Raw genomic sequence first — 57,671 nt, 5'->3', positions numbered from 1 at the left:
ACATGCCCATGCCATCAGTGAAAGCACCGGTACCATCAGGAATGAAAGTAATATTTTCTGCTTCCTGATCGTCTTTCCAAGCATTCATAACAAACGTGTCGTTCACCGAAACACATAAAATGTCATCAACGCCGTATTGTGCAAAAACCGGCTTTAATTCGTTATAACGTGGTAAATGGCTTGATGAACAGGTTGGTGTGAAAGCACCAGGTAAGCTGAAAACGATCACTGTTTTATTATCAAACAATTCAGCAGTAGAAACATTTACCCAAGCATCACCTTGACGGGTCGGAAATGTAATTTGTGGAACTTTTTGACCTTCTTTTGATTGCAACATAATTTTTCCTTATCTTTAAAATTAGCTTTTGTGAAGCAAGTGTTTTGAACTGGGTTTATTATTGACTAATAATCCTAATCATTAAAATTGATTTATTAGATTGTTGTAATTCATAAAAGCGATTGTGATTTACTCGTGATTTGACAATCACCGTTAATTTTTTATGTGCATAGCTAAATCTTTTAGCATCGCTGCCGTAGCACCCCATATATTATAGTGCTGATATGGCATAAATGTGACGGGGTGTTGACGACCATTTATATGGCTAAGCACAGTAAAATGATTATTTTTATTGGTAATAAAACTGAGCGGTACTGAAAATACTTCGGCTACCTCGTTTTCATCAATTGTAAAATTAGTTGGGTAATTAATTAAAGCAACGATAGGATGAACTTGAAAGCCGGTTTTAGTTTGGTAACTATTAAGCTTGCCTAAAATTTGGCAGTTATCGGCACTTAAACCAATTTCTTCTTCGGCTTCTCTAAGTGCCGTTGCCGTTAAATTTGTATCTGTTGGTTCAACTTTCCCGCCGGGAAAAGAAACTTGGCCAGCGTGATGTTTTAGGTGTGAGGCCCGTAAAGTAAATAAAATATGCAGTTGCTGATTTTTTTCAAACAAGGGAACAAGTACCGCCGCTTGTTTTAATGTGCTTTTACCAACATTAGCTTGCGGTGTTTGCGAGCTAAAATTAATGTTTGCATTAAAGCGATAGCCCGCTTTGGCTAACGTAAATAGATGAAAACGAGGTAAAAACTGTGTTTTATTCATCTATTGATTAAAGCATATCGATAGCTATTTAGAAATATAAAACGAAGAATTTTATGCCTTATAACTGTGACAAAATAGGTAAGATTTTATTCACTTTGTCGATGGTTTCTTGATATTCACTAGCGACATTGGAATCGGCCACTAAACCACCACCGGCCCAACAATGTATTTGGTTATTTTCACATATTAGTGTGCGAATGGTAATACTCGTGTCCATATTGCCACAAGCAGAAATATAACCAATAGAACCGCAATACAAGTTACGGCGTTGGGGTTCTAATTCGTCAATAATTTCCATTGCTCTTATTTTTGGCGCGCCAGTGATTGAACCGCCAGGAAATGCACCGCGCAATAAATCGGTAGCGTTAAAGCCAGATTCAAGCTGACCTTCAACAGTGCTAACCAAATGATGAACGGATGGGAAACTTTCAATAGCAAATATTTCCGGTACTTTGACGCTGCCGGGCACACAAACTTTACTGAGATCATTTCTTAATAAATCAACAATCATCAAGTTTTCAGCGCGATCTTTTGTGGCTACTTTTAATTCATCAGCAAGCTGCTGATCAATGACGGCATCGCTATGGCGAGGGCGAGTACCTTTTATGGGTTTGGTTTGCACTTTGTTATTACTAAGCTTTAAAAAACGCTCGGGCGAAACACTTAATACGGCTGAATTTTCTAAGCGAATAAAAGCAGAAAAGGGCGCTTTATTATGTTTGCGCAAATGCTGATAAGCGGTAAATTCATCACCGCTATAGTGCGCACTAAAGCGCTGCGCTAAATTAATTTGGTAACAATCACCCGACAATAAATAGTTTTGTACTTGGGCAAATTTTTCTTGGTACGCTTGCTCTGTCATATTTGCTTGCCAGTCACTGGTTAAAGCAAAAGCTGTGGTTGCTGGTGAGCTTGATAATAAATTTTGTATTTCGGTTTTTAATAATGGCAATTTATCTTTGGGTGCAACTAACTGAAAGCTGTTGTTTTTGCGATCGTAAATCACCGCATGGCTATATATCCCGACCGCCATATCAGCTTGTTGAATGTCTTTTATTGCTTGATTGGGTAAATTTTCAAACCGTCGCCCCAAGTCGTAAGCAAAGTAACCAATACCACCACCGCAAAAAGGTACCGACTGTGCAACATCAGGCTTGATGTGGTCAACAAAAGTAAGCGCAATTAATTGTTGTATTAACGTTAATGGATCATCAGTTGAGGTGATTGTTTGCGCCGTTAAGTTATTGCTCACTTGAGTGGATTTATCGTTGGTGACGAGCGTGAACTCAGGTTGCCAAACAATAATATCAAAGCGGCTATCAACATGGTTTGACTCACAAGAGTCTAACCACATCGCCCAAGGTTTATCTTTAATACAGCGAAATAAATCTTCTGGATATTGAAGATTATTAAAAACAATATTGCTTACTTGAATATCGTTAAATTTTGGTAGATTAGTAAAAGCTTGCAAGCTGTCTAGCATTGTTATGAGTACCGCGGTTAATCGAAATTATAAAATTAGTAAAAATGTACTATGCTCAACCTTGTTTAACGGTTGAACTACTAGCAGCAAGGGATTAAGCAAGGTATGATATCGGCAATTTTTCAACTTTCAACAAAAGAATTAGCTTCTAACTCACTTCATCATAAATAGAGAAAGTTATGACAACCATAAAACAAGAAGATTTTATTGAAAGTATTGCTGACTCGTTGCAATACATTTCATATTACCACCCATTAGACTTTGTACAAGCGCTAGAAAAAGCTTATCACAAAGAAGAAAGTACCGCGGCTAAAGATGCTATCGCTCAAATTTTAATTAACTCAAGAATGTCGGCTCATGGTAAACGTCCTATTTGCCAAGATACCGGTATTGTCACTTGTTTTGTTAAAGTTGGTATGGATGTTAAATGGGATAAAACCGATTTAACCGTTCAACAAATGGTTGATGAAGGCACGCGCCGTGCTTATATGAATCCTGACAACCCATTACGTGCATCTATTGTTGCTGACCCTGCTGGCAAACGTATTAATACTAAAGATAATACACCATCAGTAGTGCATATTGATTTGGTTGCTGGCAATGAAGTTGAAGTGATGATCGCAGCCAAAGGCGGCGGCAGTGAAAATAAAACCAAAATGGTAATGTTAAACCCATCAGATTCGATTGCTGATTGGGTGGTTAAAACTTTACCAACAATGGGCGCGGGTTGGTGTCCACCTGGCATGTTAGGTATAGGTGTTGGTGGTACTGCGGAAAAAGCTGGTGTGTTAGCAAAAGAAAGTTTGATGGATCCGGTTAACATTCAAGAATTAATTGAACGTGGCCCGCAAAATGCCGAAGAAGAATTACGTTTAGAAATTTACGAACGTGTTAATAAATTAGGTATTGGCGCGCAAGGTTTAGGCGGTTTAACAACGGTTGTTGATGTTAAAATTAATTCGGTACCTACTCACGCGGCCTCAAAACCGGTAGTGATGATCCCTAACTGTGCGGCAACACGCCATGTGCATTTTCATTTAGATGGCTCAGGCCCTGCCGATTTAACGCCACCTAAATTAGAAGAGTGGCCAGAAATTACTTGGGAAGTAGGTGAAAATGTTCGCCGTGTTAATGTTGATGACTTGAAAAAAGCCGATGTTAGCGAATGGAAAACGGGCGAAACAGTTTTATTGTCAGGCACTATTTTAACTGGTCGCGATGCTGCGCATAAACGTATTCAAGATATGTTAGCTAAGGGCGAAAAGTTACCGGTTGATTTCACGGATAAATTTATTTATTACGTAGGCCCTGTTGATGCTATTGGTGACGAAGCGGTAGGTCCTGCAGGCCCAACAACAGCAACACGTATGGATAAATTTACCGAAATGATGTTAGCGGAAACTGGCTTGTTAGGCACTATTGGTAAAGCAGAACGTGGTGCGGCAACTTGCGAAAGTATTAAAAACCATAAGTCGGTTTATTTAATGGCGGTAGGTGGCGCAGCTTACCTTGTTTCTAAAGCGATCAAAAAAGCCAAAGTTGTTGCTTTTGAAGATATGGGAATGGAAGCGATTTACGAATTTGAAGTTGAAGACATGCCGGTAACTGTTGCGGTTGATAGCACAGGTGAGTCGGCGCATGTAACTGGCCCACAAATTTGGCAGAAAAAAATTGAGGTAATGGACGCTAAATAGCAACCACATCACTCAAATTTCGAAGCCGCAGTATTGCGGCTTTTTTTATGCAATAGAAAAAACAGGTATTATACGGATTGGTATTATTTCAAAAAAAATTCATTTTTTTTTACATTTTCTATTGAAACCTTATTTCAAGCCCCCATTAACTTCTCATCGAAAGAAAATAATTGTTTTAACGTATTCGGAGATCCTAAAGATGGGCAAAATTATTGGTATTGACCTAGGGACAACTAACTCATGTGTAGCTGTTCTTGATGGCGACAAAGTTCGTGTAATTGAAAATGCAGAAGGCGATCGTACAACTCCTTCAATCATCGCGTATACCGATGAAGGTGAAACGTTAGTTGGTCAACCAGCTAAACGTCAAGCGGTAACTAACCCTAAAAATACATTATTCGCGATTAAACGTTTAATTGGTCGTCGTTTTGAAGATAAAGAAGTTCAACGTGATATCGGCATCATGCCATTTGGTATTGTTAAAGCCGACAACGGTGATGCTTGGGTAACGGCTCGTGATAAAAACGTAGCGCCACCACAAGTTTCTGCTGAAGTTCTTAAGAAAATGAAGAAAACAGCTGAAGACTACTTAGGTGAAACAGTAACTGAAGCAGTAATTACTGTTCCTGCTTACTTTAACGATTCACAACGTCAAGCAACTAAAGATGCTGGCCGTATTGCGGGTCTTGATGTTAAACGTATCATCAACGAACCGACAGCAGCAGCACTTGCTTACGGTATGGACAAAAAACAAGGTGACAAAGTTGTTGCTGTTTACGATTTAGGTGGTGGTACTTTCGATATCTCAATTATTGAAATTGATGAAGTAGAAGGTGAGCACACGTTCGAAGTATTAGCAACGAACGGTGACACTCACTTAGGTGGTGAAGATTTTGATAACCGCTTAATCAACTATCTTGTAGAAGAATTCAAGAAAGATTCAGGCATGGATTTAACAAAAGATCCATTAGCGATGCAACGTTTAAAAGAAGGTGCTGAAAAAGCAAAATGTGAGCTTTCTTCTGCGCAATCTACTGATGTTAACTTACCTTACATCACAGCTGACGCTTCTGGTCCTAAGCACATGAACATTAAGATCAGCCGTGCTAAGTTAGAGTCATTAGTTGAAGACATGGTTAAAGCAACCTTAGAGCCATTAAAACAAGCGCTTAAAGATGCTGATTTATCAGTAAGTGAAGTTAGCGATGTTATTTTAGTTGGTGGTCAAACACGTATGCCGTTAGTACAAAAAACGGTAACTGACTTCTTTGGTAAAGAGCCACGTAAAGATGTAAACCCTGATGAAGCGGTTGCTGCTGGTGCTGCAATTCAAGGTGGTGTTTTATCTGGTGATGTAACTGACGTATTATTATTAGACGTTACGCCATTATCATTAGGTATTGAAACCATGGGTGGTGTGATGACTAAAGTTATCGACAAAAACACAACAATCCCAACGAAGCAATCGCAAACGTTCTCAACAGCTGAAGACAATCAATCAGCAGTAACAGTACATGTTGTACAAGGTGAGCGTAAGCAAGCTTCAGCTAACAAATCACTTGGTCAATTTAACTTAGAAGGTATTGATCCAGCACCACGTGGTACGCCACAAATCGAAGTAACTTTCGATATTGATGCGGATGGTATTTTGCATGTAACTGCAAAAGACAAAAATACCGGTAAAGAGCAAAAAATTACCATTAAAGCTTCTTCAGGTTTATCAGATGATGAAGTGGATCAAATGGTACGTGACGCAGAAGCAAATGCTGATGCTGATGCTAAGTTTGAAGAGTTAGTAACTGCTCGTAACCAAGCTGATGGTATGATCCACGCTACACGTACACAAATTACTGAAGCGGGTGATGATTTACCAAGCGAAGATAAAGAGAAAATTGAAGCGGCAATTACCGATTTAGAAACAGCACGTAAAGGTGATAGCAAAGAAGAAATCGATGCTAAATCTCAAGCATTAATGGAAGCTTCTGCTAAGTTAATGGAAATTGCTCAAGCTAAGTCGCAAGCTCAAGGTGGCGCGGAAGGTGCAGCTGAAGCTGATTCTGCTCCAGCAGGCGATGACGTAGTTGACGCTGAATTTGAAGAAGTTAAAGACGACAAATAATTTACTGGTTTGTTTGAGTGCTTTCGCTCGATGTCGTTGTTGAAAGTGCTCACATACATTTGTATGCTGTGCGCTTTCGCCTAGACCTCAAACGAAATCATCACAATCAAACGGCGTAAATGTCGTTGTATAAACAAGAATTATAAAGCGTCGTTAATCGGCGCTTTGTTATATTCATTAATACGTGGTGTAACTGATTTTTATTTGTTTAGTGATTTATTTTTTAACGGATTCATTTTGGTTAATAAATGGCTAAACAAATTAAATTCCCATTTTTAAAGTATTTGAAGTAAGAAAAATATGTCAAAACGTGATTATTATGAAGTATTAGGTGTATCAAAAGATGCATCAGAACGCGATATTAAAAAAGCCTATAAACGCTTAGCGATGAAGTTTCACCCGGATCGTACTCAAGGTGATAAATCGAAAGAAGAGCAGTTTAAAGAAGTTAAAGAGGCTTATGAAGTACTGAATGATGATCAAAAGCGTGCCGCTTATGATCAATATGGTCATGCAGCTTTTGAACAAGGCGGACATGGCGGTGGCGGTTTTGGCGGCGGTCAAGACTTCGGCGATATTTTTGGCGATGTTTTTGGTGATATTTTTGGTGGTGGCCGAGGTGGTCGTGGTGGTCAATCACGTTCACGCAGAGGCTCAGATCTTCGTTACAATTTAGAAATGACCTTAGAAGATGCAGTTCGAGGTAAGTCGGTAGAATTAAAAGTGCCTACTTATGTTAGCTGTGAACCTTGTAATGGTAGCGGTGCGAAAAAAGGCACTAGCGCTAAAACTTGTTCAACTTGTCATGGTCATGGTCAAGTACAAATGCGTCAAGGCTTATTTGCTGTTCAGCAAACTTGTCCAACGTGTTCTGGCCAAGGTAAAGTTATTTCTGATCCATGTACTTCATGTCGTGGTCAAGGACGTGTTGAGAAAACCAAAACCCTTAACGCTAAAATTCCTGCAGGGGTTGATACCGGTGACAGAATTCGCTTAACCGGCGAGGGTGAAGCGGGTGAGCATGGCGCACCAGCAGGCGACTTGTATGTACAAGTTAGTGTTAAAGATCATAAGATTTTTGTTCGTGATGAAAACAACCTATTTTGTGAAGTTCCGATCAGTTTTACTACCGCGGCTTTAGGTGGTGAAATTGAAGTACCAACGCTTGAAGGCAAGGTAAAACTGAAAATACCAAAAGAAACCCAAACCGGAAAAATGTTCCGCTTACGTGGTAAAGGTGTTAAATCAGTGCGCAGTTCAGTGGTTGGCGACTTAATGTGTAAAGTGGTTATTGAAACACCAGTTAACTTATCTAGTGCACAAAAAGACTTATTGAAGCAATTAGAAACAGGTATAGAAAGCAAGCGCTCTCATCATAGCCCAAAAGAAACAGGCTTTTTTGACGGTGTGAAAAAGTTTTTTGATGATTTAAAAAGCTAACTAATTCTAACTTTGTGAATGACTAAGCCAGCTAAATAGCTGGCTTTTTTATGGCAACTCATTTTTTACTAAAGGTTGTTTTTTCGTCTTTACCTTTGTGTGTTCTTGGCAAAGTTTCTTTTAAATCGTTTAGCCCTTTTTTACGCAGTGGTGTTTTAGCGTTTTTTTGTACTGTGCTGAAATTACCGATCATAAATAAAACCACAGCAATAATGATGATCAGTGGTAGCCAACTACTATCCATGGGAAAACTCACTTATATTGTTAATGTATTGCTCAGTAATAAAATTTAACTGTTCAACAATTGTTGTTTGTAATTGAATATCGCTATTTGTTAGTAATTTTGCTAACTCAGTAATACCTACCTTATTAAACGCACCTAGGAATAACTTTGCTAGCGGCGCATAAGATAAATGCCAAGGCTCAGCAGCAACACCGCCTTGATAGCGTTGGTACGGGCGGTAAAAACCAAAATCACTGGCGTTTTTATCTAACCAGCAGGTTAATGGATAAAACGGACCTGCTTGCTGGTATTCCCATAATTCTAATTTAAGCTGCTGAGAGCTCAGCAGGGCATCAGCAGAATATACATCAATATCACAACCCCAGTGATGTCTGCTGGTACCTGGCAGGGCAGAATATAATAATATCGCTTTAAGCTGTTCTAAAGGTGTAAGCGTAGCTAAGTCGACGGGCTGGTTATTTAGGTTGTTGACCGGTAATTCGCCACTTACTTTTCGATTCCAAATTGCCAACTGGCGCTCAAAACTTCGAAAGCCACTCGCAATGGTAATATCAATACCATCTCGTTGTGCTGCTGCTTGCATTAACTGAAATTTTTCAAGCATTTGATGATGAACACCAATGCTTTTAGATAGCCAAGTAATATGGCTATCTGTTTTTCCTAATAATTGTTCAACAGTGATGTCCGTTGACATTATTTTGGGCACAACATGTTAACTAAGGCGTGGTAATAAATCTCAGTTAAGTCTTCTAAATGTTGACATGAAACTGACTCATTCACTTGATGAATCGTTTTATTACAAGGACCTAATTCAATAACTTCGGCACCCGTTGGTGCGATAAATCGGCCGTCAGAAGTACCACCAGCGGTTGAAAGTTCAGTTTCTCTATTGGTCACTGTTTTAATTGCACCGGTTACGGCATCTAACAACACCCCAGGTTCGGTAATAAAAGGTTTACCGTTAAAGGTCCATGTTAAATCGTAATCTAATTGATGCTTGTTTAATATGGCTTCTACACGTTCAACAATAACATCGTCATTTAATTCGGTACTATAACGTAAATTAAAGAGTGCGTGTAAATGGCCAGGAACCACATTGGTTGCGCCAGTACCTGAAGTGATATTGGTTAATTGAAAGGTGGTTTCTGGAAAGTAATCGTTACCTTGATCCCAGCGCTCTTGGCTTAATTCAGCAAATGCCGGCATGGCCAAATGAATTGGGTTTTTTACATTGTGTGGATAAGCGACATGGCCTTGAATGCCTTTAATGGTAATATCACCCGAAATAGAACCACGACGACCATTTTTCACGATATCAGCTACTTCAAAACTGCTTGAAGGCTCACCAACAATACAATAATCAATTTTTTCATTACGTGCTTCTAAGGTATCAATGACCCGTGTTGTGCCATTAATAAATGGGCCTTCTTCATCACTGGTAATTAAATAAGCAATTGAGCCTTGGTGATCAGGGTGGTTGGTAACAAACTTCTCCGTGGCGACTATCATGGCAGCCAAGCTACCTTTCATGTCGGCCGCGCCGCGCCCATACAACATACCGTCAATAATCGTTGGCTCAAACGGTGGTGTTTTCCATTCTGATAATGGGCCTGCAGGGACAACATCAGTATGGCCAGCAAAACAAAAAACGGGTTTTTCTGTGCCTTTACGACACCACATATTGGTGGTGTCTTCAAACACCATACTTTCATTATTAAACCCTAACTTGCTTAATCTTTGAGCCATTAATTGTTGGCAGCCAGCGTCTTCTGGGGTTACAGATTGTCGACTGATCAAGTCTTTGGTTAGTGCAATAACATCGGAATCTATCATGAAAATAACTCTTGGTATTGGGCTGGTTTAAAGCCTAAATGTAATTGTTGATTGTGGGCTAATAATGGACGTTTCAATAGCGTGGGCTGTTCTAAAATTGTGTTAAAAGCAACTTCTTCAGTTAAATTATCTTTTATTTCTGCAGGTAAGTTTCTAAAAGTGGTACTGCGTTTATTTACCAATGTTTGCCAGTCATTTTGACGAAAAAAATCGGTTAATAAATCACTGGTTAAGCCATCTTTGCGTAAATCATGAAATTGATAACTAACACTTTGCTGGTTTAACCAACTTTGTGCTTTTTTTACCGTATCACAGTTGTGAATGCCATAAAGAATTGTCATAAACGCCCTATAAGAATGTGAATAACTTTTTGCTTGAGAGAAAGTTATAGTGCTTGTTTTTTATTGCGCATACTATACCGTTTAAGCACTATAAACTCTAGCCTAATTGTCTTGTGCTATAGGGGTTTTAATGGTTGTTCACGCTATAATTTGACGATTAGCAAAGGAGTTAAAAAACTTAACCAGCCTGATAAACATATTTTATTTTTGATAAAACCTATAAAACACTTGTTTTTACTGTATTTGATTGTTAATTCTTGTGAAACATATGTTTTATTATGTTAGCGCTCAATAATTTATTGTTTATTTAGGTTTTTATATCCACATGAGTTGTGGATATGTTTGTGGGTAATCTATGGGTTACTTTTTACTATTATGATTTCATTGGTTTTTATTTGGTTTTTTGTTGGTGTTTGATAAGTGCACAGTGCTTTTTTTGAACTATTAAGGCTTTAATGTAAATAATTGAATAAAGCTATAGAAAATGGTGTTTATCAATGAGGCTTATAATTATGAGCTATTTCGTATTTATGGCTTAAATTTGCTAAGAATGTGTAAAATTTTTCTGTAGGTTTTTACAATAAACTGCATGTATTCTATATAAGGCAGCGCGGTTGAGGTACTGAGCGATTGAGGTACAGCACGATTGATATGTAGAGCGATTGAGGTGTAGATGTTTTGCATAAATGAGCGATAACCTGTAGTAGCAAGGCCACACAGGTGTTGACCTTCGGGTTCGTCCCTAGCGTTGCCAGTACAGTGTTTTTTACTTTTTATATTCTTGCATGGATGCAAGTTATTAGAACTGTGCAGGAGTAGTTGTTGAGAATAGCGATATTTCATCGTTTGTACCTTGTTTTGAAAGCTATGTTAGAACTAGAATTATAGACAAAAGGTCAACGGGCCCGATTAGCAGCTGATAAGTTTTTTGTTAGCTGCGAATTATTAAGAAAACTGCTATAGTCAATTTTATGAAAATATCATTATTACAACTTATTCAATTAGGTCGCCAGTATTTAAAGCTTTGGCCTGAGCGCGCAGAATTAATGCAATACTTTGCCGAATATCGCCAAGTTAGCATTAGTCGCTTTGTTTGTCGCTATAGTTTGCATTTTGCTGTTTTGGTGGTTGCTTTACCTTATGCCGCGAATGCTAACTTTTTATTGAGCCAAGCTTTAGTTAGTGCCATTTTTATTCTGAGTATGCCGCTGCAAACCTATATCATGATGGGCTTGCAGGCCGATAAATATTTACCACCAGCATTGGCTGCTTGGTATAAAGAAGGGGTTGCTAAGATAAATCAGCAAGGTGGCGATGTTAAGTTATCGGTCAATAAACCTAAATATTTCGACTTAGTAAACTTACTAAACTTATCTTATAGTTCTCAGAATAACGTTGAATAACAGCAAGTTAAAATCCTGAATTCTGGTTGAGTTGAATTGGTTTAGTTGAGTTAGTTTAGTTTTGTTTTTGATATAACTTGATCAAAAAATCAGCCTGACACTCAAAGTTATCTTGTGCTGCTATTTCAGCTTTAACGGCTTCACTAGCTTTAAAAGCAAACGGTGTCATAGATAATAAATTCAAAGTATCTTCACCTTTAGCTAAGGTCATGGTGTAAGTTAATTGCTCTTGGTGAATTAATGTTAAATGGCTTATCGGCTCTCGTTCAACATCATGCTCTTTAGCTGCTTGATAAATTAATGACTTTAACTGAAACAAATGTTTATTGGCTGGTGTCACGGTTAATAAATAACCATTAATAGACATAACACGAGTAAATTCCGCTTCTAAAATGGGCGCGTAAATTGATAACAGCCATTGAAAGCTTTCATCAGCAAAAGGAAGTTGTGACAAAGTCGCAACACTGAATTCAGCCTGAGCATATTTTTTAGCGGCTTTTTTTATTGCTTCTTTGGCAATATCTACAGCAAAGATGCGGTTGTTATCGGTTTTATGTTGATGTGTGTAAAAGCCTTCACCACAGCCAGCATCAAGAAAGTTACCTTGTCCTTGGTTGTATTTTTGATAAAGGCTTACAAGTTTATCAACTAATGGCTGATAATAGCCTTGCTCTAAAAAAGCACGGCGTGCATTTACCATTGCTTTATTGTCACCGGGGTTTTTCGATTGCTTAAACTGCACGGGCAGTAAATTAACATAACCTTCTTTTGCTAAGTCAAATCCGTGATTTTTTTCACAGTTAAAACTTCGGTTATTTTTTAATAACGCGGTATGGCAAATAGGGCAGCGGTATACTGTTTGCTGTGCTGTATTCAGTGATGTTGCCGGTGACAAATTATTCATTTTAAGCCTACTTAACTTTAAGCGCTAAACGTTGACCAAATTGGCGCGTGATCAGATGGTTTTTCAATACCACGTAGCTCATAATCAATGTCCGATTCAATACATTTTTTTGCTAGGTGGTTTGTTGCTAAAATCACATCAATGCGCAGACCTCGATTATCATCAAAACCACGCGAGCGATAATCAAACCATGAGTACTTTTCTTCTGTTGTAGGGTGCAATGTTCTAAATGAATCTAAAAAGCCCCAAGCCATTAATTTAGCTAACCATTCACGTTCTTCTGGTTGGAAGCTACATTTACCTGTTTTTAACCAACGTTTGCGGTTGACTTCACCAATACCAATATCTAAATCAAGTGGTGAAATATTGATATCACCCATCACAATAATATTTTCTTCGGGGCTATGATGATCATCTAAGTATGTCATTAAATCTTTATAAAACTGACGTTTATAAGGATATTTTGTTTCATGATTAATGTTATCCCCTTGTGGGAAATAACCATTGAGGACAGTTACTTTTTCACCAGATTCATTTGTTGTGGTGACCATGATCATACGTTTTTGTGATTCGTCGGTATCGGTAGGAAAACCTTTAGTTACCACTTCAGCTGGCTTTTTACATAACATGGCAACACCGTAGTGGGCTTTTTGACCATGGAAATATACGTGATAGCCCATGGCTTCAACGTCAGCTAAAGGAAAAGCTTCATCGTGAACTTTAATTTCTTGTAAGCCAATGATATCAGGTTGGTGTTTATCAATAATGGCTTGTAATTGATGAAGGCGAGCACGTAACCCGTTTATATTAAATGAGATAACTTTCATGATTGAACTCAACGGAAAAATTTATCGCATGCTACCAGAAATTGCTTATTTAAGGGAGTGAGAGTTGTCGTGTTTTGTTAAAAAGCCGCTATATTTATAAAATGTTTACCGTTTTATATTGGAAATGTTTATTTTTATTGCCAAATGCCAACTTAAATTAAGTTTTATTTGATAATGAAAATTTAATTGGCTGTATTTTCCATCCATAGCTAGACTAGTATATAATTCATAGGATAATTATATAGTTAGAGAACAATGTTTAACCCTGTTAATTAACAATGATAAAATTTGATACTTGTTCACCAACAAAAAATGGACTTAGCCACGATGCCAAATAATGTTTTATTAACTCATAATAAGTTTTCTAAGCTATTTACATTAAGCCCTTTATTTTTAGCATTATCACCGCAATTATTGGCCGAAGAAGTGGTATCTATTGTAAAGGAACAATCAATTGAAAAAATTGTTGTGACCGCTCAAAAACGTACTGAAAATATTCAAGAAGTGCCTATTTCTATTACCGCGATTGAACCCACAAAAATTGAAAATGTTGGCTTTAAACAATTGAATGAGATCGCTGAGTTTATTCCTAATATGCGGATGACAACAACCAATGACTCCGGTTCTGTTATCTCGTTAAGAGGCGTGGGTGCTGCAAGTCGAAATATTGGTTTTGACTCTCGTGTTGGCTTATATCTAGATGGCGTATATTTAGGGCAGTCACTGGCGAATAATCAAGATATCTTTGATCTTGAACGGATTGAAGTTTTACGTGGCCCCCAAGGTACGTTATTTGGTAAAAATAATGTTGCAGGCGCCGTACACCTGATCTCTAAAAAACCGACAGATGAGTTTTTTGGCCGTGTCGGTTTAGGTGTTGGAAATTATGATTTACAGCAAGTTAACGCTATTATTAATAGCCCCTTAAGCGACAATATTTTTGCCAAGTTATCTGTTAATAGCTTTAAACGTGATGGTTTAACTGAAAATATAGTCACAGGTAATTGGCTAAATGAGCAAGATAACCAATCTTTTCGATTACAACTTAGTGGTGATATTAGCCATAGCTTATCGTTCCATTTTTCTGTTGATCAGTTAACTTCCGAGCGTTTATCGTTTGATGGCGAACCGATAACCGATACGTTAGGTTTATTACGTAATACGGAAGCTCCGGAACGTCGTAAGGTTAGTTTTGATATTGATCCTTATGAAGAGCGAGAATTAGGTGGCGAAATATTAACCTTAGATTGGCAATTAGCGAATGGTTTTATACTAAAATCCATTACAGGTCATCGTGAATCTAACATTGAGTTTGTGAATGACTTTGACTTTTCTAACGCTGAAGTGGCAGCTTTTAATTATCTTGATGACTATGATCAATATAGCCAAGAACTACAATTAATATCACCTATTGGTAAGTTTCAGTACGTAGCAGGTGTCTATTATTATCAACAAGATGCTTATACTAAGCGCCAACCCAAAGTACTAGATGATGCGATCACTTTATTTACTGGGGTTGAACGTAGTTTAATTGAATATGGCGCTTCATTAGGTGATCCTCAATCTCAGGGGTTATTAACCGCTTTTTATCCAGGGGTGCTAAATACCGAAGGTCGTGTTGATACCTCGAACTTAGCCGTGTTTTTTAATAGTAATTATCAGTTAAATAATAAATTCACCTTGGATTTAGGTTTTCGATACAGTGATGAAAAAAAGGCGATTGATTGGCAGATCTCAAGCATAGAAGCCGAAACCGGTCGTCCGATCATTCCTGCTTTAAAGCTTGCTAATGGCTCGGTAAAAGATACTAGCCGTTATCATGATTTTTCACCTTTAGTGTCATTAAAGTATCAAGTTAACGATGACGTTCATAGTTATATCAAGTACGCCTCTGGTTATAAAAGTGGTGGTTACAACGCTGATTTTTTAACTCAAGATCAATTAGATGCGGGCATTGCGTTTGATAAAGAAACCGTTGAAACCTATGAAATTGGTTTGAAAGGTTACGCTTTTGAACAGTCATTAATGTTTAGTAGCGCATTGTTTTATTCACAATATGATGACTTTCAAGTTAATCAATTAGTAAAACTCAGCTCTGGTACAACTGCGTTAAGTATTCGAAATGCAGCTGAAGTTACTACAAAAGGGCTTGAACTTGAGGCAATTTATTATACCGATAGCTTTGAATATTTTGCCGCGATCGGTTTACTTGATGGAAAATTTGATAAGTTTAAAAATGGTGGCTTAAATGGTGAAGATCTTTCTGGTAGCCCATTACCAGAAGTGTCAGATTATACATTTAATTTAGGGGTTAATTATTTTAGGCAGCTATCATCAATTAACTCAGAGTTAACTTTATCAATGAATTATCATTATATTGATGACTATAGTTCAGATCTTGATGGTACCAGCGAGATAAATTTAGCCGATGGTGATGTACTGAAGGTTGGCGAAATATCCGGTTATGGTATTGCTAACGCCAGCATAACCATTTCACCTTTAAATAGCGGTTTTACTTTTTCACTGTGGGCAAAAAATATCGCGGATGAAGACAGCCCAGTGTTATTAGGAAGAAAAAGTTTTTTTGGCGCCAGAAGAAATGTTTATGTTGAACCGAAAATGTATGGCTTAACCGCACAATATAATTTCTAGCCAGCCTTTAAACTATTGTTATTTTGTTAATGCTGAAAAAAGGCCTAATGCGAGGGAGTACATTAGACCTTTATTTATATCATTAGAACCTGATTAAGGGTTATAACCCGTATGAGAGTTCTCTACCTTGTAGAAGGTGGCTTGCACATAATCGTCAGCATCACCGGTATTGTTTTGGTTATAAACACCGGCTTTAAAATACATGTATTGGCTGCTGTCGTCATAACCACTATTTTCCATATTGTGAGTTTTAACTATGTCATCTTTACCATCACGAATTAAGGTAACTGTTAATGTGTTATTTACCACTTTGATTTGATAACTGAAGACTTCACCAATTTCAATGCCATCGCTTGGCTCTGAGGCATTGCTATCTTTGCTACCAACGAGTGCAATATACACTTCGCTACCAGTACGTGGCTCGTGAGCAAAATAAATAGAACCTTTTGCATGGCCTTTTAATTTACGATAATAAAGTCGAACTGGTTCGTCATCATTAGCATGAATTTGGCCAACGATCACTCGACCGATCTGACTACTGTCACCGGTACTGGTAACGTGATCAACTTTTAATGTGGCTTCTAATACGCCATTCACGCCAGCGGCATCTGCTTGTGCGCTACTTGACGTACTGCCAAATACCCAGTTATTTTTGTTCACACCTTTAGTACTGATGCTAGTGTCGCCACGACGTAACATTTCACGTAGTTCAGAGCGAGTATAACTGGTATTTGTTGATGTTTTAGGGCCGGAGATTAAGGCTTTAAATACCATACCGCCATCAGCTGCTGTATAAAAATAGTCAGTATGTTCATAGCCATTTGATAACTCAATTTCTTTAATTGTGTCTGACTTGCCATCATCATCGTTATCAACTGGAACGCCTAAACTCCAATCAACTAATTCGAAATTACCAGAAGGCGGTAAACTTGGATCTAAATTTGTCGAAGGTGTTGGCGTTGGTGTAGGAGTTGGTGTAGGAGTTGGCGTTGGTGTCGGGGTAGGTGTGGTGCCATCAGTACAGCCATTGATCTTCGTTTCAATAATACTATTCCAAGTATTTGAAGAGTTACCGTTACCGGTTATACGCACATAACGGGCGGTAGAGTCAGCTAAGTTATGATTTTCAAAACCTGAATTTGAACCACTGCTTGAGCCACTTGCTAATACACTGATCCAACTATTGTTATCGGTTGAGGTATCGACATCAAAAAATGATGAGCGTGAACTACCTTTGTACCAAGTAACGTCCATACTCTTTACTAAGGTATTTTGACCCAAATCAAAAGTAATTGTTTTACCTGTACCATTGGATGACCAACGTGATTCATCCGTTGTGATCCCATCAATTGTATTTTCAGGGCCATGACCATCATGAGTACCATTATCGATGGCATTAACAATGGTTTGCGATAACGTTTCTGAGCATGATATTTCACCTGATGGCGATGGCGATGGCGTTGGTGTAGGCGTAGGTGTTGAAGTACCAACACTTTCTAATGAAAAAGCATCAAAACGGCCTTCAGCTGTTTTAAATTTAGCATAAACTTCAACGCTAGTATTATTACCAGAATTAAAATTGACTGTTGCTTCTGTCCAATCACTTGCGCCAGTGATCCCTTTTGAATAGGTTTGGTTACCATCATTAACGCCAACAGAGCCACTGCCTTTTACATAAGCGGTTAATACATAATCAGTATTGGGGGTTACGGTCACATCTTGTCCTAAGCGACCTGCGCTACCTGAAATTTTAGCAGATTTATTGCCGGCATAAGCAACACCTGAAACAGAGGATGGATCGTTATCTGTCCAGCCATTAAAGTTATCTTCAAAACCTGCATTGGTTATGTTTACTGATGCGGCCATAACTTGATTCGTACAAAGTAAACTGCTGATCACTAAAGCACATTTTTTTAATTTATTATTAATCAATTTTTATATCCCCGAAGTTCTTTTTTAAGAAATAACTTATTTTTATCTTTGCTGGTTATTCCCACGTTTAATTAATCATCTATGTATTTTTTATTTAAATTTTTAATGATTAACGGCGAGACAATACTTAATGGTTAAACTTGTTGTCAACCAAATTTTTTGTGATATATATTTAATTGGTTAACCATTTATCAGAAAAGGTATCATAGTAATAATTTATTCGTTAGCTCGTAATTTATGTTATTTATCGCTTTTAAAGGGGGCGAGACATATTTACTTGATAACTTTAGATTTGTAACTTTTGTAATTAATAATTATTTCGTAACTCACTCAATCATTAATTTTTTATTCTATTTTTTTTGGTAATACCAATTTTAGTTGTTAATTTACCTGGATTGATATTCAAACTTTTTAGGTTTTGAGCAACAGATGAAAAAAATTCAGCTATTTTGTGCTAATTATTGGCGAAATTTCTTACTTAGGTACATGCTTAGTAAGTGAGTTGATATCGTCATAAGTATTGGTGAACAACTCCGTTGCTTGGTTAATGTTTTTCGACAAGTTATTGGATTTTGGGGAGATTATTATGGGATGTCGTTTTCTTACTGTAGATGTATTTACTGGAAGTACTTTTGATGGAGCGCAAATAGCCGTTGTACCAAAAGCACAAAACTTAACGACTGAATTAATGCAAAAAATTGCAGCTGAATTAAATTTATGGCGTACGGTTTTTGTTGTTGCTGAAGATAAAAATAATGCTAATTTTTCTATTCGTATTTTTAATCAAAAAAAAGAATTTGAATTTGGTGGCCATGCCACGATAGGTGCCATTCATGCTTTAGCACAAGAACAAGCGTTAAATTTAGTTGAAGGGGAGAATAACTTCACTTTAAACGAAGCGTATGGCAATGTGGCTTGTACTGTGGAAATATCTGGTGGCAAGCCCGTTTTTCAACAATTTACTAGTCAGGCTAAAATAGAAATAGACCGCTTTACGCCAACAATTGAAGAGCTAAGTGAATTTTTAACGATTAAACCTTACCACCTGAATGTTAATGGCTTTAATCCTTTATTAGTGGCGAGCCATGTCCCTTATTTATTTGTCCCTGTCGATAATTATGCTTCGTTAAGCCATATTGATTTTGATTATAAAGCTTGGGCGGCTTCTAGTGCCCCTGCAACTTTTGCGAGCTCTATTTTTCTGTTTACGATGAGTGAAAATATTGTTAATGGGGAAAGCCAACCACATTTTCATTGTCGTATGGTTGGTCCTCATTTTTCTCATCATGAAGATCCGCCTATTGGTGCTGCAATGCCGGCTTTTTCTGCGTATTTACATCAGTTTTCAGTAGGTAAAAACCTGCCGCTTAATTTTATTGCCGAGCGGGGAGCTTTTGCCGGTAGAAAAAGTGAAATTCATGTTGAAGTGCTAAATGCTAGTGATAATACTGTTGAAGTGAAGATTGGTGGTAAAGCCATTCTAGCAAGCCAAGGTGAACTGTATTTATAGTTAGTTGTTATATCCGTTGCGTCTTTAAAAGTTAATCAGCTTTTAAAGACGTTTTATTTAAATCTTATGATTTAATAAATAATAAAAGAATGGTCGCTCCATAATTTGTCTAAATAGTTCATTATTTCATTTTCATTTAATTTATTAATGATTACTCTGTTAAAAGTGGTTAAAATGCGGTGCCCCAATTTGGGGCTATCTTTAACCCAACCTATAGAGAGCTGTTTTGAACAAAATTCTATTAACCCTCATGCTAATTTTTGCATCTACTTCCGCTTGGGCATCTGGCGGAGCAGGGCATATTGACCTTACCGATACTGTTGCTGGTTTTTCAGCATTAATTTTATTCTCTATTGCTTATTTATTAGTTATAGGCGAAGAATTTATTCACTTAAGAAAGTCTAAGCCTGTGTTAGTGGCAGCCGGTGTGATCTGGTTTGTGATCGGCTGGGTTTATACTCAACATGGTATTCCTCAAGAAGCGGAAGAAGCTTTTAACCACAATTTACTTGAATATGCCCAGTTACTTTTATTTTTATTAGTTGCAATGACTTACATCAATGCTATGGAAGAGCGTGGTGTTTTTGATACCTTACGTGTTTGGATGATCTCCAAAGGTTTAAGTTTACGTAATTTATTTTGGGTTACAGGTATTTTGGCATTTGCAATTTCATCATTTGCTAATAACTTAACCACGGCCATGTTAATGTGTGCCATTGTTCTTAAAGTGGCGCCTAAAGACATTAAGTTTATTAATATTGCGTGTATTAACATTGTTGTTGCATCAAATGCTGGCGGTGTTTTTAGCCCGTTTGGTGATATTACTACCTTGATGATTTGGCAAGCAGGCTTAGTTAAATTTGAGCAATTTTTTGTGCTATTAATACCATCAATGATTAACTTTATTGTGCCAGCTGTGATCATGAGCTTCTTTATTTCGAACGAAAAATCTACGCCGATCCTTGATGATTCCGTTATTTTAAAACGTGGTGCTAAACGCATTATCTTCTTATTTGTGTTAACTATTGCTACTGCGGTGATTTGTCATAGCCTAGTTAATATGCCTCCGGTTTTAGGTATGATGATGGGCTTAGGTTATTTGAAGTTTTTTGGTTTTTATCTACGTAAGAGTTTACCGCGCTCATTAAATAAAAAGAGGACAGCGGCAGAGCAACGCCAAGATGAAAAGGCGTTAAAACGCTTAGGTAATATTGTTCCTTTTGATATTTTTGACAAAATTGCTCGTGCCGAATGGGACACATTATTGTTTTTCTACGGTGTGGTTATGTGTGTTGGTGGTTTAGGGTTTATGGGCTATTTAAGTTTAGTCTCTGAAGTGCTTTATACCAATTGGAGCCCAACGTATGCCAACATTTTAGTTGGGGTACTATCCGCTATTGTTGATAACATTCCGGTTGTTTTTGCCGTACTCAGTATGAATCCAGCAATGGATTTACAACAATGGTTATTAGTTACCATGACGGCTGGTGTTGGTGGTAGTTTGTTGTCGGTTGGTTCAGCGTCTGGTGTTGCTTTAATGGGGCAAACTAAAGGTAAATATTCGTTTATTGGTCATCTTAAGTGGAGCTGGGCCATTGGTTTAGGCTATGCGGCGAGTATTTATGCACACTTTTTAATTAATGGCTAAACTTAATAAATTAAGGCTTACTAGCCATTAATACGATTATATTTAAATCGATATTAAAAGGAGTATTCTATTTTTAGAATACTCCTTTTTTTTAATTAGATTATTATTTAATATTTTTAATTAAGATGTTGAAAAGTAACAAATAAAGTTATAATGGATAAGCTTGCAGAAAAAGATATTGGGTGCTAACTTTTCAATAATGCTATAACGTAACATAATTCGTTGGCACGATTTAACTTATGATCATTGGCTGTAATGAATCAGCTGAATTCAGCAAAACATTCCTGTATAATCCCGCGCAACAAACAACAGCCTTAGTTTAAATTGCTTAAGTATAAATAGTAATAGCATTAACCTAAGTTTGTTAACTCATTAATGATGACGTTGCTCTTATGAGTAAAAGCACCTTAGTACTGTAAGAGCAAGTTGAGATAGATATGACTGTAGAAAAGTTCGACCCACAAACAGCGAAAAAAAGTAGCAATTCAGCTGAAAGCCAAACCACCACATTAGAAATTCCTGCGAAGATCATTGAAGCGCAAAGTCAGCCAAATGCCAGTGAAAATAAAGCGGCAAAAATTGGTTTTGTCAGTCTTGGGTGTCCAAAAAACTTAGTCGATTCAGAGCGTATTTTAACGCAACTTCGCACTGAAGGTTATGATGTGGTTAATTCATATGATGATGCTGAAATGGTGATTGTGAATACGTGTGGCTTTATTGATAGTGCCGTCCAAGAGTCACTTGATACTATTGGTGAAGCTCTTGCTGAAAATGGAAAAGTATTAGTAACTGGCTGTTTAGGGGCGAAAAAAGACGAAATTATTGAGCTTCATCCAAACGTTTTAGGGGTTACAGGCCCACATGCTTACGATGAAGTGTTAACACAAGTACATCAACATGTTGCCAAGCCGGTTTATAATCCATTTGTTGATTTAGTACCACCGCAAGGCGTTAAGTTAACACCTAAACATTATGCCTATTTAAAAATATCTGAAGGCTGTAACCATCGTTGTACCTTTTGTATTATTCCGTCAATGCGCGGTGATTTAGACTCGCGTCCGGTGGGTGATGTCTTAGGTGAAGCACAGCGTTTAGTTAAAGCGGGTGTAAAAGAGTTATTGGTTATTTCGCAAGATACTTCAGCTTATGGGGTTGATGTTAAACATAAGCTTGATTTTTATGAAGGCATACCGGTTAAAACGCACATGCAGCAGTTATGTGAGGAATTATCAAAGCAGGGTGTTTGGGTACGTTTGCATTATGTTTATCCGTATCCACATGTTGATCACATTATTCCATTAATGGCTGAAGGCAAAATTCTGCCGTATTTAGATATTCCGTTTCAACATGCCAATAAACGTATTCTTAAATTAATGAAGCGTCCGGGTAGTGCTGACAGAGTGTTAGAGCGGATTAAAAAATGGCGTGAAATATGTCCAGAGCTTGTCATCCGTTCAACTTTTATTGTTGGTTTTCCGGGAGAAACAGAAGAAGAATTCCAAGAGTTGCTTGAGTTTTTAGAAGAAGCACAATTAGATCGTGTTGGCTGCTTTAAGTACTCGCCTGTGGAAGGAGCTACTGCCAATGCGTTGCCTGATCATGTACCTGATGAAGTCATGGAAGAGCGTTTACAGCGATTTATGGAAGTTCAAGCTAGGATCAGTGCTGAAAAGTTACAAGCTCGTATTGGCCAAGAATATTTAATCTTGATCGACGAAGTTACTGAACTTGGTGCGGTAGGGCGTAGTTATATGGACGCACCTGAAGTTGACGGTAAAGTGTATTTATCGGATGAATATGATGTTGAACCGGGCGATCAAATTTGGGTTCAAATTATTCATGCCGATGAACATGACGTTTGGGGCGTACGGGTAGAAGATTAAAGCTTTAATCAATAAAACTTTAATTAATAAAACTATGCACTTTTTATTGAAATGATAAAAAGTGCATAGAGCGTGTTGACCTTTCGGGTATTATTTTTGTTCTAACTGAGCGCCTTAAGAACAAGGCGCGAGCGATGTAATATCGTTATTCTCGATAAAATTTATTGAGGGCAAGAGCTAGCATCAGGTAAGGTATGTAAACCAATCATATTACCTTCAGTGTCGTAAGCTAAAGTGATGTAACCATAGTCACCAATAGAAAATTTTGATTTTTCAATCTTGCCACCAAATTGCAAAATTCTAGCTTCTTCTACAGCGCAGTCTTGGCAATGAAAATAGATAAGTACACTATTTTTACCTGCTGAAATACCCTCCATTTTAACCAAGGCACCGGAAGCACCATAATCATTATTATTCATTGGAAATGCGAACATTTCGATATCAGGGGCAGGGAGTTGTTCTAATGAAAGTGCAAATACCCCTTCATAAAAATCTTTAGCTCGCGCCATATCATCAACATATATTTCAAACCAACCAACTGGATTTAGCATCATTAAACTCCTTTATTATTTCTGCAAAGTATAGGTTAAGTAAATTTATTCGTGCTTAAAAAGTACGAATAAATTTAACTTTACTTCAAACTTCAAACTTCAAACTTCAAGCTTCAAGCATTACGCCTCAAGCTTTATTTTATTGATTTAATAATGAAATCTAATACGGGATTATTATAATTAACTTTAAATTCAAATAACGGTTTTGGCTTTTCCAACATGCCGCGGTCGATCATTTCAGTGATGATCGGGTAGTCTAATAACCCCGTTTTACCTACTAATAAGTTAGCTAAATCACCCTCTTTACTTAAAGCGACAATATCTCTAAAACCTTTAAGGTATAAAAAGTCTTTGGTAAAGCCACCACCACGATACACCCTTGTTGTTAAGGTAAATGCTTGCTCTTTAGTGAGGTTATAGCCTGAGTACAAGGTTTGATAGGTTTTAGTAAAGTCGTGATGTACTAACATATCGTTAACCGCAATAACGCGCAGGGCAAGGGTTTTTAGCCGCGCTAAGGTTAAACTACCTGAGCAATATTCACTAAAAATAGCTAAGCCTTCTTGGGTATGGGTGTTGCCCACTAAACCAAGTGAAAATATTTTTAACGGCTGATTTTTTGCGTTAATCGTGGTTAACATATGAATGCCTAATTCATGATAAGCAAAAGCGTGTAGTTCTTTTTGAGTAAACACCGCGTCTTTGTTGATCACTAATAAGCTTTTTTCATTATTCACCATTGCTTTAGCAACAATACGTGATGATTTTTCAATTTTACATTTTAGCTGCCAATTTGCGGCTGTTTCAGCAAAATAGGTAATTGCGGCATCGGCGTCAAAAGTGGCTTCTTCTTTATCACTGGCAATATCCGCGGCATATAAAATGAAGTTAGCGTTGGCAATGTCTTGGCGATTTGGCTCACCATAATAACGTAGAGAGTTATAAATAAAATCGTCTGTACCTATGGTGGTTAATAAGTCAATTTTTGCTGCTAAGTTATCAATAACATGGCGGTAAAGCTGTTGAATATCAGCGTCCATGATGTTTTCAATCGGTAATTTAAAAAGCTTTTCCCTAAATTGATAAGGATTAATATTGAGCTGTTTATAGGTAAACTGTGGCGTTTCTCCACCGTTTTTGCCAAAGAACTTTTTACGCTCACCAGCAATATTAATAGGATTGATATAATTGAGGGTTTCAACACTTTTACACAATGAAAAAAGTTTTCTATCTAAATCGATGATCTCAGGGCCAAGTGATGATGAAAAAACATCGGCTTTTTTCGCTGTGCGTTGTTTGCAATAACGGCGCATAAAAAAGGCGGCAGTTTCACTGATCGCTTGTTTAAAACCGGCTCTAAGTTCTTCATGCACTAATGGATAAAGTTCTCCTGTGGTTTCATTCATAAACACTTTTTTAACTTCCACCGGTAACACTAAGGTGTTATCAAAATGTGCATTAACATGAGTAATTAAATAGCCACGCCCATGAAAGATATCATTGGTTGCGGCGTAGGTTTCAATATTAGGTAAAATGATATTATTTAACTGCTTTTCAAAATGCTGAGCAATGTTGCCCCAACGCTCAATATCAATTTGCGAGCTGCCAATATTAAAGGTAGGGGTTGAACGTTCAATACGTTTGTAGTTATACGAATGAACGTCAAAAACAATAGCATTTTTGAATAGGCTTTCAATTTTGGCAATTAAGGCTTCAAGGACATTATAAAACGACTGATGTTTAGTATGACTTTTACTGCGCTGCTTAGCTGATAATGGCTTTTTCCAAACCTGTTTATCCCAAGCTGTTTTAAAATAAGTGGATAAAGTTTTAGCGCGATTTAAGTCATACTCAAAACGTGAATCGTTACCAATGAGCGCGATAGGGAATGAAGAGATCAGTTCATCAGTGTACGGATCTTCTTCATAAAAGCGTTCTTCTTTAGTTAATAGAAAGCTTTTTTGTAACTCTTCACGTAAACGATGGCCGTTGTGAATAGCGGCACAAATCACCGGGCTATATTCATCAATTTTTAAAATAAAAGCGCCGTTTTCAACTTCGGCGTGAAAACATTCGCCTTTATTAATGCGCTCTACGCATTCGGCTTCAGACAGCGTTAGCATCTTCAATCACCTGTCTAAATTCATTTTTACGGCTTCTGACTAATTCTTTTGCGTGTACAACACTTTCAACAAAATCGATCACTTTTTCTTGCAAGCGCACACGATTTAATTTGTTAATGCGCATAATGCCACCAGGGCTTAAAACATTCACTTCTAAAAGTTTGCCACCAATAACATCAATGCCGGTAAAATATAAACCGTCACGAACTAATTTCGGGCCAATATATTTGCACAGCCTTTTTTCTTGTTCGGTTAACTTATGTTTCACCACGCGGCCACCCGCATGGACATTTGAACGCACATCATTAACTGCTGGGATGCGTCTCATGGCACCAATAGGTTCGCCATTAAGCATTAAAATACGAATGTCGCCATCTTCTGCACCGTGTAAATAATCTTGCAAAATGACATAGTTGCTACCTTTACCTGATTCATCACCGCCAATATAAAACTCTAAGAGTGAACTGAAACTTTGACGAGCATTTTTTTCCAGCACGATCACGCCTCGACCGCCATAGCCATCAAGGGGTTTTAGGATCATTTTATCGCTGGTCGATTCTTCAAAAATACGCTCTAAATATTCACGATTTTTAGAAACATGGGTTGCTGGAATAAATTCACTTTCGGTATCTTGAAATGAAGCGGTATAGACCTTGTTATTGGCAATACGTAAACCATCAAGATCATTCATAATAAAAGTATCACCACGCACAGAATCTAAGAAGTTTAAAGCAAGTGTATCAAGTGGTGGATTAGCACGCATAATAATCGCGTCAAAACCGGCTAAAGGTAGTTGAGAGCGGCGAAATTCAGCACGTTTATAAAAGGTCACCATATTTTCAGGGACTGTGACGTGTTTTTTGAAAATATCACAAAAAGCACTAGCGACACTGTCACGAATAGTTAAATTATTCACCGTAGAAAGAGCAACAGTATGGCCGCGTTTCACACATTCGTGTATTAAACGTATGGTTGAATCGGTTTCTGGTTCGACACGGCTCCAAGGGTACATGATGAAACAAATTTTCACGTGTGGATCCTTAAATATTGAGTTGAAAGTAATACCCATTTCATTAAAGTTTCGCTAAATGAGGAATAACTTTACGGGCTTGTTAGATAACAAAATTAGCCGCTCAAGAGCGGCTAATTATTTTCGGCGAGAGTAACGTTTGTTGTATTAAATAGCTCACTAATTTTTTTTATCGTAACGATAAAAAATAATGATAAACAAGGTGATGGAGCAAACGAATTATTTGAGCGTATTTACTGCCTATAATCTGTTGATTGAGGGAGCATTATTAATCGTAAGTTATTCTTTTTCGATTAATGCGATAAGTGATTTGTGAGCGTTAATTTTGTTAAAGCCTAAAATGGCTAAGTCTTCGTTAACACAAGATAATACGGCGCTTTCTTGTTGATAATCGTTTGATTGTTCTTGTTTATCTAAACAATTATTGTAGATGGCGATCACTAATTCGGCTGGTGCTTGATAGCCACCTTGTTGAGCTTCTTCGCTAACAGCTAACGTTGAGTTTATTAAGCAGCATAGCCCAATAATCGCTATTTTGTTGTTCATTTAGGGAACCCTTTGGATACTTCATTGAAGCGTAGGAGGGAATGTAAAGGAATTTATTGCCAGTAGAAAACAAAAAAGAATTGTCGTATCGATAATATTTACTTACATTAGCCAAACTTAAACTTATTGAAGCTTTTTTATGGATACGCGTGTTTTTCAAACTTTTATTCAAGTCGCACAAACCAAACATTTTGGTCACGCAGCTGAAAATCTTTATATCACACAAGCGGCGGTTAGTGCACGCATTAAACAATTAGAAGAGTTTTATGGCTCGCAATTATTTATTCGCGATAAAAACAACTTAAAGTTAACTCCCGCAGGACAAACCTTATTAGGCCATGCACATTTGATGGTTGAACAAATGGCGTTATCTAAACAAGCTTTGACCTTAGCTAAACAGCAAAAAATAAACTTTAATATTGCCGCTACACCTAATGTTTGGGATGCGTTTTTTAGTTCACGTATTCAAGAAGCAATTCGCTTTTTTGAGCAGGTATCATTAGGCACTGAAATTTCTGTACGTGAAGCTATTCAGCGAAAATTAGCGGCAAAAACCTTAGATATAGGTTTATTAACCGATCCAATTAAAGATGAAGATTACACTAATCAACTTATTGGTCATTTTGAATTGGCGTTAGTGGCAACTAAACCGAATATTGAAAGTGTTATTGAGCAATATGTGTTGGTTGATTGGGGCTTAACTTTTCAAAAAGAGCATGCTTTACATCATAAATTTCAACCGGCGTTAAGAACATCCACTGCCATGATCGCGTTAGAAGTGATTTTGTCGCAAGGTGGTGGAGCCTACTTACCGGTTGAATTAGTTAGCCCGTATGTCGATTCAGGGGAATTATTTATTATTGAAACGCCATTATTAATTAAACGACCCATTTACATGGTAACTCGTACCAATAGTATGACAAAAGAGCTTACTGAAAGTTACGGCCAGTTTATTCAAAAAATGCCATAACATAGGCTATTCATTTATCATTCAACGGTTTATAGTGAAGAACTCTAATAAACTGTTGAAAATTCAACCGAGATAAATGGAAAGATCAATGTTCACATTTTTTAGCCAAGCTAATAAAAATAAAATAATTAACACAATAGGTTTGGCTTTTATTGTGTTAATCACTGCTTGCTCTGATAATAATAAGGCCGATACGTCTTCGAAACAGGCGGCTGTTGCCACTCAACATACAACCCCAACTTACCCATTAAGTAATATTTCCCAAAAAGCCTGGTTACGTGAACAATTGCCGAATAATGCGTTGGCGTATGCCCGTGTACCATCTGTTTGGTATTTGTTCAGTGGACAAGATAACGGTTTTAAGTATGCGCAAGGTAATCCAAGCTTTGTTGAACAAGTCAAAAAAATACAAACTGCGGTTAAGCAAACTTTATTTACCCATTTTACCCTAGACAATGGCTTAGCAAAGTTTTTATTACAGCACCTTGATGGCCCGATTGAAGCTGCGGTTTTACAGCCTGAAATTGGTCAAATGATGCCTGTTGTTGCACTTGCATCGCAGCTTAAGTTTTCTTCATTAGCTGACTTTAACACGGCCTTTTCGGCGATGGCTAATGAAGAAGAGATGCTAACTATCAGCCAAGCAAGCGATGATAGTGGTCATGGCGAGTTCATGTTTCAACAAGTTAAAGTGTTGTATTATTTTGATCAACAAACAGGTCGGTTTTCACTTTTTGGTGGAATTGGCGTTGAAAGTCAAAGCTTAAAAAACATCAAAAATGGTTTAGTCGATAATCCTCAGCACCCGATGTTTACTAGCGAAATAACCATGGATAGCAGTGGCCTAGGCTTGTTTGTGTGGCTTAATCCAAAAATTATTTTACCTGCAGTTATGCCAATGATAGGTGAACAGCAAGTTGCACAATTAAAGGTGTTGGGCGTGGCTGATATTAACGGAATAGCGTTAGGTTATGGTGCCAGTGACGGCAAAACGCGGTTAAAAGCGCTGATAGATATGCCTAAAGTTGCTATGCGACAGTACTTGCCGGCGATCAATAATCAAATCAATTTAAATTCATCAGGTCAGCTAAATAGCTTTGCTTTATTATCTTTACCCACCGCCGCTGATTTAGTTAATTTTGAACAAGGTTTGTTAACTATTACAGGACAGTTACCAGAAAGTTATCAAGCATTCAAAACATCGTTGAAAAACGAATTTGAGATATCTTTAGATGAGTTGTTAGCTTTGCTTGGCCCGGAAGTTTTTTATTTTTCTGATCAAATAAGTGAATTTTCAGCCCTTAAAGTGAATGATGAAGCCAAGCTGAACGCCTTGTTAACAAAACTACAAACGAAAAAGCTTATCGAATTATCTCAACATAAAACCCAAGGCGCGGTTATTTATCAAGCAACGTCAACGGGGGATATGATGAATGGCTTATATGAAAGTATATTTAAAGATGCTCCATGGTTAGCTGAAACATTAACAAAAGTGAAAAGCCGTTCGTATTGGCTGGTTGAGGATGGTTATTTGATCTTCTCAAGTATTCCACAACCTTTGATTGAAAGAAGCCTGTATCAGGATAAACAATCGATTAATACTTGGTTATCAAAACATCAAAAACAAAATTTATCCGGTAGCTTATTGGCTTACTCAACCACCATTGATAATTTAAGCCGTAATTCATACCATATTTATTTAGCCGTCTTGCAATTTTTGGCGGATGTTAGCGGTGCTGAGTTTGATATTTTTTCATTACCATTAGCCAATGAATTAGCTTTTGCAGAGCAAGGCACGATAGGTGTGCAATTAGATCTAGCCGATCCTTTTATCGCACTTGAATTTACTTTTGAGCAAAGTGCTTTTGATATACTTTATGGTGGTGCCTATCAATCAACCGCCGTAATAGGTATTTTGGCGGGGATAGCAATACCGGCTTATCAAGATTATACCGAGCGAGCAAAAGCGGCTGCCGCTGCTAAATAGTTAGCTTTTTAAGTTAAAAGTAATAAGAATAAATAACTGATAAATGAGCGAATTTAAAAAATAGAACTATGATTAAAGTGAGTCTGTATTTATTACCGTTTTAATTTTGTTCATTCATCCTGAATAGGTAGGTACATGAAAGAAAATACCGATGTTAAATTTGTTGCGCGCCATGCTATTTTAGATCGCGATGAAAATGTTTTTGCTTACGAATTGTTATACCGAAATTCGAAAAAAAACTACTTTCCTACGGAAGTCAGTGACGATAAAGCAACGGCACGATTATTTTTTGATACCTTACTATTTTTTGGTATTGATAAATTAGTGAATGATAAAAAAGCGTTTATTAATTTATCAACCACTACCATTCTCTCTGATATTCCGAAGTTAATTGATCCAGCTAATGTTATCTTAGAAATTATCGAAAGAACCGAGCAACTTGACGCTATTTTTCCGATCGTGACTAACTTAATGGCGAATGGTTATGTTTTTGCTTTAGATGATTACGATAGCAACATTAAGTGGGAGAAATTACTGGCAAAAGTTGCGTTTGTAAAACTGGAAGTTGAGCCTGATATTCAAGACACGGTAAATACTATCAATAAGTTAAAAAGTCGCTATCCGGACAAAAAAATTATTGTTGAACGTATTGAAGATTATAAAAGCTTTGAAATTATAAAAAATGCGGGGGCTGATTATTTTCAAGGTTATTATTTTACTAAACCTAATATTGTGAATTACAAAAATGTCAACCCTTCACAATTGATCATTTTAGATTTGCTCAAAATAGCGATGAAATCACCGTTAGATTTTAAGTTATTAATTAAAAAAATTGAAAATGATGCAGGCTTGGTGTCAAGAATTCTTAAACTTTCTAATTTAGCCTGTAAAACTTCTAAAAAAGAAATCAGCTCCATTTCACAAGCGGTTATTTATCTTGGTGAAGATACCATCAAGCGTTTTGTTACCGTATTAACTTTGGGGGAATTAGGCGGAAATAAACCGTCGGAGTTATTAAAGTTAGGCCTCATTCGCGCTAAGTTTATTTCTGAATTATTAATTAACGAAGATAAAGAAATCAGCCAAACTGGTTATTTGTTAGGATTAATTTCTATTTTAGATGCGTTATTGGATGTTGAGCCCGCCACAATATTTAAGGAATTTCCACTTAGCCAAGAAATACAAGAAGCACTAGAAAAACAAAGTGGCCAGCTTGGTTTGATGTTAGCTATGTGTCTGAGTATTGAAAAAAATGATGTTGTGGGAATTGGCATTAGCCAAAATACACTTAACTTAACAGAAGAGCAGGTGACTCATGCGTATGCTAACTCGTTAATTTATGCGGATGAAGTATTTCAAAATGTCAATTAACCGATAAGGTGGCAGATTTTAAACTGATACCATTCCGTATAACGACAAGTTGATTGTTCAGATGAACAATCAACAAACTCTAAAATTGTTGTTAAGCTTCGTAAGGAATAGGATCAACAGCATTGTTATCTCTAAATGCTTCTAATCGTTCTTGACACGCACCACATTTACCACAGGCTAATTCGCGACCATTATAACAAGTCCAAGTTTTACTATAATCTAAATTCATTGTTAAGCCGTCGGTTAAAATTTCAGTTTTACTGTTATTTAAATAAGGGCTAAATATTTCAACTGGTTCGTAATTGGCTATTTGACAAACATCATTCATTTTCATAACAAATTCAGGGCGGCAATCGGGGTAAATGGCGTGATCACCTGAATGAGCACCGTAATAAACTTGGCTTGCTCCCACTGAAACAGCATAACCAACGGCTAATGATAATAAAATCATATTGCGGTTTGGCACTACGGTTGATTTCATATTTTCTGCTTCGTAATGGCCTTCTGGAATGTCAATATCATCGGTTAATGACGAGCCTGCTAATAATTGGTTGATAGCCGAAATGTCGATAACTTTATGTTTGATAGCGAGCTCTTGGCATATTTGGGCTGCACAATCTAATTCTTTGACATGGCGTTGACCATAATCAAAAGATAATGCATAAACGTCTTTCCCATCTTTGATTGCGCGATTTAAGACAGTGAAAGAATCCATGCCACCAGAGAAAATTACTACAACTTTTTCAGTCATTTATTTGTGCCTATCAGGTATAATATTGAACGAACCTGAACTTGGGATAATAAATTAGCTAACAATATGAAATACATATACTTTTGATATTTCATTTATGCTAGCTTGCGGTTTTTTATTAGTACAAGGAAAATTTGAGCGCCAATAGCGAGTCTATTGCAATCAAATTTAACGCAGTAATAACGAAAAACAGCGGCTAGCAAGCAAGTTGTTATCCTGAGTTTAGGTTAAATAGTCAGGTTCAAAACGTTGAGCGGCTAATTTTACTGTAACTTAACCATTGGCAAAAGCATTAATCATGACAATTGAATATAAAATCAATGAATTATTTGAAACCATTCAAGGAGAGGGCAGTTTTACTGGTCAACCGTCTATTTTTATCCGGTTACAAGGGTGTCCTGTTGCCTGTAGTTGGTGTGATACCAAACATACTTGGGATATTGCAATCGATAAACAAGTAAGCAGTGATAGCATGCTGAATAAGCCCGAAGAATCAGATACTTGGGCAAGCCTAACGGTTGAAGATATTTTAGCGACATTTAAGGCCAAGCAATATCATGCCAAACATATTGTTCTTACTGGTGGTGAGCCTTGCATGATAGATTTAACCGATTTATGTTTAGCACTTGAGCAACAAGGTTATAGTTGCCAAGTTGAAACCTCGGGCACGTTTCCTATTCAGGTGTCTGAAAAGTGTTGGGTAACGGTATCACCCAAAGTTAATATGAAAGGTGGTTATAAAATTTTACCCTCAGCGATGCAGCGTGCCGATGAAATTAAACATCCGGTGGCTACCGAGCAACATGTTGATGATTTAAAAGGGTTATTAGCGTTACATAATATTAAAAATACGCCAGTATATTTGCAGCCAATTAGCCAAAAAGAACGGGCAACTAAGTTAGCAATAGAAACCTGTATTTTGAATAATTGGCGCTTATCAGTACAAGTGCATAAATACTTAGGTATTGAATAAGTACTTGAGCTTAGCATTTAACTTAGTGTTTAAGCTAAGCTCTTAATGACGGGGGAGAGCTGTTATAACACTTCGTCTTCAGGTAGTTGACCATTTACTTCTTTTTCTAACCAAGCTAAATATTGGTCAATAGGCATAGGTTTAGCGTAATAAAAACCTTGGCCAATGTCACAACCAAATTCCCGCAAAATATTTTCATCAGACTTAGAATTAATTCCTTCAGCAACCACTTCTAGTTTTAATCCTTTTGCCATTTTTATTGTGGTTTCACAGATAATTTTATTTTTTTCATGGTCTTTGATATTTTCAACAAACTCACGATCAACTTTTAATTCCTGACAAGGTAACTGGCTCATATAACTCATCGATGAATAACCGGTACCAAAGTCATCAATACTCATGGTGATCCCTAGTTCAATGAGTTCCTCCATTATTTTTATACCCATAGGGTTATTCATAATGGCGGTTGATTCAGTTAATTCTAAAATCACTTTGTCAGCGGGTATATCTGCTTCAAGCAACGATTTTTTAACAAAGGGAACTATTTCTTCGTCGGTAATATCTTTACCACTGATATTAATAGAAACCATGTGATTTTTGTGTTCATTTAACATAATTTGTTTATGTTGTAACAATGAACGTTTGATCACCCAACGGGTTAATTTTTTGATCAAACCAATGTCTTCTGCAATAGGAACAAAAACAGCTGGAGATACAAACCCTTCACCTTGATAATACCAGCGTAATAAACATTCGCTACCACAAACCCTTAAAGTTTTAAGATCAATTTGAGGCTGATGAAAAATTTCAAACTCATCATTATCAATGGCATCTGACATATGTGAAGCAAGGTTTAATAAGTAGTCGTCTTTAGTTTGTGATTGGCTATCGAACAATAACCAACCGCCAAGGGTATCGGTGGCTTTATTTGAAGCTAATTGCGCTTCATTAATTAACGCTTGCGGATTATTGTTGTTGTGGGGATAGTTAGACAAACCAACGTTAGCAAACAGGGGTAAATTCAGCTCTTTTACTTTGTATGAATCATTGACCTTGTATTGAATGGATTTGACAAATTCTTCTAGTGATTGGCTACTGTCATTCTCATTGAGTATTAAACCAATTGAATAAGGTTCGATAAAGGCGATTTTTTCATTTTTTGCGGTGATCGGTAATACCGCATCATTAAATTTAACTAATGAATTGATCGCATTTGTTAAATCGATAAAAAATTGATTATTAAAATAGTCACTAATATAAAGCGATATTTTTTCAATATGCTCTGGTTTGATAACAACCACGGTCAGTGAGCCACTACCTTTGTTGATTTGTTCACTTAAACACATTTCTAAATTGCCTTTACGAGGCAATTTAGTGTCGATGTGATAACAAATATCATCTAACCTATCTTGTTCAGTTTTTTTCATGCGTTCGGCTAGTGCAAATGCAAGAAAAATCACTTCAATCATAACCGCAAATAAAAAGGCGTGACCAGAAACAAAGCCAGATTCAATAATATTGGTATGATCTAAAGGTTGAATGGTTGCGCCAATAATTAAAGGGATCCAAGAAAGAAAATAATAACGTGACCAAACAAAAGACACGCGAAGTTTTCGACCAACAATGTAGATTAAATAGATAAAAAATACGGGGACGGTAGCAAAATATATTTTCGCTTCAAGGGTGTTATGTAAGCTTGCTGTGGCGACCAACAGTATAAAAATGGCACCAGCAATTATCATGGAAATTTTAAAATGCGGAGTTTTATCTTGCTCGTAATTTAAAAAGTAAACGGTAAAAACAAGTAAAAATATCATTAAAAGATAATGTGTTGAAATAATGTAATCATTTAAAAATGCTTGTATCGAAGCATCAAAAAGGTAAAAGCCAAAGCCGTTTATCGATGATAAGGTGAAAAATACTGCCAATAAATAACCTACATATAATAAATAAATTTTATTTTTAACGGCGAAATAAAACACCAAATTATAAATGGCCATCAAAATAAAAATGCCAATAAAACAACCAAAAATAAGTTGGCTTAGCTCAACTCGTTCCGCAAAGGCTTGTTCAGAATAAAACTCGAGTGGTACATCGGGTGGACCGTCAGTATATATTTTTATAAGCAGATGTTTATGTGTGCCATGCTCAAAATTAATTCGAGCATGAGGAAAAATTTTAGCTTTTACGTTTTTATCATTTAACTTAGTAATATCAAATAAGGTTTTTACTTCGCCATTTTTTTTCATCTCAATGATTTGTAAATCACGCAACATGGCATTTTTTGCATGAATAATAATGGTATCTAAGGCAGGCGAAAACTTGTTAATTTTTAAACTTAACCAATACGCTTGGTTTTTAAGAGCAAAAGGAACGCCGTCTTTGTCTGTTTTTGTAAAGTTGGGTAATTCATCGATCGCTTGATTAAGCGTCATATCTTTTGGAGCTATAATGTAAGCATAATCAATTGAAATATTCTCAGAGCTTTGGTCTAAAGCTTGAAATTCAGCTGAAAATATATAGCGTGTGAGTGAAAATAAAAGAAAGCAGATGACGATCACAATACTACTAATTGCTATAAATCGCATTAATCCAATGTAGTTTGTTGTCATCTTGGTCATAAATTTATTTGAAAAATCAATCCGTGGTTTCAATATAATGTATTGTTACGAAACAATAAAATGCTATTTGAAGAAAATTTTGAAAAAAACGATTTATTTTCTAATTTACTTAAAAACTGCTTATTTATTGAGTTGTTATCCGTTTAATTATCGAAGAAGATGCTAACTTATCGACCACTAACATTTAGTATAGTGTGTTTATGGTAAAAGCTTGCATTTATTTCGTTATTTATCAAAGCGTATTGTTTGTTGTATAAATTTTGATTGTTGCCCACTGTAAAAGACAAAAGCTAATAACAAATAAAACTAGCCACTCAAGAGCAATCCAACCAAAAAGATCCGGTGCTGACATCAACGTCGACATTAAAGAGTCTTGATAATAAAAAAACCATTGATGCCCCGATGGAAAAATAAGCTCATGTAACCAATAAAATACCTTTGTTGCTCCTATCGTTAAGGTTAATACAAGTAATAAAAAAATTGAGAGTAGCAATTGTAGACATTGTTTTTTTAAAGACGGTAACGGTTGTGATTTTTGTTTGAATTGCCATAACAGGTATCCCCAAATCATGGTCATTAAGGTGGTAATTACCATTAAAATGCTGATAAGTGTTGCGACATCTTGTAAATGAATAATTTCTCGTTGATGCAACATCGGCTTAATTATGCCTTGTTGGGTACTGAAAGTGATGTTAGCTAAATCATTTTTGTTAAAATGTACCGCATGGCTGATTTGTTGAAAGACTCGGTTTCTTTCCGCGGCAGTGGTGTTTTCAAAATCACTAATATGCTGATTTTTCGGGGAAAAGTATTCAATGGTTTCTTTAATGCCACCATAATCATGCCAAAAACCATAAAAAAAATTGCACTTAAACAAAACTGTCCAAGTCAGAGCAAGCACAACAAAGACACTGGAAAAAGTATATAAACTGCTTATTAAGTGTTTTTTTATCATGGAGTAACGATTTTTAGTGTTTGATTAATAGTATCTTTTTTATGATTATTTAACAAAATTAAAAAGCTGTTTACTAAAACTAATAAAGGAAAAAGTATGATTTTATTGATATGATATTTGCTATTAATATGTTTTTGAATAGAGATAAGTATGAGTGAAATTAACGTTATTAAATTAAAAAATAACAATGACATGGAAGTAGATATTTTAAATTTAGGCGCTACGGTTGCTTCAATTAAATTTCCCGTTAACGGTGAATTAAAAGAAATGACGGTGACTTATGATAATGTTGATGAATTTAAACAAGATACTTTTTATATTGGCGCAACGGCTGGTCGTTTTGCTAATCGCATTGCTAAAGGAAAATTTAGCATTAATGGTGAGCATTACCAATTACCCACAAATAACGGCGGTAATTGTTTACACGGTGGCCTTGAAGGCTTTAGTCACAAAATTTGGCAAGTTCAACAGCAAACCGCCAATAGTGTTGTTTTAGTGTTAGTGTCACCTGATGGTGATCAGGGATTCCCTGGTGAATTAACTACAACAGTAACCTATCAATTAACGGAAAATAATAGTCTAGATATTAGTTTTACCGCTCAAACCACCAAAGATACAGCGATTAATTTGTGTAATCATTGTTACTTTAATTTAGGTGAAAAAAATATTAATAACTTATCATTAAAAATGGTGAGCAAAGGTATTTTACCCGTTGATGAAACGTCAATACCGGTAGGAGATATTCGTGATATTACCGGTACTGATTTTGACTTTAATCAACCAGTGAATTTATCTGAGCGACTTGCTAATTTAAGTGATGATATGTTGGATACTAAAACAGGCTTTGATCATTGTTATGTTATTGCCGGCGATCCTCAAGAAGTGGTAGCTGAACTAAGTTCAGAGCAAGTTAAATTATCCATTACAACAGATCAACCCGGTTTACAATTCTACACGGCGGCTTATTTAACAGCGCCTTTTAAGCCATTTGAAGGGCTTTGCTTAGAAGCGCAAAATTACCCTGATGCGATTAATCAAGCCCAATTTCCTTCGGCATTATTAAAGGTGGGTGATACTTATCAAAAACAGGTCAGTTACCAGTTCTCTCTTGTTTAAGACTCGTTTTAACTTAAAAGAACCATTACGGTGTTTATGGTTCTTTTAGTGATTAAACCATAGTGATTAAATCACGGCTAAGTTTTAGCTGCCGTTGTCAGGTTACGTAACACAGGTTACATAAGCAAATCAAACTGATTATGACAAACCACGTCACCATTAATTAATACCTCTATTTTATGAATCCCTGGGTAATAAACTCGAGTGGTGATCGCTTTTATCGTGTGTTTTTTGGTTAATAACAGTTCTTCATTGGCTTTGAGGGTTCGGCTTTGCCACTTAAACACTTTTGGGCTGGTAGAACCGTTTGCTTTTTGATGATGGACAATATAATCAATATTAATTAATTGCGCTTGATGACTATTAGAATTAAGTTTCAGCGTTAACATCAAGCAATTACCAAACATTAAAGTATTAGTATTTAAGGTTAATTTTGAGTTTTTAAGGGCAACAGGAGAAAAACCTAACGCGGCGAGTATGCGTTTATTACCTTTTTTGATCAGAGTTCTGCACGCATGTTTTATTAATTTGATACGATTTTTATCGGCATTTTTTAGCCACCTTTCAGCCAAGTCTTCAATAAGCTTTGGATGATCTTTGGCAATATCATTGAGGCTATTTGCCACTGAGCGTCTGACATATTCTTCATTGTCGTCTTTAAGTTGCTCTAAAAGCGTGATCAGCGGTTTAGGATCATCAATAAAACCGCTAAGTTGCATTCCCCAAGGTAGGCGAGGGCGAGAGCCTTCGGAGGCAAGTCGTCTCACATGATAGTTTTCATCTGTAGCCCATTGGTTAAGTATGCTCATGCTTTTTTCTGGTTCAGCGTTAATTAAATAGCGAATACCAAATTCCGCACTGAATCGTTTAGTTGCTTCTTTTAATACTTGCATTGCTAACTCAAAATTCACCTGCTCGGGGTTATTTTGATAGGCTAAGCCAACAAAATCAGCCATTGGCATGATCGCCCAGCCTGAAATACCATACTGATTGATGGTGCCGCCGGTAACTTGTTCGATATTAAGTTGTTCAGTTAATGGTAATAAGGATGCGATTAATATTTGTGCGCTATGGTCAAAATCAGCCGGTAAATATTTTTGCATTGCCTGCACAATTTGATTTGAGCGAGCCTTCAGCTCTAATGTTTCCAGTTTAACGCTTGCTTGTTCAATAAAGGCACTTTTATCAAAGGCAGAATAATGGCGATGAAAGTGCTCAGCCATGCCTTCAATTAATCGTAAATTAAACACATTTTTGAACGGCTCAGGCATGATGCATCTCTAACTAGTGAATTGGTTGATAATATAATAAACCTGAATTCGGGATAACAACTTGCTTTCTAGCTGCTGTTTTTCCTTATTACTGCGTTAAATTTAATTGCAATACGCCCCCATGGATGGGGAAGGTAGAGCGACGTTTGAACCAAAGCCGAGGCTCGCTATTGGCGCTTAAATTTGCCTTGTACTAAGAAAAAACATCAAGCTAGAATAGAGAAAAAATCAAAATATATGTATTTCATATAGTTAGCTAATTTCTTATCCCGAGTTCAGGTTATAATAATCTAAATTACAAAAATAAAAAAAGCCCCAACGGAGCTTTTAATAAAGTGAGAATGAACGTTTTAATACTTATGCTTTGGTTGCGGCTTTCATTGCCGTGGTGAACGCTTTTAGTTCAGCTAACATTTTATTTTCATCGTTTAAATTTTTCTCAATAATTTTAACGGTTGCAGAGCCAGCAATAGCACCAGCAGCACCTGATTTTATTGCTTCACTTACTTGTGCAGGCTCAGATATACCAAAGCCTAATACTGGCGGTGCTGCATGAAACTCAGTTAATTTATCAATTAAATGGCTTGCCGGCATAGCAGCTTTAGTTTCAGTACCGGTAACACCGGCACGACTCAATACATAAGTATAACCACGACCAAAAGAGGCAACTTCACGCAAAGTATCGTCACTGGCATTAGGTGGCGCAATAAAAATTTGTGCAACTTTGCTATTATCTGCCGCTTTTCTAAATGGTGCACTTTCACGAATAGGTAAATCAGCAATGAGAATTGAATCAACACCGACATTCGCCATGTCTTGATAAAAAGTTTCAATACCACGCGCAAATACTAAATTGCCATATAACAATAAGCCAATTGGGATCTGTGGTGCGTATTCACGTACTTGATGTAAGATATCAATACAAGTATCGGTGTCAACACCGGCGTTTAATGCACGTAATCCAGCATTTTGAATGGTAATGCCGTCAGCACTAGGGTCTGAAAAAGGGATCCCTAATTCAAGGGCATCAGCACCACCATCAATTAAGGCTTTAATAATTTTTACCGATAATTCAGGGCCTGGGTCGCCAAGGGTAACAAAAGGAACAAAAGCGCCTTCATTTTTGGCTTTTAAGTTGTCAAAGGCTGTTTGATAGCGGCCGCCTAAACTTGTTGGAGCAAATGACATTATGCTTCTCCTTGTGCAGCTAATACGGAATGAACGTGTGCCAAATCTTTATCTCCACGACCCGATAAGTTAACTAAAAATACAGTTTTTTCAGTAACTTGCTCTGCCATTTTTATCGCTTGAGCGAGTGCGTGAGACGATTCAAGCGCAGGAATAATTCCTTCATTTTTAGATAAGGCTTGAAAAGCAGCAAGTGCTTCGTCGTCATTTATTGCGACATATTGTGCTCGGCCAGTTTCTTTCAAAAACGCATGTTGAGGGCCAACACCTGGGTAATCAAGGCCAGCAGAAATTGAATATGACTCTTCAATTTGTCCTGTTTTAGTTTGCATAATATAGGTGTAGTTACCATGTAACATACCTTTAGTACCTGCCACTAAAGTTGCGCCATGTTCTTCGGTATCAATACCTTTACCACCAGGCTCTACACCAATAAGCCTAACGCCTTCTTCTTTAATGAAGTCACTAAACATACCAATAGCATTTGAACCACCACCAACACAGGCAAGCACATAATCAGGTAAACGACCTTCTTGGGTAAGAATTTGTTGTTTGGCTTCTTCCCCGATCATTTTTTGAAACTCACGAACTATAGTTGGGAAAGGATGAGGACCAGCAGCGGTACCTAATAAATAATGGGCCGCGTCATAATTGGCTGACCAGTCGCGTAGGGCTTCGTTTACGGCATCTTTTAAAGTGCCACTACCTGCTGTTACTGGAATAACTTCAGCGCCCATTAATTTCATACGAAAAACATTAGGTTGCTGACGTTCACAGTCTTTGGCACCCATGTAAATTTTACATTTTAAACCTAAAAGTGAACAAGCAATGGCGGTAGCAACCCCATGTTGCCCAGCACCGGTTTCAGCAATAATTTCTTTTTTACCCATGCGTTTAGCAAGTAAGGCTTGGCCTAATACTTGGTTAGTTTTATGAGCACCGCCGTGTAATAAATCTTCACGCTTTAAATAGACTTTAGCCAGTGGGTTTTTAACTAAATTACGGGTTAAAGTTAATGGCGTTGGTCGGCCGGCGTAATTTGTTAGTAAGTCGTTAAACTCGGCTAAAAATTCAGGATCTTGTTGTGACTCGATAAACGCTTGTTCAAGTTGTTCAAGCGCTGGAACGAGTAATTCACTAACAAACATGCCACCAAATTCACCAAAATAAGGATTAAGTGTTTTTTTCAAAGTTGTCATAATTGTTCCGTTTTCATTGGCTATATGCCTTAAGGTTCGCAATCGTATTTATCGTTGTTAAAGTAAATTAATATTGTCTAATACTTGCAAACACAGATTGAAGTTTTTCACTGCTTTTCACACCTGGACTAGATTCAACACCTGAGTTGAGATCTAAACCAAACAATGGTCTTGATGTTAGCTGTTCTATCGCATCAGTAATATTGTTGATGGATAAGCCGCCAGCTAAAAAGCACGGCGATAAATCTTGCTCTGATTTAGCTAACGCTCGCCAATCAAATACTTCACCACTACCGGCTTTTTTACCGTCTAAAATATGGTGGTGTACTTTTTTACTTAATGGCGGTACCTCTGAGGTGATAGGGTATGCTTGCCAAATTTCGCAATGCTCAGGTAAGTGAGAACGTAGTAATTCAATATACTCGCCATCTTCTTGACCATGTAACTGTACGGCTGATAATTTAAGATTATTTGCTAATTCAACTACTTCTAGCACACCATGATTAACAAAAACACCAACATAGTTAAGTGATGGCACTTGTTCAATAATTGCTTTTGCTTGTGTTTCTGTGACATAGCGTGGTGACTTTTCAGCAAAAATTAACCCACCATAAACAGCGCCGGCATCAGCTGCGGCTTGGGCATATTGAGCTTGAGTTAAACCACACACTTTATGGTTACCATAAATTAGTTTACGACAAGCGAGATCAATATCATCTTCTGCCATCACCGAGCTACCAACTAAAAAGCCATTAACCGCTGGCGCTAAATATCTCACTTCATCATTGGTATAAATACCTGACTCTGAAATCACGATACGATCTTCCGGAATATGTGGCGTGAATTCAAAGGTACGATTAATATCAGTAGAAAGATCACGTAAATCACGGTTATTTATGCCAATTAATTTAGCATCTAGGGCAATTGCCCGTTCCATTTCTTCATGATTAGAAATTTCAGTTAATATGGCCATGTTGTACGATTTAGCTAAGTTTGCTAATTCAATATATTCATCATCACTTAAAACACTGAGCATTAATAAAATTGCGTCAGCACCATAATAACGTGCTAGATGTACTTGATAAGGATCAAAGAAGAAGTCTTTATTCAAAACAGGACAGCTGACGGTTTCGGTAACGGTTTTTAAATACTCATATTTGCCTTGGAAGTATTTCTCGTCGGTTAATACTGAAATAGCGGCGGCATATTTATCATAAATTTGGCAAATGGCTTTTACATCAAAATCAGGGCGAATAAGTCCTTTAGAAGGAGATGCTTTTTTACATTCTAAAATAAAGCCCGCGTTTTCTTCACTTAATGCGGCATACATATCTTTTGTTGTTGGCGTTAGTTCATCGATAAAACTTTCTAACGGAAAACTTTTTTTCAACGACTCAATAACAACACGTTTATCAATAACGATTTTTTCTAAAATATTAGCCATGATTTACTCAGTAGTTCCTTGATTGTTTTCACTATTAGAAACTTCTACTAACTTTTCTAATGTTTTTAATGCTTGACCAGAGGCTAAAACGTCAGCCGCTTTATTAGCCGCGGCTAACAAAGAATCAGCTTGGCCATGTAAATAAATTAATGCGGCAGTGTTTATTATCACAGCGGCGTTATGGGCAGGTTCACCTTTACCAGCTAATATCGCTTTACTGATATTAGCATTTTCGGCAGGAGTTCCGCCTTTAATATCAGCCAACGAATAACGCTCTAAGCCAAAATCTTCAGGGCTGATGGTTTTTTCAATTAACTTACCCTGATTAATTTCAATAATTTGGCTTTCACCATGAATAGCTATTTCGTCTAAACCGCTACCATGAACAATAAAGGCACTTTCAACCCCCGTTAATAAAACACTTTCGGCAATAGTGGTTAATAATTCAGGCGTATAAACACCCAATAACATTACTTTTGGCGCAGCCGGATTAACTAAAGGCCCTAAAATATTAAATAAAGTACGTATGCCCATTGCTTTACGAACAGGGCCTGCATATTTAAAACCTGGATGATAAGCTGGCGCAAATAAAAAACAAAGGTTCGCTTCTTCAATACAACGACTCGCCGTTTCAGGGCTCATCATTAAATTAACGCCAAAGGCTTCTAATAAATCAGCAGAGCCAGACATCGAAGAAACACTGCGATTACCATGTTTGGCCATTTTTAAGCCACATGCGGCGGCAAGTATAGCTGAGGTCGTTGAAATATTAATGGTATTAGCACCATCACCACCAGTACCAACGCAGTCGGCAACATTACTTGCTTGCGCTGGAAATGGTGTGGCAAAGTCACGCACGGCAACCGCGGCACCAGCAATTTCTGGCGCTGTTTCACCTTTTATTTTTAAAGCCGTTAAGACACTACCTAATAAGGCTTCAGGTACTTCGCCAGCCATTACTTGACTGAAAAACGTTTGTGATTGTGCTTGAGTTAACGATTGGCCATTAACTAAAAGATCGAGAATGTTTTCCATATTATTCACAAGCTCCGCCATCTTGAACATTATTGGTATTATTTAACGTGCCGTTTTTAATGGGGGCATTGGGTCGTAAATTCAACAAATGCTCGATACTTTGACCTAATAAGTGACTACCGTAGGTCGTTAAAATTGACTCAGGATGAAATTGAAAGCCTAATGCGGCATCGGTTTTATGCTCAATTGCCATTGGAATACCGTTAACCTGTGCAATACAATCTAAACCGCTAGGCATAGTTTCAGCAACTAATGAGTGGTAACGAGCAACGGGTAATGGGTTGGCGATACCAGCAAAAGCTCCTTCACCTGTATGAGTGATACTTGAAGATTTTCCATGGACAATTTCTGGCGCTCGTGCCACGACACCACCATAATGCTGTACTAAAGCTTGATGTCCTAAACAAATACCTAAAATAGGGTAAACACCTGCAGTTTTAGCAATAAGTTCCATTAAGCAACCGGCATCGGTTGGTGTACCAGGCCCAGGTGATAAAACAATTAATACTTCGCCTTGGTGTGCGTTAATTTGCTGTAAAATAAAATCAGCTGACAAAGTATTTCGATAGATAACTAATTCAAAACCTAAACTGTAAAATTCATCAACCAAGTTGTAAGTAAATGAGTCTAGGTTATCGAGCATAAAGATTTTTGGCTTCATCGAACGGTTTGTTGTTTGAGATGTTGTCATTATTATGCTCCCTTGCCGTCAGTATTTTGATTGCTTGCCGCATCATTCGCTACTTTCATGATAGCGCTTAGTACCGCTTGTGCTTTTTGGCGAGTTTCATCAGCTTCTGCTTGTGGAATAGAGTCATAAACTACACCAGCGCCGGCTTGAACTTGGGCTATACCATCTTTTACAAAAGCTGAGCGAATAACAATACAATTGTCCATTTCACCCGTACCGGTAATGTAACCTACCGCACCACCATAACTACCTCGACGTTTACCTTCAAATTGGCGAATAAGCTCCGTTGCTTTTACTTTTGGGGCACCGGATAACGTCCCCATATTCATACAAGCTTGATAAGCATGCAACGCATCTAAATCGTGAGATAGGGTGCCACAAACACGAGAGACTAAATGCATAACATGAGAATAACGATCTACTTTTAATAAATCGGCAACATAACGTGAGCCCGGCTCACTAACTCGGGCAACATCGTTGCGAGCAAGATCCACTAACATAATATGTTCAGCTAATTCTTTTTTATCTTGACGAAGTTCAAGTTCAATACGACTGTCTAAATCAAGTGAGAATTTACCATTGGCATCAAAGCCGCGTTTACGAGTGCCAGCAATAGGGTAAATTTCAATTTGACGATTACTGGTTTGATATTTTAAGGCTGACTCAGGAGAAGCGCCAAACATAACAAAGTCTTCGTCATGAATATAAAACATATAAGGACTAGGGTTTGATATTTTTAATGCTTGATAGGCGGCAAGAGGTGCCGGACAAGGTAAGCTAAAAGTGCGAGATGGCACTACTTGAAAAATATCACCTGCGCGGATATGTTCTTTTAAATCTTCAACAATTTGACAAAAATCTTGATCTGAAATATCAGTCGTCACCTCAGATGAAACAGCAGTAACGGCTTGTTTATCTAATTTAAAAGAAACATCACTGGCTAGTGCTTGTTTAATAGACTCAATGCGTTGATTAATTTGGCTAACACAAGTGGCTTGCTCAGGGCCCGAAAACACATTGCCGATAACTTCACTGGTTTCGTTTTCGTGATCAATAACAATTAAGGTTTCAGCAAGGTAATAAACATAATCAGGGCAAGTGTTCTCGCCATCCTTTACTGCCGGTAATACTTCACAAGTCGACATCATATCAAAGGCAAAAGCACCACCAAGGAAAATAGCAAAGGGGTGGTTGTCAAGGTTGTTTAATTGATTAAATAAACGGAGCGCGTGAAATGAATTAACCGTTTTTAAACGTGATTTTTCATCTTGTTGGCTATCAGCCGGGGTAAAAGTAGCAACTAAGCTATTGTTTGTTTTTTCAAGTTTTGCGATCCCCGTCAGTACTTGTTCGGCAAAAGCAAGCGCTGCTTGGCCATTTAAACTTTGTGCGGTGAGTGTGACTTGATGCCCCTGACAAACAATTTTCACAGCTGTGTCAGTTAATACTAAACTTTTTAATTTATGCTTTTTATCAATTTCAGCTGACTCTAATAACAAGCTATTGTTGGTGTCGGCACATAAATATTGATAAACAGCGAGAGGATCAGCTTGGTAGTGAGCCAAGTGAGAAAGTGTATTGACACTTCCTACGCTTAAGTTTTGTGTTAGTTTCATTTGGTTTTCCTGTTGGTAATTGGTTAAAAAAAATTCATCCGGCATAAATCGGCAGAAGCCACCAAATAAACCAACTTTGTACTTTGACAATTATCATAAATTTTACTTTTTCTCGTGTGTATTTAACAGTGTTTCTTAGTATATCTTGTGCTTTTTTGGGCTTTTGATACGAAAAAACCCGCGAAAGCGGGTTTTTGGAATTTTTTTGCAGACAAGCAAAGTTCACAACCCACCTAAGTCGAGTTATGCCACCACCATACTAAATTTGATTTGTTCATTGTTAATGTCATGGTTTTTTCCTGTCTATTGGTACTTATTAATGTACCCATTTATTTATTAACTACTGTATTAGTTAGCATATTCCAAGTAAACTTAAAAATGCCCTTATAGAAAACCGCAAAATGGTCTTTATGTCAACCTCTGTTTTAGATAAATTTACAAATTCTCGTGTCGACTTGCATAGTCATACCCATCATTCTGATGGCAAGTTGTCTCCGCAAGAGTTGATTGACCGTGCGGTTAATTTTCAAATTGATGTTTTGGCAATAACGGATCACGACACCGTTGCCGGTTTAAGCTTAGCTGAAAATTATATTGAAGAAAAAGCGCATAACATCACATTAATTCATGGTATTGAAATTTCCACCAGTTGGCATGGTTTTGATATTCATATTGTTGGTTTAAATATTGATAAAACTAACCCTCAACTGGCCGAATTAATTGAACAGCAACAAGCAGCACGCGAGTTACGGGCAATTAAAATGGGCGAAAAATTAGAAAAGTGCGGTTTTGATGGCATTCTTGAATCGGCAAAAGTTTTAGCTGATGTTGGCAGTATTACCCGCTCTCATTTTGCACAAGTGTTATTGCAACAAGGCCATGTTAATCATATGCAAGCTGCATTTGATAAATATATAGGGAAAGGTAAAAGAGCTTTTGTTAAACCACAATGGTGTGATATTGCCAATGCTGTTGATGTTATTCATCAAGCAGGTGGTGTTGCGGTGATGGCGCATCCGATACGGTATGACTTGTCTGGTAAATGGTTACGAAAATTGATTGTTGAATTTAAACACGCTGGCGGAGATGCCTTAGAAATTGTTTTGCCACAAATGAGTATTGAGCAAAAACGGTTAATGTTAGCGTATTGTGATGAATATGACTTGCATGCTTCGATGGGGAGTGATTTTCATTACCCTAGTAAGTGGAGCGATCTAGGAAGAAATTTAACTTTACCTGAAAATTGTCAGCCGGTTTGGCAACTATTTAATTAATATTTAGGGAGAAAAACAATGAGTCAGTTTTTTTATGTTCACCCAGAAAACCCACAAATGCGGTTAATGAAACAAGCGGTTGAAATAATCAATGACGGCGGTGTTATTGTTTATCCCACTGATTCGGGTTATGCACTGGGTTGTCACATTGGTGATAAAAAAGCGTTAGAGCGTATATGTCAAATTCGTGGTATTGATATGGATCATGACTTTGCTTTAGTTTGTCGTGATCTTTCTGAGTTATCTGAATATGCCAAAGTGGATAACACGGCATTTAGATTGATGAAAAATAATACCCCTGGCGCTTATACCTTTATTTTTAAAGGCACGAAAGAAGTACCAAAGCGCTTATTAAACCCTAAGAAAAAAACCATAGGTATACGTATTCCCAATAATGCTATTGCTCAAGCCTTATTAACGGAATTAAATGAGCCGTTAATTTCCACCACTTTGATTATGCCAAATGAAGAGATGGCGGAATATGATCCAGAGCATATTCGCGATATTTTAGAAAAACGGGTAGATTTAATTTTAAACGGTGGTTATTTAGGTGAGCACCCAACCACAGTGATTGACTTTTCTGAAGGAGAGGTGACGATCCTGCGCGAAGGTGAGGGTGACGCTGAGCCGTTTAAATAATTTTAACTGCTTTCAAAAACTAACAACAATTAAATAACGTGCCCTAAAGTGCTGATCGCGTTATAATAGTTTTTAGTTATAACTTTGAAATATTCTATATTTTAAGGTTCCAAATTAATTTCAGAGTCAGCAGTGTTAAACTACTGACGGACAAGAGTTTTATACCAATGTCAGAAAAATTACAAAAAGTCTTAGCTCGTGCTGGTAAAGGCTCACGCCGTGAAATGGAAAGTGTTATTAGTAGCGGCCGTGTGAGTGTTGATGGCAAAGTTGCCTACCTTGGCGACCGTGTTGAAGGCACTGAACAAATCCGCATTGATGGTCATCTCGTTAAAATTACCGCAGCAGGATCCGATTTTTGCCGAGTGCTGGTATATAACAAGCCAGAAGGTGAAATGTGTACCCGTAAAGATCCAGAAGGTCGTCCAACGGTTTTTGATCGTTTACCGCCATTAGAAGGTGGCCGTTGGGTTGCTGTTGGTCGTTTAGATATTAACACTTCAGGCATGCTGTTATTCACTACTGATGGTGAGCTTGCTAATCGACTAATGCATCCATCACGTAAAGTAGAGCGTGAATATGCTGTTCGGGTATTTGGTGAAGTTGACGAAGCCATGTTACAACGTTTACGCCATGGCGTGAAATTAGAAGACGGCCCAGCTAAATTTAATAAAATTACCTATCGTGGTGGTGAGGGTCGTAACCATTGGTTCCACGTGGTATTAACCGAAGGGCGTAACCGTGAAGTTCGTCGCTTATGGGAAAGCCAAGAAGTGCAAGTGAGTCGCCTGATCCGTGTTCGTTATGGTGATATGGAAATGCCACGTCAATTACCATTAGGTGGTTGGACAGAGTTAGGTTTGAAAGAAGTTAATTATTATCGTAAGTTAGTAGAATTAACGGCAGAAACGCAATCGAAAGTGAAGGTTGATGAAAAAGCCATTGATAATGCGAAGAGTCGACGTATTCGTCGTAGTGTTAAAAAACACCATGTACGAAATCAGCAAGCGTCACGTAGAAAACGTAGCTAATTGTCTCATTAATAATATATTGATTATTATTAAATAATTAACAGGATCTCACGTGCAACAACAATTCATTAGTGATAATCAATCTTTAGTCGAATTATGCCAGCAATTGCAAACAGCAAGTGTGCTTGCTGTTGATACTGAATTTGTCAGAACACGAACTTTATATCCCAAATTAGGCTTGTTACAAGTTTGTGATGGTAACACTATCGCCTTAATTGACCCCATTAAGATAGATGACTTATCGCCTTTTTGGCAGTTGTTAGCAGATAAAAATATCACCAAGGTATTGCATGCCTGTTCTGAAGATTTAGAAGTGTTTTTACATGCAGGTAACTGTAAACCTGAAAACTTAATTGATAGCCAAATTATGATGGCTTTTTTAGGGCATGGTATTTCACTGGGTTATGCGGCAATGGTTCAGCATTTTTTAAATATTGAATTAGATAAATCAGAATCCCGTACCGACTGGACTAAACGACCATTATCTGAAAAACAATTAACTTATGCGGCAGCCGATGTTGAGCATCTTTACCAATTATTTCCCGCCTTATTAAAAGAAGTGACAGAATCTGGTTGGTTAGCGGCAGTACAAGAAGAAAGTCAGTTGATGATTGAACGAAAGTTTACTGCCATTGATACCTCTACCTTATACCGAAACGTTAAATTAGCAAGTAAGTTGAATTCGATACAATTAAATCGCTTAAAACAGTTAGCTATTTGGCGATATGAACAAGCTAAACAGCGTGATTTACCTTTAGGATTTATTGCTAAAGATAATACCTTAATTGGTTTGGCTGAATGTAACCCAAGTAGCATTGGTGCTATGTCATCAATAGAAGGGGGTGAAGTTTTAGATATTCGTCATAAAGGCAAAGCCATGTTACAAGTATTGGCAGCTGCCGCCAAAATACCGGCTGCAGAGCATCCAAAACGAATTCAGCGACTTGACCAATACCCAGGTTATAAACAAGTATTTAAACACGTAAAAAGTTTTTTAACTAATATCGCTGAGCAAAGTCATATTGGTATGGAAAATTTAGCGTCTAAAAAACAAATTAATCAATATTTAAGTTGTTATTATCAATTAAATGACACTAATGCCAGTGACGTTGATTTAATGAATGGCTGGCGTAAAGCTATTCTAGGTGACAGGCTTGATAAGTTTGCTCAAAATAAATTTAAATAATCTCAATTAACCTTATTATAAATCGTTACAATCTATTTATAACAAGATTAAGCTCACTTGCTATGATAGCAATAACGTTTTTAGTTTATATTACTCTTCTCATTTAAAGGTTTTTTTATGTTAACTGCCGTTTATAAAAGCCCTAAAAAAGCATTAACTTATTTGTTTGTAAAACAACGAGATGATTTTTCTGCGGTTCCTGAGGCATTATTACGTACTTTTGGTACGCCACAATTAGTGACCATTGTTAATTTAGCTAAGCGTGATAAATTAGCCTTTGCCGATTTAGATACTGTTGAAGAGCGCTTAACTGAGCTTGGCTATTATTTACAATTACCCCCGCCGGTAGAAGATTTATTAGCAGAGCATAAAGCACAAATAAAAGCTAAGCTAGCAACACAAAGCGAAGACAAATAAGGTTTTTTATGCATCATTTTTTTTCAAAAACACGTTTTTACTTAACACTTTCCAGTTTATTGTTTGTTATCAATGTACAAGCACAAGAACTTACCGAGCAAGGTTTTAAAGATTTTGTTGTTGAGTTTAAAAAAGAGTCTTTAGCGAAAGGTTATAGTGAAGCCTTATTAGAAAGAAGCTTTGCGAATGTCGAATTTCATCGCCGAGCAGTAAAAGCAGATCGTAATCAACCTGAAACGGTTGAAACATTAGATACTTACTTACCTAAACGGGTACCGCAATGGAAAGTTGATAAAGCGCGTGAGTTATACAAAAAACACCACGACTTATTAATACAGGTGGGAGAAAAGTATCGTGTACAACCACGCTTTATTGTTGCTCTTTGGGGATTAGAAACTAATTTTGGTAAATTTACTGGCGGTTATAATGTTATCTCAGCGCTAGCAACCTTAGCTTATGAAGGCCGTCGACGTGACTTTTTTAAAAAGCAATTATGGGCAGCCTTAACCATTTTAGATGAAGGACATATTCCGCTTAGCCAATTTAAAGGTTCTTGGGCTGGTGCTATGGGTCAAAATCAATTTATGCCAACGTCATTTCTTGCTTATGCTGTTGATGGTGATGGTGATGGAAAAAAAGATATTTGGACAAACTCAGCCGATATTTTTTCGTCGATGGCGAATTATCTTAAAAAAGAAGGTTGGAATGACGAATTAACGTGGGGCCGACAAGTAACGCTGCCAGAAAACTTTAACACTAAGTTAGCTATACCTAAAAATACAGGTGGCCGTAAGCAATGGTTAGCGGCTTGGCAAACACGTGAAAAAACACTTAGCGAATGGCAAGCTTTAGGTGTTCGCCGTACAGACGGCACCGCTTTACCTAAGGTAAATATTAAAGCTGCACTCATCTTTCCTGATGATGAGAACGGTCGTGCTTACTTAGCATACAATAACTACAAAAGTTTAATGCACTGGAATTTATCATACTATTTTGTCAGCTCGGTTGGGCATTTGTCAGATCGTATTAAATTTCCACCAATTAATTAGTTTTTGAATTGATGAATAACAACGAACTGCCTTTTTGGCAAACAAAATCATTAGAAGAAATGACCCGTCAGGAATGGGAGTCGTTATGTGATGGTTGTGCCAAATGTTGTCTGCATAAATTTATTGATGATGAAGACACCAATGATGAAACAGAATTACAACCGACTACCCATATTAACGATGGCGAAGAAATGTTGTATTCAAGTATTGCTTGTTATTTATTAAATGATAAAACCTGCGAATGTACTAAATATTTAGAACGAACTAAGTTAGTGCCTGATTGTGTACGGTTAACACAAGATAACATTGACGATGTGTTTTTTATGCCGAATAGTTGCGCCTATCGTCGTTTGAAAGAAGGCCGTGGCTTACCGTCTTGGCATCCGTTGTTACATAAAGGAAAAAAATCAGCAATGCATCAAGCCGGTATGTCGGTGCGTGGCAAAGTAGTGAAAGATGATCAAGTGTCGCTGGATGATTTTGAAGACTATATTGTGCTTTGGCCATTAAATGATGTGGATTAATCGATCCTTTTTACATTTGTAATCTTCTTTATTAAGTTCTAAACTCTCACTTCATATATGATAAATTTATATTTTTATCAAAAAATTCAATAATTAATTTTCTTTTCACAATTTCATCTTAATAAACATAACTAAAAGTTGATGTTTTATTTTGATTTGTTGTGATTGTTTTTGACCGCAGATGGTTTAGCTGTTAAAGTGCGCATCCAAAAATATAAATTAATTTTTTATAATCGATAAATTTAGTAATAAATGAGATTTTAATGATCGCTTTTAATACTATTTTTAATGATTGGTGATGATTGTGAATATAAAAGCAATTAAAACAATCCATACTGTTTAAAATTGAGATAATTCACATTCGTTATTTACGTGTTATTAGACCCTCATATACAGGTGCCATATGATAATTGGAATACCCAAAGAGTCACTTAGTGGAGAAAACAGAGTTGCCGCTTCGCCAACGTCGGTGAAAGCGCTTATTAAACTCGGCTTCACAGTGCAAGTAGAAAAAGGTGCTGGTAAAAAAGCCAGCTTTGAAGATCAAGATTATATCGATGCAGAAGCTTCTATTGTTGAAGCAACGGCTGCATGGGAATCTGATATCCTTTTTAAAGTTAATGCGCCAACGTTAGATGAAGTTGGCAGCATGCGTGATAATACGACATTAGTGAGTTTTATTGCGCCGGCACAAAGCCCTGAATTATTAGAAGCATTAAAAGCTAAATCAATTACCACGTTAGCCATGGAAATGGTGCCACGTATGACGCGTTCTCAATCGATGGATGCGCTAAGTTCGATGGCTAACATTGCTGGTTATCGTGCTGTAGTTGAAGCAACTCATCATTTTGGCCGCTTTTTAACTGGGCAAATTACTGCTGCGGGTAATTTACCGCCAGCGAAAGTCATGGTTATTGGTGCTGGTGTTGCTGGCCTTGCCGCTATCGGTACTGCGGGTAGCTTAGGTGCGATAGTTCGAGCATTTGATACTCGACCAGAAGTAAAAGAACAAATTGAAAGTATGGGCGCTGAGTTCCTCGAGTTAGATTACGAAGAAGAGGAAGATGCAGGCTCAGGTGATGGCTACGCTAAAGAAATGAGTAAAGCCTTCATTGATGCAGAAATGGCCTTGTTTGCTGAGCAAGCAGCTGAAGTTGATATTATTATTACCACGGCAATGATACCAGGCCGACCGGCACCAAAACTTATTACTGCCGAAATGGTTGAGTCAATGAAACCTGGTAGCATTATTGTTGATTTAGCCGCTGCTGGTGGCGGTAACTGTGAATTAACAAAACCGGGCAAGGTTGCTAAAGTTAAAGGCGTTACTATTATTGGTTACACTGATTTAGTATCTCGTTTACCAAACCAATCATCAATGTTATATGCGAATAACTTAGTTAACTTAACCAAGTTATTATCACCAAATAAAGATGGCGAAATTGTTATCGACTTTGAAGATGTGGTTATCCGTAATATGACGGTAGTGAAAGATAATGAAATTACTTTCCCACCACCGCCTATTCAAGTGAGTGCTGCACCACAAAAACCAGCTAAAAAAGAAGTTGCAGAAGTGGTTGAAGAGCCTTCTTCACCAACAAAAAAATATGTAGGTATGGCAATAGCGGCAGGTTTGTTTGGTTGGATCGCCAGTGTTGCACCAGCTGACTTTTTAGCGCATTTCACAGTTTTCGTTTTAGCTTGTGTGATCGGTTATAACGTGGTTTGGAATGTTAGTCATTCATTGCATACACCATTAATGAGTGTAACAAATGCAATTTCAGGCATCATCGTTGTTGGTGCATTATTACAAGTGGGTAATGACAATATAGTGATCCAGGTTTTAGCTGGTATTGCGGTATTAATTGCCACAATTAACATCGTTGGTGGCTTTGTTGTTACTAATCGTATGTTAAAAATGTTTCGTAAGTAGGGGGCTCTGATGGAATTTTCTAATGGCTTGATCAGTGCCGCATATATTATCGCCGCATTATTGTTTATTTTCAGTTTATCTGGCTTAAGTAAGCAAGAAACAGCAGAAGCGGGTAACTGGTATGGTATTACCGGTATGACCTTAGCGTTAATTGCGACTATTGCCGACCCGCGTGTTGATAACGTTTATATTATCATTGGCGCTATGGTTGTCGGTTCAGTGATCGGTTTACGTTTAGCTAAAAAAGTTGAAATGACTGAAATGCCTGAACTTGTTGCTATTTTGCATAGCTTTGTTGGTTTAGCGGCAGTATTAGTAGGTTATAACAGCTATTTTGAGATGGGTCATCATGGTTTAGCGTTAACTGACGCTCAACAAATGGCGCAAAATATTCATTTAGTTGAGGTATTTCTAGGTGTATTTATTGGTGCGGTAACCTTTACTGGCTCAATTGTCGCTTTTGCTAAATTACGTGGTTTAATTAATACCTCAGCGTTAATGCTACCACACCGCCATAAAATGAACTTAGCAGCAGGTGTTGTTAGTTTTATTCTGATGGTGATGTTTGTTCAAGGTGACGGCGTAGATGTTAGCTATTTATACATTATGACGTTAATTGCTTTAGTGTTTGGTTGGCATTTAGTAGCCTCAATTGGTGGTGCAGACATGCCTGTTGTGGTTTCTATGTTGAACTCATATTCAGGTTGGGCAGCTGCCGCAGCGGGTTTCATGTTAAGTAATGACTTGTTAATTGTAACGGGCGCTTTAGTAGGTTCTTCAGGTGCAATCCTTTCATACATCATGTGTAAGGCTATGAATCGCTCGTTCATCAGTGTTATCGCGGGTGGTTTTGGTACCAATGTTACCGTTAATGCCGATGTTGATTATGGTGAGCATAAAGAGATCCAAGCTGATGGTGTTGCTGATTTATTAGTGAATGCCCGTTCAGTGATTATCACACCGGGTTACGGTATGGCGGTTGCGCAAGCACAATATCCGGTATACGAGCTAACACAAAAATTAACGGCGAAAGGTGTGAAAGTTCGCTTTGGTATTCATCCGGTTGCAGGTCGTTTACCGGGTCACATGAACGTATTATTAGCGGAAGCTAAAGTACCTTACGACATTGTTGAAGGCATGGAAGAAATCAATGAAGATTTCTCTGAAACAGATGTTGTACTAGTTATTGGTGCTAACGATACAGTTAACCCAGCAGCGGCTGAAGATCCAACAAGCCCAATTGCTGGCATGCCAGTATTGGAAGTATGGAATGCTAAAAACGTTATTGTTTTTAAGCGCTCTATGAGTACAGGTTACGCAGGGGTGCAAAACCCGTTATTCTTTAAAGAGAATACACAAATGTTATTCGGTGATGCAAAAGCATCCGTTGAAGACATTTCAAAAGCAATTTAATTTGCTTTATCAAACTAAAAACCGAGCTTGCTCGGTTTTTTTATACCTGAAAACCTATAATTTACCGAATAAAAATTGGGGTTAAAATAATTAATTTTCATTTGAATAATCAGGTATAATCACGACGATTTTTATTACTGAGTGTATTTCATGAGTGTTGATTCAATTGGCTTATCGAGCGAATTATTAAAAGCGGTTAAGGCCTGTGGTTATAAAAACCTAACGCCTATCCAACAAAAAGCTATTCCTATGGTGCGTAAAGGCTACGATTTATTAGCTAGTGCGCAAACTGGAACTGGGAAAACAGCAGCTTATTCGCTACCGATCATCGATTTAATTAACCAGCAATACGATAGTAATAATAATGCGGTTAAAGCATTAATACTTGCACCAACGCGTGAACTTGCTCAACAAGTAAAAGCAAATATAGAAAGTTATATTGAATTTTTACCGTTGAAAGTGGGTGTGGTATATGGTGGTGGTGCCATGCCATCACAAACTAAAATGTTACAGCAAGGTGTTGATATTTTAGTGGCAACACCAGGCCGGTTGTTAGAGCACTTGGCTTTACGTAATACACAGTTAAATCAAATTAAATACTTTGTGTTAGATGAAGCGGATCGAATGTTAGATATGGGCTTTTTAGGTGATATTGAACGCTTATTACCCATGATGAAACAGCAAGTACAAACGTTAATGTTTTCGGCTACGTTTTCCCACAAAGTAAAAACGTTAGCTAATCAAATATTACATACACCAAAAACCATTGAAGTTGCTAAGCAAAATTCAACATCGGGTAAAGTAAAACAGTCTGTCTATTCGGTATCTGAAGATCGTAAACGTGAATTACTATCAGAGTTAATTGGTGTTAATAATTGGCAACAAGTATTGGTGTTTGCGGGCACCAAAGAAAGCGCCAATATTTTAGCGAAAGAATTAAAACTCGATGGCATTAAAGCGGCTTTATGTCATGGCGACAAAACCCAAGGCGCTCGTAACAAAGCCCTTGCTGACTTTACCGAAGGAAAAGTTCGTGTTTTAGTGGCAACCGATGTTGCCGCTCGTGGTTTAGATATTGCGGATCTTCCGTATGTTGTTAATTTTCATTTACCTTTCCTTGCTGAAGATTATGTTCATCGCATTGGCAGAACGGGTAGAGCAGGTAAAACTGGCACAGCTATCTCATTAGTTAGCCCAAAAGACGAAAAATATTTAGGTGATATTGAAAAACTGATTGGTCGTCATTTCGATCGCATTGTTTTACCAGGTTACGAGTTAAAAGAAACAGACAGTGATCACCACAGAGTAAAAGCGCTGGAAAAAGTAGCTAAAAATCGCTACGAAGCCAATAAATTAAAAAATAGAGCGGTTAAAGACAAAGCCAAAACTAAAAAAGCACCGGCCACAAGATACAATAAATCGATCAAGAAAAAACGATAAATTCGATACTTGATGATGGCTGAATATTTAAATCATTTAGTTGAAGTACCCTTTGAATATCGTCATTGCTGTTGGTTCTGTGGTGAACCAGCAGCCAAATTATTCACTTTTCCTCACCAGCAATATCTAGTTATTGATTGTTGCCACCCAACAGTGACATTGCCCGCATGTCAAGAATGTCAATTATTTGCTTATCAAGTTCAAGCTGAAAGCATTTGGCAGGTAGCAAGGCAAGTAAAAAAATTGCTGATCAAAAAATATCGTACACATTTAGCCATTGGCTTAAATTGGACTCAAGCAGAGTTGGCC

Annotated in this window: 48 protein-coding genes (2 of these 48 cut by a window edge); 24 read left to right on the top strand and 24 right to left on the bottom strand. The window is 37.3% G+C overall.

From position 1 onward, the window contains the following. From ACSLUO_RS04465 to pabB, 3 genes are all read right to left on the bottom strand, one after another. Window positions 1–337: the beginning of a glutathione peroxidase gene (locus ACSLUO_RS04465; RefSeq protein ID WP_448246562.1), read on the bottom strand. It extends 395 nt beyond the left edge of the window; the window shows 337 of its 732 coding nt (coding positions 1–337); its start codon is at window positions 335–337; its stop codon lies off the left edge, out of view. 153 nt (window positions 338–490) lie between these two features. Beyond that, on the bottom strand, window positions 491–1,105 hold the full coding sequence (locus tag ACSLUO_RS04460; protein WP_448246561.1) for a CoA pyrophosphatase: 615 nt from the start codon (window positions 1,103–1,105) through the stop codon (window positions 491–493). Window positions 1,106–1,163: 58 nt separating this feature from the next. Beyond that, window positions 1,164–2,588: an aminodeoxychorismate synthase component I gene (gene pabB / locus ACSLUO_RS04455; protein WP_448246559.1), complete on the bottom strand. Its 1,425-nt coding sequence runs from the start codon at window positions 2,586–2,588 to the stop codon at window positions 1,164–1,166. Window positions 2,589–2,767: 179 nt separating this feature from the next. On the opposite strand from pabB, the gene ACSLUO_RS04450 reads away from it, so the two are divergent. The 3 genes from ACSLUO_RS04450 to dnaJ all read left to right on the top strand — a co-directional run bounded on the left by ACSLUO_RS04450 (window position 2,768) and on the right by dnaJ (window position 7,841). Further along, entirely contained in the window at window positions 2,768–4,282 is a 1,515-nt protein-coding gene (locus ACSLUO_RS04450) for a fumarate hydratase (RefSeq protein ID WP_448246558.1), read from the top strand. A gap of 199 nt (window positions 4,283–4,481) precedes the next feature. Continuing rightward, window positions 4,482–6,401, top strand: a complete 1,920-nt coding sequence (gene dnaK / locus ACSLUO_RS04445; protein ID WP_448246557.1) for a molecular chaperone DnaK — start codon at window positions 4,482–4,484, stop codon at window positions 6,399–6,401. 300 nt (window positions 6,402–6,701) lie between these two features. Then, entirely contained in the window at window positions 6,702–7,841 is a 1,140-nt protein-coding gene (dnaJ, locus tag ACSLUO_RS04440) for a molecular chaperone DnaJ (RefSeq protein ID WP_448246555.1), read from the top strand. Window positions 7,842–7,899: 58 nt separating this feature from the next. Here the strand turns inward: dnaJ and ACSLUO_RS04435 are convergent, their stop codons facing one another. From ACSLUO_RS04435 to ACSLUO_RS04420, 4 genes are read right to left on the bottom strand one after another with little or no spacing between them, the layout of a single operon-like run. Beyond that, a complete protein-coding gene (locus ACSLUO_RS04435) occupies window positions 7,900–8,085 on the bottom strand; it encodes a hypothetical protein (RefSeq protein WP_448246554.1) in 186 nt (61 codons plus the stop codon). Beyond that, on the bottom strand, window positions 8,078–8,779 hold the full coding sequence (locus ACSLUO_RS04430; protein WP_448246553.1) for a M15 family metallopeptidase: 702 nt from the start codon (window positions 8,777–8,779) through the stop codon (window positions 8,078–8,080). The genes ACSLUO_RS04435 and ACSLUO_RS04430 overlap by 8 nt, the downstream gene beginning before the upstream one ends. Then, window positions 8,779–9,918 (bottom strand): succinyl-diaminopimelate desuccinylase, encoded by a 1,140-nt coding sequence (gene dapE / locus ACSLUO_RS04425; RefSeq protein WP_448246552.1) that lies wholly within the window; start codon window positions 9,916–9,918, stop codon window positions 8,779–8,781. Before dapE ends, ACSLUO_RS04430 begins: the two co-directional genes overlap by 1 nt. After that, on the bottom strand, window positions 9,915–10,259 hold the full coding sequence (locus ACSLUO_RS04420) for an ArsC family reductase (RefSeq protein ID WP_448246550.1): 345 nt from the start codon (window positions 10,257–10,259) through the stop codon (window positions 9,915–9,917). Before ACSLUO_RS04420 ends, dapE begins: the two co-directional genes overlap by 4 nt. Before the next feature lie 971 nt (window positions 10,260–11,230). On the opposite strand from ACSLUO_RS04420, the gene yfbV reads away from it, so the two are divergent. Continuing rightward, on the top strand, window positions 11,231–11,662 hold the full coding sequence (gene yfbV, locus ACSLUO_RS04415; RefSeq protein WP_448246549.1) for a terminus macrodomain insulation protein YfbV: 432 nt from the start codon (window positions 11,231–11,233) through the stop codon (window positions 11,660–11,662). A gap of 55 nt (window positions 11,663–11,717) precedes the next feature. Here yfbV and rlmA read toward each other — a convergent pair whose 3' ends face one another. After that, on the bottom strand, window positions 11,718–12,566 hold the full coding sequence (gene rlmA / locus ACSLUO_RS04410; protein WP_448246547.1) for a 23S rRNA (guanine(745)-N(1))-methyltransferase: 849 nt from the start codon (window positions 12,564–12,566) through the stop codon (window positions 11,718–11,720). Between the two features lie 17 nt (window positions 12,567–12,583). Beyond that, window positions 12,584–13,393, bottom strand: a complete 810-nt coding sequence (gene xthA, locus ACSLUO_RS04405) for an exodeoxyribonuclease III (RefSeq protein ID WP_448246545.1) — start codon at window positions 13,391–13,393, stop codon at window positions 12,584–12,586. Between the two features lie 288 nt (window positions 13,394–13,681). Between xthA and ACSLUO_RS04400 the strand changes: the two genes are divergently transcribed. After that, window positions 13,682–16,045 (top strand): TonB-dependent receptor, encoded by a 2,364-nt coding sequence (locus tag ACSLUO_RS04400; protein ID WP_448246544.1) that lies wholly within the window; start codon window positions 13,682–13,684, stop codon window positions 16,043–16,045. 93 nt (window positions 16,046–16,138) lie between these two features. On the opposite strand, the gene ACSLUO_RS04395 is transcribed toward ACSLUO_RS04400, so the two are convergent. Then, window positions 16,139–17,977 carry a polysaccharide lyase family 7 protein gene (locus ACSLUO_RS04395; RefSeq protein WP_448246543.1) on the bottom strand — a complete coding sequence of 613 codons (1,839 nt, stop codon included), beginning with the start codon at window positions 17,975–17,977 and terminating at the stop codon, window positions 16,139–16,141. Window positions 17,978–18,563: 586 nt separating this feature from the next. Between ACSLUO_RS04395 and ACSLUO_RS04390 the strand changes: the two genes are divergently transcribed. From ACSLUO_RS04390 to rimO, 3 genes are all read left to right on the top strand, one after another. Beyond that, complete coding sequence (locus ACSLUO_RS04390; RefSeq protein WP_448246541.1) at window positions 18,564–19,487, top strand: PhzF family protein; 924 nt, start codon at window positions 18,564–18,566, stop codon at window positions 19,485–19,487. Between the two features lie 250 nt (window positions 19,488–19,737). After that, window positions 19,738–21,135, top strand: coding sequence for a sodium:proton antiporter NhaD (gene nhaD / locus ACSLUO_RS04385; RefSeq protein WP_448246866.1), 1,398 nt, complete (start codon window positions 19,738–19,740; stop codon window positions 21,133–21,135). A gap of 437 nt (window positions 21,136–21,572) precedes the next feature. Next, window positions 21,573–23,018 (top strand): 30S ribosomal protein S12 methylthiotransferase RimO, encoded by a 1,446-nt coding sequence (gene rimO / locus ACSLUO_RS04380; protein WP_448246539.1) that lies wholly within the window; start codon window positions 21,573–21,575, stop codon window positions 23,016–23,018. 161 nt (window positions 23,019–23,179) lie between these two features. On the opposite strand, the gene ACSLUO_RS04375 is transcribed toward rimO, so the two are convergent. The 4 genes from ACSLUO_RS04375 to ACSLUO_RS04360 all read right to left on the bottom strand — a co-directional run bounded on the left by ACSLUO_RS04375 (window position 23,180) and on the right by ACSLUO_RS04360 (window position 27,268). Beyond that, window positions 23,180–23,569 carry a VOC family protein gene (locus ACSLUO_RS04375; RefSeq protein WP_448246864.1) on the bottom strand — a complete coding sequence of 130 codons (390 nt, stop codon included), beginning with the start codon at window positions 23,567–23,569 and terminating at the stop codon, window positions 23,180–23,182. Window positions 23,570–23,703: 134 nt separating this feature from the next. Next, entirely contained in the window at window positions 23,704–25,692 is a 1,989-nt protein-coding gene (locus ACSLUO_RS04370) for a flavohemoglobin expression-modulating QEGLA motif protein (RefSeq protein WP_448246537.1), read from the bottom strand. Further along, on the bottom strand, window positions 25,676–26,722 hold the full coding sequence (gene gshB / locus ACSLUO_RS04365; protein WP_448246535.1) for a glutathione synthase: 1,047 nt from the start codon (window positions 26,720–26,722) through the stop codon (window positions 25,676–25,678). Before gshB ends, ACSLUO_RS04370 begins: the two co-directional genes overlap by 17 nt. A 279-nt stretch (window positions 26,723–27,001) precedes the next feature. Further along, window positions 27,002–27,268, bottom strand: coding sequence for a hypothetical protein (locus tag ACSLUO_RS04360; protein ID WP_448246533.1), 267 nt, complete (start codon window positions 27,266–27,268; stop codon window positions 27,002–27,004). 139 nt (window positions 27,269–27,407) lie between these two features. On the opposite strand from ACSLUO_RS04360, the gene ACSLUO_RS04355 reads away from it, so the two are divergent. The 3 genes from ACSLUO_RS04355 to ACSLUO_RS04345 all read left to right on the top strand — a co-directional run bounded on the left by ACSLUO_RS04355 (window position 27,408) and on the right by ACSLUO_RS04345 (window position 31,596). Beyond that, on the top strand, window positions 27,408–28,238 hold the full coding sequence (locus tag ACSLUO_RS04355) for a LysR family transcriptional regulator (RefSeq protein WP_448246531.1): 831 nt from the start codon (window positions 27,408–27,410) through the stop codon (window positions 28,236–28,238). Between the two features lie 88 nt (window positions 28,239–28,326). Further along, window positions 28,327–30,225, top strand: a complete 1,899-nt coding sequence (locus ACSLUO_RS04350; protein ID WP_448246529.1) for a hypothetical protein — start codon at window positions 28,327–28,329, stop codon at window positions 30,223–30,225. A 135-nt stretch (window positions 30,226–30,360) separates the two neighbouring features. Beyond that, window positions 30,361–31,596: an EAL and HDOD domain-containing protein gene (locus ACSLUO_RS04345; RefSeq protein WP_448246528.1), complete on the top strand. Its 1,236-nt coding sequence runs from the start codon at window positions 30,361–30,363 to the stop codon at window positions 31,594–31,596. Window positions 31,597–31,687: 91 nt separating this feature from the next. On the opposite strand, the gene queC is transcribed toward ACSLUO_RS04345, so the two are convergent. Next, a complete protein-coding gene (gene queC / locus ACSLUO_RS04340) occupies window positions 31,688–32,347 on the bottom strand; it encodes a 7-cyano-7-deazaguanine synthase QueC (RefSeq protein ID WP_448246527.1) in 660 nt (219 codons plus the stop codon). Between the two features lie 298 nt (window positions 32,348–32,645). Here queC and queE point away from each other — a divergent pair, with 298 nt between their 5' ends. Continuing rightward, window positions 32,646–33,320: a 7-carboxy-7-deazaguanine synthase QueE gene (gene queE / locus ACSLUO_RS04335; protein WP_448246525.1), complete on the top strand. Its 675-nt coding sequence runs from the start codon at window positions 32,646–32,648 to the stop codon at window positions 33,318–33,320. 62 nt (window positions 33,321–33,382) lie between these two features. Here queE and ACSLUO_RS04330 read toward each other — a convergent pair whose 3' ends face one another. After that, window positions 33,383–35,755 carry an EAL domain-containing protein gene (locus ACSLUO_RS04330; protein ID WP_448246523.1) on the bottom strand — a complete coding sequence of 791 codons (2,373 nt, stop codon included), beginning with the start codon at window positions 35,753–35,755 and terminating at the stop codon, window positions 33,383–33,385. Between the two features lie 418 nt (window positions 35,756–36,173). Then, the gene (locus ACSLUO_RS04325) at window positions 36,174–36,818 is read right to left on the bottom strand and encodes a lipoprotein intramolecular transacylase Lit (RefSeq protein ID WP_448246521.1); all 645 of its coding nucleotides are present in this window, start codon (window positions 36,816–36,818) and stop codon (window positions 36,174–36,176) included. Window positions 36,819–37,046: 228 nt separating this feature from the next. Between ACSLUO_RS04325 and ACSLUO_RS04320 the strand changes: the two genes are divergently transcribed. Further along, window positions 37,047–38,012: an aldose epimerase family protein gene (locus ACSLUO_RS04320; protein WP_448246519.1), complete on the top strand. Its 966-nt coding sequence runs from the start codon at window positions 37,047–37,049 to the stop codon at window positions 38,010–38,012. 116 nt (window positions 38,013–38,128) lie between these two features. Here ACSLUO_RS04320 and ACSLUO_RS04315 read toward each other — a convergent pair whose 3' ends face one another. From ACSLUO_RS04315 to ACSLUO_RS04285, 7 genes are all read right to left on the bottom strand, one after another. Then, on the bottom strand, window positions 38,129–39,283 hold the full coding sequence (locus ACSLUO_RS04315) for a DNA alkylation repair protein (RefSeq protein WP_448246517.1): 1,155 nt from the start codon (window positions 39,281–39,283) through the stop codon (window positions 38,129–38,131). A 357-nt stretch (window positions 39,284–39,640) separates the two neighbouring features. Further along, the gene (gene trpA, locus ACSLUO_RS04310) at window positions 39,641–40,471 is read right to left on the bottom strand and encodes a tryptophan synthase subunit alpha (RefSeq protein WP_448246516.1); all 831 of its coding nucleotides are present in this window, start codon (window positions 40,469–40,471) and stop codon (window positions 39,641–39,643) included. Further along, the gene (trpB, locus tag ACSLUO_RS04305) at window positions 40,471–41,670 is read right to left on the bottom strand and encodes a tryptophan synthase subunit beta (RefSeq protein WP_448246514.1); all 1,200 of its coding nucleotides are present in this window, start codon (window positions 41,668–41,670) and stop codon (window positions 40,471–40,473) included. The genes trpA and trpB overlap by 1 nt, the downstream gene beginning before the upstream one ends. Window positions 41,671–41,737: 67 nt before the next feature. After that, on the bottom strand, window positions 41,738–43,114 hold the full coding sequence (gene trpCF / locus ACSLUO_RS04300; protein ID WP_448246513.1) for a bifunctional indole-3-glycerol-phosphate synthase TrpC/phosphoribosylanthranilate isomerase TrpF: 1,377 nt from the start codon (window positions 43,112–43,114) through the stop codon (window positions 41,738–41,740). Between the two features lie 3 nt (window positions 43,115–43,117). Continuing rightward, entirely contained in the window at window positions 43,118–44,149 is a 1,032-nt protein-coding gene (trpD, locus tag ACSLUO_RS04295) for an anthranilate phosphoribosyltransferase (RefSeq protein ID WP_448246511.1), read from the bottom strand. 1 nt (window position 44,150) lies between these two features. After that, entirely contained in the window at window positions 44,151–44,840 is a 690-nt protein-coding gene (locus ACSLUO_RS04290) for an aminodeoxychorismate/anthranilate synthase component II (RefSeq protein ID WP_448246509.1), read from the bottom strand. Window positions 44,841–44,842: 2 nt separating this feature from the next. Continuing rightward, window positions 44,843–46,456: an anthranilate synthase component 1 gene (locus ACSLUO_RS04285; RefSeq protein ID WP_448246507.1), complete on the bottom strand. Its 1,614-nt coding sequence runs from the start codon at window positions 46,454–46,456 to the stop codon at window positions 44,843–44,845. 410 nt (window positions 46,457–46,866) lie between these two features. Here ACSLUO_RS04285 and rnm point away from each other — a divergent pair, with 410 nt between their 5' ends. From rnm to ACSLUO_RS04230, 11 genes are all read left to right on the top strand, one after another. Then, window positions 46,867–47,730, top strand: a complete 864-nt coding sequence (rnm, locus tag ACSLUO_RS04280; RefSeq protein WP_448246506.1) for an RNase RNM — start codon at window positions 46,867–46,869, stop codon at window positions 47,728–47,730. Between the two features lie 18 nt (window positions 47,731–47,748). Then, entirely contained in the window at window positions 47,749–48,369 is a 621-nt protein-coding gene (locus ACSLUO_RS04275; RefSeq protein ID WP_448246504.1) for an L-threonylcarbamoyladenylate synthase, read from the top strand. A gap of 167 nt (window positions 48,370–48,536) precedes the next feature. Then, complete coding sequence (gene rluB, locus ACSLUO_RS04270) at window positions 48,537–49,400, top strand: 23S rRNA pseudouridine(2605) synthase RluB (protein ID WP_448246502.1); 864 nt, start codon at window positions 48,537–48,539, stop codon at window positions 49,398–49,400. Between the two features lie 52 nt (window positions 49,401–49,452). Continuing rightward, window positions 49,453–50,586, top strand: a complete 1,134-nt coding sequence (gene rnd / locus ACSLUO_RS04265) for a ribonuclease D (protein ID WP_448246501.1) — start codon at window positions 49,453–49,455, stop codon at window positions 50,584–50,586. A 117-nt stretch (window positions 50,587–50,703) separates the two neighbouring features. Next, window positions 50,704–51,003, top strand: coding sequence for a YcgL domain-containing protein (locus tag ACSLUO_RS04260; protein WP_448246499.1), 300 nt, complete (start codon window positions 50,704–50,706; stop codon window positions 51,001–51,003). 8 nt (window positions 51,004–51,011) lie between these two features. Then, a complete protein-coding gene (locus ACSLUO_RS04255) occupies window positions 51,012–52,052 on the top strand; it encodes a lytic murein transglycosylase (protein WP_448246498.1) in 1,041 nt (346 codons plus the stop codon). 11 nt (window positions 52,053–52,063) lie between these two features. After that, entirely contained in the window at window positions 52,064–52,576 is a 513-nt protein-coding gene (locus ACSLUO_RS04250; protein WP_448246496.1) for a YcgN family cysteine cluster protein, read from the top strand. Window positions 52,577–52,979: 403 nt separating this feature from the next. Then, window positions 52,980–54,509 carry a Re/Si-specific NAD(P)(+) transhydrogenase subunit alpha gene (locus ACSLUO_RS04245; protein WP_448246494.1) on the top strand — a complete coding sequence of 510 codons (1,530 nt, stop codon included), beginning with the start codon at window positions 52,980–52,982 and terminating at the stop codon, window positions 54,507–54,509. Window positions 54,510–54,518: 9 nt separating this feature from the next. After that, the gene (pntB, locus tag ACSLUO_RS04240; protein ID WP_448246492.1) at window positions 54,519–55,922 is read left to right on the top strand and encodes a Re/Si-specific NAD(P)(+) transhydrogenase subunit beta; all 1,404 of its coding nucleotides are present in this window, start codon (window positions 54,519–54,521) and stop codon (window positions 55,920–55,922) included. A gap of 150 nt (window positions 55,923–56,072) precedes the next feature. After that, window positions 56,073–57,362, top strand: coding sequence for a DEAD/DEAH box helicase (locus ACSLUO_RS04235; protein ID WP_448246491.1), 1,290 nt, complete (start codon window positions 56,073–56,075; stop codon window positions 57,360–57,362). A 12-nt stretch (window positions 57,363–57,374) separates the two neighbouring features. Then, a protein-coding gene (locus tag ACSLUO_RS04230) for a hypothetical protein (protein ID WP_448246490.1) crosses the window boundary here: on the top strand, window positions 57,375–57,671 show its 5' portion. Its footprint extends 387 nt past the window's final position; 297 of the gene's 684 nt are visible here — the first part of the coding sequence; its start codon is at window positions 57,375–57,377; its stop codon lies beyond the right edge, outside the window.

This window comes from Thalassotalea agariperforans (assembly GCF_053470345.1).
Note: the sequence above shows the minus strand (reverse complement) of the source record. Positions and strands in the feature narration are given on the sequence as shown.

Coding starts and splice junctions, on each gene's coding strand:
- ACSLUO_RS04460 (WP_448246561.1), bottom strand. CDS start 1,105: ATGAATAAAACACAGTTTTTACCTCGTTTTCATCTATTTACGTTAGCC.
- pabB (WP_448246559.1), bottom strand. CDS start 2,588: ATGCTAGACAGCTTGCAAGCTTTTACTAATCTACCAAAATTTAACGAT.
- ACSLUO_RS04450 (WP_448246558.1), top strand. CDS start 2,768: ATGACAACCATAAAACAAGAAGATTTTATTGAAAGTATTGCTGACTCG.
- dnaK (WP_448246557.1), top strand. CDS start 4,482: ATGGGCAAAATTATTGGTATTGACCTAGGGACAACTAACTCATGTGTA.
- dnaJ (WP_448246555.1), top strand. CDS start 6,702: ATGTCAAAACGTGATTATTATGAAGTATTAGGTGTATCAAAAGATGCA.
- ACSLUO_RS04435 (WP_448246554.1), bottom strand. CDS start 8,085: ATGGATAGTAGTTGGCTACCACTGATCATCATTATTGCTGTGGTTTTA.
- ACSLUO_RS04430 (WP_448246553.1), bottom strand. CDS start 8,779: ATGTCAACGGACATCACTGTTGAACAATTATTAGGAAAAACAGATAGC.
- dapE (WP_448246552.1), bottom strand. CDS start 9,918: ATGATAGATTCCGATGTTATTGCACTAACCAAAGACTTGATCAGTCGA.
- ACSLUO_RS04420 (WP_448246550.1), bottom strand. CDS start 10,259: ATGACAATTCTTTATGGCATTCACAACTGTGATACGGTAAAAAAAGCA.
- yfbV (WP_448246549.1), top strand. CDS start 11,231: ATGAAAATATCATTATTACAACTTATTCAATTAGGTCGCCAGTATTTA.
- rlmA (WP_448246547.1), bottom strand. CDS start 12,566: ATGAATAATTTGTCACCGGCAACATCACTGAATACAGCACAGCAAACA.
- xthA (WP_448246545.1), bottom strand. CDS start 13,393: ATGAAAGTTATCTCATTTAATATAAACGGGTTACGTGCTCGCCTTCAT.
- ACSLUO_RS04390 (WP_448246541.1), top strand. CDS start 18,564: ATGGGATGTCGTTTTCTTACTGTAGATGTATTTACTGGAAGTACTTTT.
- nhaD (WP_448246866.1), top strand. CDS start 19,738: ATGCTAATTTTTGCATCTACTTCCGCTTGGGCATCTGGCGGAGCAGGG.
- rimO (WP_448246539.1), top strand. CDS start 21,573: ATGACTGTAGAAAAGTTCGACCCACAAACAGCGAAAAAAAGTAGCAAT.
- ACSLUO_RS04375 (WP_448246864.1), bottom strand. CDS start 23,569: ATGCTAAATCCAGTTGGTTGGTTTGAAATATATGTTGATGATATGGCG.
- ACSLUO_RS04370 (WP_448246537.1), bottom strand. CDS start 25,692: ATGCTAACGCTGTCTGAAGCCGAATGCGTAGAGCGCATTAATAAAGGC.
- ACSLUO_RS04360 (WP_448246533.1), bottom strand. CDS start 27,268: ATGAACAACAAAATAGCGATTATTGGGCTATGCTGCTTAATAAACTCA.
- ACSLUO_RS04355 (WP_448246531.1), top strand. CDS start 27,408: ATGGATACGCGTGTTTTTCAAACTTTTATTCAAGTCGCACAAACCAAA.
- ACSLUO_RS04350 (WP_448246529.1), top strand. CDS start 28,327: ATGTTCACATTTTTTAGCCAAGCTAATAAAAATAAAATAATTAACACA.
- ACSLUO_RS04345 (WP_448246528.1), top strand. CDS start 30,361: ATGAAAGAAAATACCGATGTTAAATTTGTTGCGCGCCATGCTATTTTA.
- queC (WP_448246527.1), bottom strand. CDS start 32,347: ATGACTGAAAAAGTTGTAGTAATTTTCTCTGGTGGCATGGATTCTTTC.
- queE (WP_448246525.1), top strand. CDS start 32,646: ATGACAATTGAATATAAAATCAATGAATTATTTGAAACCATTCAAGGA.
- ACSLUO_RS04330 (WP_448246523.1), bottom strand. CDS start 35,755: ATGACGCTTAATCAAGCGATCGATGAATTACCCAACTTTACAAAAACA.
- ACSLUO_RS04320 (WP_448246519.1), top strand. CDS start 37,047: ATGAGTGAAATTAACGTTATTAAATTAAAAAATAACAATGACATGGAA.
- ACSLUO_RS04315 (WP_448246517.1), bottom strand. CDS start 39,283: ATGCCTGAGCCGTTCAAAAATGTGTTTAATTTACGATTAATTGAAGGC.
- trpA (WP_448246516.1), bottom strand. CDS start 40,471: ATGTCATTTGCTCCAACAAGTTTAGGCGGCCGCTATCAAACAGCCTTT.
- trpB (WP_448246514.1), bottom strand. CDS start 41,670: ATGACAACTTTGAAAAAAACACTTAATCCTTATTTTGGTGAATTTGGT.
- trpCF (WP_448246513.1), bottom strand. CDS start 43,114: ATGGCTAATATTTTAGAAAAAATCGTTATTGATAAACGTGTTGTTATT.
- trpD (WP_448246511.1), bottom strand. CDS start 44,149: ATGGAAAACATTCTCGATCTTTTAGTTAATGGCCAATCGTTAACTCAA.
- ACSLUO_RS04290 (WP_448246509.1), bottom strand. CDS start 44,840: ATGACAACATCTCAAACAACAAACCGTTCGATGAAGCCAAAAATCTTT.
- ACSLUO_RS04285 (WP_448246507.1), bottom strand. CDS start 46,456: ATGAAACTAACACAAAACTTAAGCGTAGGAAGTGTCAATACACTTTCT.
- rnm (WP_448246506.1), top strand. CDS start 46,867: ATGTCAACCTCTGTTTTAGATAAATTTACAAATTCTCGTGTCGACTTG.
- ACSLUO_RS04275 (WP_448246504.1), top strand. CDS start 47,749: ATGAGTCAGTTTTTTTATGTTCACCCAGAAAACCCACAAATGCGGTTA.
- rluB (WP_448246502.1), top strand. CDS start 48,537: ATGTCAGAAAAATTACAAAAAGTCTTAGCTCGTGCTGGTAAAGGCTCA.
- ACSLUO_RS04260 (WP_448246499.1), top strand. CDS start 50,704: ATGTTAACTGCCGTTTATAAAAGCCCTAAAAAAGCATTAACTTATTTG.
- ACSLUO_RS04255 (WP_448246498.1), top strand. CDS start 51,012: ATGCATCATTTTTTTTCAAAAACACGTTTTTACTTAACACTTTCCAGT.
- ACSLUO_RS04250 (WP_448246496.1), top strand. CDS start 52,064: ATGAATAACAACGAACTGCCTTTTTGGCAAACAAAATCATTAGAAGAA.
- ACSLUO_RS04245 (WP_448246494.1), top strand. CDS start 52,980: ATGATAATTGGAATACCCAAAGAGTCACTTAGTGGAGAAAACAGAGTT.
- pntB (WP_448246492.1), top strand. CDS start 54,519: ATGGAATTTTCTAATGGCTTGATCAGTGCCGCATATATTATCGCCGCA.
- ACSLUO_RS04235 (WP_448246491.1), top strand. CDS start 56,073: ATGAGTGTTGATTCAATTGGCTTATCGAGCGAATTATTAAAAGCGGTT.